The sequence below is a fragment of the Sphaerisporangium corydalis genome, from assembly GCF_025506355.1.
Classification (GTDB): Bacteria; Actinomycetota; Actinomycetes; order Streptosporangiales; family Streptosporangiaceae; genus Sphaerisporangium; species Sphaerisporangium corydalis.
In genome coordinates, this window is sequence record NZ_JANZYP010000016.1 from 56743 (window position 1) to 109874 (window position 53132).

At 71.2% G+C, this 53132-nt stretch carries 63 protein-coding genes and 1 pseudogene (2 of these 64 only partly in view); 26 read left to right on the forward strand and 38 right to left on the reverse strand.

The window, feature by feature from the left end; translation table 11 throughout:
* Positions 1 to 101: the 5' portion of an SDR family oxidoreductase gene (locus NYZ98_RS13965; protein ID WP_262843171.1), read on the reverse strand. It extends 664 nt beyond the left edge of the window; only the first 101 of its 765 coding nucleotides appear in the window; the start codon lies at positions 99 to 101; the stop codon falls past the left edge of the window.
* 140 nt (positions 102 to 241) lie between these two features.
* On the opposite strand from NYZ98_RS13965, the gene NYZ98_RS13970 reads away from it, so the two are divergent.
* Positions 242 to 580 carry a winged helix-turn-helix transcriptional regulator gene (locus NYZ98_RS13970; protein WP_262843172.1) on the forward strand — a complete coding sequence of 113 codons (339 nt, stop codon included), beginning with the start codon at positions 242 to 244 and terminating at the stop codon, positions 578 to 580.
* Positions 581 to 588: 8 nt separating this feature from the next.
* On the opposite strand, the gene NYZ98_RS13975 is transcribed toward NYZ98_RS13970, so the two are convergent.
* Positions 589 to 1764: an MFS transporter gene (locus NYZ98_RS13975; RefSeq protein WP_262843173.1), complete on the reverse strand. Its 1176-nt coding sequence runs from the start codon at positions 1762 to 1764 to the stop codon at positions 589 to 591.
* A 120-nt stretch (positions 1765 to 1884) separates the two neighbouring features.
* Between NYZ98_RS13975 and NYZ98_RS41365 the strand changes: the two genes are divergently transcribed.
* From NYZ98_RS41365 to NYZ98_RS13995, 4 genes are all read left to right on the forward strand, one after another.
* Positions 1885 to 2217 (forward strand): MerR family transcriptional regulator, encoded by a 333-nt coding sequence (locus NYZ98_RS41365; RefSeq protein ID WP_316249565.1) that lies wholly within the window; start codon positions 1885 to 1887, stop codon positions 2215 to 2217.
* A gap of 12 nt (positions 2218 to 2229) precedes the next feature.
* Positions 2230 to 2856, forward strand: coding sequence for an ArsR/SmtB family transcription factor (locus NYZ98_RS13985; RefSeq protein WP_262843174.1), 627 nt, complete (start codon positions 2230 to 2232; stop codon positions 2854 to 2856).
* A 1-nt stretch (position 2857) separates the two neighbouring features.
* On the forward strand, positions 2858 to 3607 hold the full coding sequence (locus tag NYZ98_RS13990; RefSeq protein WP_262843175.1) for an SRPBCC family protein: 750 nt from the start codon (positions 2858 to 2860) through the stop codon (positions 3605 to 3607).
* Between the two features lie 168 nt (positions 3608 to 3775).
* Positions 3776 to 4129 carry a YciI family protein gene (locus NYZ98_RS13995; RefSeq protein ID WP_262843267.1) on the forward strand — a complete coding sequence of 118 codons (354 nt, stop codon included), beginning with the start codon at positions 3776 to 3778 and terminating at the stop codon, positions 4127 to 4129.
* 73 nt (positions 4130 to 4202) lie between these two features.
* Here the strand turns inward: NYZ98_RS13995 and NYZ98_RS14000 are convergent, their stop codons facing one another.
* Both NYZ98_RS14000 and NYZ98_RS14005 read right to left on the reverse strand, forming a co-directional pair.
* Positions 4203 to 4943, reverse strand: coding sequence for an SRPBCC family protein (locus tag NYZ98_RS14000; protein ID WP_262843176.1), 741 nt, complete (start codon positions 4941 to 4943; stop codon positions 4203 to 4205).
* Positions 4944 to 5041: 98 nt separating this feature from the next.
* Positions 5042 to 6238 (reverse strand): carotenoid oxygenase family protein, encoded by a 1197-nt coding sequence (locus NYZ98_RS14005; protein ID WP_262843177.1) that lies wholly within the window; start codon positions 6236 to 6238, stop codon positions 5042 to 5044.
* A gap of 84 nt (positions 6239 to 6322) precedes the next feature.
* On the opposite strand from NYZ98_RS14005, the gene NYZ98_RS14010 reads away from it, so the two are divergent.
* A complete protein-coding gene (locus NYZ98_RS14010) occupies positions 6323 to 7021 on the forward strand; it encodes a TetR/AcrR family transcriptional regulator (protein ID WP_262843178.1) in 699 nt (232 codons plus the stop codon).
* 201 nt (positions 7022 to 7222) lie between these two features.
* Here the strand turns inward: NYZ98_RS14010 and NYZ98_RS14015 are convergent, their stop codons facing one another.
* Positions 7223 to 8593: a sensor histidine kinase gene (locus NYZ98_RS14015; RefSeq protein ID WP_262843179.1), complete on the reverse strand. Its 1371-nt coding sequence runs from the start codon at positions 8591 to 8593 to the stop codon at positions 7223 to 7225.
* 62 nt (positions 8594 to 8655) lie between these two features.
* Positions 8656 to 9516, reverse strand: a complete 861-nt coding sequence (locus NYZ98_RS14020) for a sugar phosphate isomerase/epimerase family protein (protein ID WP_262843180.1) — start codon at positions 9514 to 9516, stop codon at positions 8656 to 8658.
* 204 nt (positions 9517 to 9720) lie between these two features.
* On the opposite strand from NYZ98_RS14020, the gene NYZ98_RS14025 reads away from it, so the two are divergent.
* From NYZ98_RS14025 to NYZ98_RS14035, 3 genes are all read left to right on the forward strand, one after another.
* Positions 9721 to 10260: an NAD(P)H-dependent oxidoreductase gene (locus tag NYZ98_RS14025; RefSeq protein ID WP_262843181.1), complete on the forward strand. Its 540-nt coding sequence runs from the start codon at positions 9721 to 9723 to the stop codon at positions 10258 to 10260.
* 182 nt (positions 10261 to 10442) lie between these two features.
* Positions 10443 to 11192: a haloacid dehalogenase type II gene (locus tag NYZ98_RS14030; protein WP_262843182.1), complete on the forward strand. Its 750-nt coding sequence runs from the start codon at positions 10443 to 10445 to the stop codon at positions 11190 to 11192.
* Complete coding sequence (locus tag NYZ98_RS14035; RefSeq protein ID WP_262843183.1) at positions 11180 to 11890, forward strand: DNA-3-methyladenine glycosylase family protein; 711 nt, start codon at positions 11180 to 11182, stop codon at positions 11888 to 11890. Before NYZ98_RS14030 ends, NYZ98_RS14035 begins: the two co-directional genes overlap by 13 nt.
* On the opposite strand, the gene NYZ98_RS14040 is transcribed toward NYZ98_RS14035, so the two are convergent.
* Positions 11868 to 12551 carry a sulfotransferase family protein gene (locus NYZ98_RS14040; protein ID WP_262843184.1) on the reverse strand — a complete coding sequence of 228 codons (684 nt, stop codon included), beginning with the start codon at positions 12549 to 12551 and terminating at the stop codon, positions 11868 to 11870. The two genes, NYZ98_RS14035 and NYZ98_RS14040, sit on opposite strands and share 23 nt — an antisense overlap.
* A gap of 276 nt (positions 12552 to 12827) precedes the next feature.
* On the opposite strand from NYZ98_RS14040, the gene NYZ98_RS14045 reads away from it, so the two are divergent.
* Positions 12828 to 13361 carry a VanZ family protein gene (locus NYZ98_RS14045; protein WP_262843185.1) on the forward strand — a complete coding sequence of 178 codons (534 nt, stop codon included), beginning with the start codon at positions 12828 to 12830 and terminating at the stop codon, positions 13359 to 13361.
* A 106-nt stretch (positions 13362 to 13467) separates the two neighbouring features.
* Here the strand turns inward: NYZ98_RS14045 and NYZ98_RS14050 are convergent, their stop codons facing one another.
* Positions 13468 to 14112, reverse strand: a complete 645-nt coding sequence (locus tag NYZ98_RS14050; RefSeq protein WP_262843186.1) for a TetR/AcrR family transcriptional regulator — start codon at positions 14110 to 14112, stop codon at positions 13468 to 13470.
* A gap of 73 nt (positions 14113 to 14185) precedes the next feature.
* Here NYZ98_RS14050 and NYZ98_RS14055 point away from each other — a divergent pair, with 73 nt between their 5' ends.
* Both NYZ98_RS14055 and NYZ98_RS14060 read left to right on the forward strand, forming a co-directional pair.
* Entirely contained in the window at positions 14186 to 14587 is a 402-nt protein-coding gene (locus NYZ98_RS14055; RefSeq protein WP_262843187.1) for a nuclear transport factor 2 family protein, read from the forward strand.
* A 1-nt stretch (position 14588) separates the two neighbouring features.
* Positions 14589 to 15461, forward strand: a complete 873-nt coding sequence (locus NYZ98_RS14060) for a TIGR03560 family F420-dependent LLM class oxidoreductase (RefSeq protein ID WP_262843188.1) — start codon at positions 14589 to 14591, stop codon at positions 15459 to 15461.
* 105 nt (positions 15462 to 15566) lie between these two features.
* On the opposite strand, the gene NYZ98_RS14065 is transcribed toward NYZ98_RS14060, so the two are convergent.
* Entirely contained in the window at positions 15567 to 16817 is a 1251-nt protein-coding gene (locus NYZ98_RS14065; protein ID WP_262843189.1) for an MFS transporter, read from the reverse strand.
* A gap of 181 nt (positions 16818 to 16998) precedes the next feature.
* Between NYZ98_RS14065 and NYZ98_RS14070 the strand changes: the two genes are divergently transcribed.
* The gene (locus tag NYZ98_RS14070; protein WP_262843190.1) at positions 16999 to 17997 is read left to right on the forward strand and encodes an ArsR/SmtB family transcription factor; all 999 of its coding nucleotides are present in this window, start codon (positions 16999 to 17001) and stop codon (positions 17995 to 17997) included.
* 110 nt (positions 17998 to 18107) lie between these two features.
* Complete coding sequence (locus tag NYZ98_RS14075) at positions 18108 to 19055, forward strand: LysR family transcriptional regulator (protein WP_262843191.1); 948 nt, start codon at positions 18108 to 18110, stop codon at positions 19053 to 19055.
* An 85-nt stretch (positions 19056 to 19140) separates the two neighbouring features.
* On the opposite strand, the gene NYZ98_RS14080 is transcribed toward NYZ98_RS14075, so the two are convergent.
* The gene (locus NYZ98_RS14080; protein WP_262843192.1) at positions 19141 to 19509 is read right to left on the reverse strand and encodes a VOC family protein; all 369 of its coding nucleotides are present in this window, start codon (positions 19507 to 19509) and stop codon (positions 19141 to 19143) included.
* 93 nt (positions 19510 to 19602) lie between these two features.
* Between NYZ98_RS14080 and NYZ98_RS14085 the strand changes: the two genes are divergently transcribed.
* The gene (locus tag NYZ98_RS14085; RefSeq protein ID WP_262843193.1) at positions 19603 to 20568 is read left to right on the forward strand and encodes a helix-turn-helix transcriptional regulator; all 966 of its coding nucleotides are present in this window, start codon (positions 19603 to 19605) and stop codon (positions 20566 to 20568) included.
* Positions 20569 to 20869: 301 nt separating this feature from the next.
* Here the strand turns inward: NYZ98_RS14085 and NYZ98_RS14090 are convergent, their stop codons facing one another.
* From NYZ98_RS14090 to NYZ98_RS14100, 3 genes are all read right to left on the reverse strand, one after another.
* Entirely contained in the window at positions 20870 to 21319 is a 450-nt protein-coding gene (locus tag NYZ98_RS14090) for a recombinase family protein (protein WP_316249566.1), read from the reverse strand.
* Positions 21320 to 21495: 176 nt separating this feature from the next.
* Positions 21496 to 22149 carry a site-specific integrase gene (locus tag NYZ98_RS14095; RefSeq protein ID WP_262843194.1) on the reverse strand — a complete coding sequence of 218 codons (654 nt, stop codon included), beginning with the start codon at positions 22147 to 22149 and terminating at the stop codon, positions 21496 to 21498.
* Positions 22150 to 22613: 464 nt separating this feature from the next.
* Positions 22614 to 24713: a HEAT repeat domain-containing protein gene (locus NYZ98_RS14100; protein ID WP_262843195.1), complete on the reverse strand. Its 2100-nt coding sequence runs from the start codon at positions 24711 to 24713 to the stop codon at positions 22614 to 22616.
* A 55-nt stretch (positions 24714 to 24768) separates the two neighbouring features.
* On the opposite strand from NYZ98_RS14100, the gene NYZ98_RS14105 reads away from it, so the two are divergent.
* Entirely contained in the window at positions 24769 to 25539 is a 771-nt protein-coding gene (locus NYZ98_RS14105) for a MerR family transcriptional regulator (RefSeq protein ID WP_262843196.1), read from the forward strand.
* A gap of 883 nt (positions 25540 to 26422) precedes the next feature.
* Here the strand turns inward: NYZ98_RS14105 and NYZ98_RS14110 are convergent.
* Both NYZ98_RS14110 and NYZ98_RS14115 read right to left on the reverse strand, forming a co-directional pair.
* Positions 26423 to 26935, reverse strand: a complete 513-nt coding sequence (locus NYZ98_RS14110) for a transposase (RefSeq protein ID WP_262843197.1) — start codon at positions 26933 to 26935, stop codon at positions 26423 to 26425.
* A 20-nt stretch (positions 26936 to 26955) separates the two neighbouring features.
* Positions 26956 to 27111, reverse strand: a complete 156-nt coding sequence (locus NYZ98_RS14115) for a transposase (protein ID WP_262843198.1) — start codon at positions 27109 to 27111, stop codon at positions 26956 to 26958.
* Between the two features lie 58 nt (positions 27112 to 27169).
* Between NYZ98_RS14115 and NYZ98_RS14120 the strand changes: the two genes are divergently transcribed.
* The 3 genes and pseudogenes from NYZ98_RS14120 to NYZ98_RS14130 all read left to right on the forward strand — a co-directional run bounded on the left by NYZ98_RS14120 (position 27170) and on the right by NYZ98_RS14130 (position 29726).
* A complete protein-coding gene (locus tag NYZ98_RS14120; protein ID WP_262843199.1) occupies positions 27170 to 27787 on the forward strand; it encodes a DUF4158 domain-containing protein in 618 nt (205 codons plus the stop codon).
* A gap of 344 nt (positions 27788 to 28131) precedes the next feature.
* Positions 28132 to 29118, forward strand: a pseudogene (locus NYZ98_RS14125) (Tn3 family transposase).
* The gene (locus NYZ98_RS14130; RefSeq protein WP_262843200.1) at positions 29118 to 29726 is read left to right on the forward strand and encodes a recombinase family protein; all 609 of its coding nucleotides are present in this window, start codon (positions 29118 to 29120) and stop codon (positions 29724 to 29726) included. Before NYZ98_RS14125 ends, NYZ98_RS14130 begins: the two are co-directional and overlap by 1 nt.
* 636 nt (positions 29727 to 30362) lie before the next feature.
* On the opposite strand, the gene NYZ98_RS14135 is transcribed toward NYZ98_RS14130, so the two are convergent.
* Together NYZ98_RS14135 and pdxR are read right to left on the reverse strand one after the other, a co-directional pair.
* Positions 30363 to 30632 carry a hypothetical protein gene (locus tag NYZ98_RS14135; protein ID WP_262843201.1) on the reverse strand — a complete coding sequence of 90 codons (270 nt, stop codon included), beginning with the start codon at positions 30630 to 30632 and terminating at the stop codon, positions 30363 to 30365.
* Between the two features lie 405 nt (positions 30633 to 31037).
* Complete coding sequence (gene pdxR, locus NYZ98_RS14140) at positions 31038 to 32459, reverse strand: MocR-like pyridoxine biosynthesis transcription factor PdxR (RefSeq protein ID WP_262843202.1); 1422 nt, start codon at positions 32457 to 32459, stop codon at positions 31038 to 31040.
* A 47-nt stretch (positions 32460 to 32506) separates the two neighbouring features.
* On the opposite strand from pdxR, the gene NYZ98_RS14145 reads away from it, so the two are divergent.
* From NYZ98_RS14145 to NYZ98_RS14155, 3 genes are read left to right on the forward strand one after another with little or no spacing between them, the layout of a single operon-like run.
* Positions 32507 to 32971, forward strand: coding sequence for a carboxymuconolactone decarboxylase family protein (locus NYZ98_RS14145; protein WP_262843203.1), 465 nt, complete (start codon positions 32507 to 32509; stop codon positions 32969 to 32971).
* Positions 32972 to 33017: 46 nt separating this feature from the next.
* Positions 33018 to 34493, forward strand: coding sequence for an MFS transporter (locus tag NYZ98_RS14150; RefSeq protein WP_262843204.1), 1476 nt, complete (start codon positions 33018 to 33020; stop codon positions 34491 to 34493).
* Between the two features lie 52 nt (positions 34494 to 34545).
* Positions 34546 to 35856: an FAD-binding oxidoreductase gene (locus tag NYZ98_RS14155; RefSeq protein ID WP_262843205.1), complete on the forward strand. Its 1311-nt coding sequence runs from the start codon at positions 34546 to 34548 to the stop codon at positions 35854 to 35856.
* 418 nt (positions 35857 to 36274) lie between these two features.
* Here NYZ98_RS14155 and NYZ98_RS14160 read toward each other — a convergent pair whose 3' ends face one another.
* The 15 genes from NYZ98_RS14160 to NYZ98_RS14225 form a co-directional block, all read right to left on the reverse strand.
* Complete coding sequence (locus NYZ98_RS14160) at positions 36275 to 36442, reverse strand: hypothetical protein (protein ID WP_262843206.1); 168 nt, start codon at positions 36440 to 36442, stop codon at positions 36275 to 36277.
* Positions 36367 to 36777 carry a DUF4158 domain-containing protein gene (locus NYZ98_RS41520; RefSeq protein WP_380707859.1) on the reverse strand — a complete coding sequence of 137 codons (411 nt, stop codon included), beginning with the start codon at positions 36775 to 36777 and terminating at the stop codon, positions 36367 to 36369. Before NYZ98_RS41520 ends, NYZ98_RS14160 begins: the two co-directional genes overlap by 76 nt.
* 40 nt (positions 36778 to 36817) lie before the next feature.
* The gene (locus NYZ98_RS14165; protein WP_262843207.1) at positions 36818 to 36982 is read right to left on the reverse strand and encodes a hypothetical protein; all 165 of its coding nucleotides are present in this window, start codon (positions 36980 to 36982) and stop codon (positions 36818 to 36820) included.
* Positions 36957 to 37376: a hypothetical protein gene (locus tag NYZ98_RS14170; protein WP_262843208.1), complete on the reverse strand. Its 420-nt coding sequence runs from the start codon at positions 37374 to 37376 to the stop codon at positions 36957 to 36959. Before NYZ98_RS14170 ends, NYZ98_RS14165 begins: the two co-directional genes overlap by 26 nt.
* Positions 37373 to 37555, reverse strand: coding sequence for a hypothetical protein (locus NYZ98_RS14175; protein WP_262843209.1), 183 nt, complete (start codon positions 37553 to 37555; stop codon positions 37373 to 37375). The genes NYZ98_RS14170 and NYZ98_RS14175 overlap by 4 nt, the downstream gene beginning before the upstream one ends.
* 7 nt (positions 37556 to 37562) lie before the next feature.
* Complete coding sequence (locus tag NYZ98_RS14180) at positions 37563 to 37724, reverse strand: hypothetical protein (RefSeq protein ID WP_262843210.1); 162 nt, start codon at positions 37722 to 37724, stop codon at positions 37563 to 37565.
* A 4-nt stretch (positions 37725 to 37728) separates the two neighbouring features.
* Complete coding sequence (locus tag NYZ98_RS14185) at positions 37729 to 37869, reverse strand: hypothetical protein (RefSeq protein ID WP_262843211.1); 141 nt, start codon at positions 37867 to 37869, stop codon at positions 37729 to 37731.
* A gap of 245 nt (positions 37870 to 38114) precedes the next feature.
* Positions 38115 to 38963 carry an NAD(P)H-binding protein gene (locus NYZ98_RS14190; RefSeq protein WP_262843212.1) on the reverse strand — a complete coding sequence of 283 codons (849 nt, stop codon included), beginning with the start codon at positions 38961 to 38963 and terminating at the stop codon, positions 38115 to 38117.
* Positions 38960 to 39883 carry an NAD(P)H-binding protein gene (locus tag NYZ98_RS14195; RefSeq protein ID WP_262843213.1) on the reverse strand — a complete coding sequence of 308 codons (924 nt, stop codon included), beginning with the start codon at positions 39881 to 39883 and terminating at the stop codon, positions 38960 to 38962. The genes NYZ98_RS14190 and NYZ98_RS14195 overlap by 4 nt, the downstream gene beginning before the upstream one ends.
* Before the next feature lie 202 nt (positions 39884 to 40085).
* A complete protein-coding gene (locus NYZ98_RS14200; protein WP_262843214.1) occupies positions 40086 to 40412 on the reverse strand; it encodes a DUF1048 domain-containing protein in 327 nt (108 codons plus the stop codon).
* 1 nt (position 40413) lies between these two features.
* A complete protein-coding gene (locus NYZ98_RS14205; protein ID WP_262843215.1) occupies positions 40414 to 40770 on the reverse strand; it encodes a DUF1048 domain-containing protein in 357 nt (118 codons plus the stop codon).
* Positions 40767 to 41093 (reverse strand): PadR family transcriptional regulator, encoded by a 327-nt coding sequence (locus NYZ98_RS14210; RefSeq protein WP_262843216.1) that lies wholly within the window; start codon positions 41091 to 41093, stop codon positions 40767 to 40769. Before NYZ98_RS14210 ends, NYZ98_RS14205 begins: the two co-directional genes overlap by 4 nt.
* A gap of 142 nt (positions 41094 to 41235) precedes the next feature.
* A complete protein-coding gene (locus NYZ98_RS14215; RefSeq protein ID WP_262843217.1) occupies positions 41236 to 41547 on the reverse strand; it encodes a helix-turn-helix domain-containing protein in 312 nt (103 codons plus the stop codon).
* 362 nt (positions 41548 to 41909) lie between these two features.
* Positions 41910 to 42281, reverse strand: coding sequence for a DUF4267 domain-containing protein (locus tag NYZ98_RS14220; protein ID WP_262843218.1), 372 nt, complete (start codon positions 42279 to 42281; stop codon positions 41910 to 41912).
* Between the two features lie 43 nt (positions 42282 to 42324).
* Entirely contained in the window at positions 42325 to 42978 is a 654-nt protein-coding gene (locus tag NYZ98_RS14225) for a hemerythrin domain-containing protein (RefSeq protein WP_262843219.1), read from the reverse strand.
* Between the two features lie 120 nt (positions 42979 to 43098).
* Between NYZ98_RS14225 and NYZ98_RS14230 the strand changes: the two genes are divergently transcribed.
* The gene (locus NYZ98_RS14230; protein WP_262843220.1) at positions 43099 to 46485 is read left to right on the forward strand and encodes an ATP-binding protein; all 3387 of its coding nucleotides are present in this window, start codon (positions 43099 to 43101) and stop codon (positions 46483 to 46485) included.
* A gap of 13 nt (positions 46486 to 46498) precedes the next feature.
* Here NYZ98_RS14230 and NYZ98_RS14235 read toward each other — a convergent pair whose 3' ends face one another.
* Both NYZ98_RS14235 and NYZ98_RS14240 read right to left on the reverse strand, forming a co-directional pair.
* Positions 46499 to 47851: an FAD-dependent oxidoreductase gene (locus NYZ98_RS14235; RefSeq protein WP_262843221.1), complete on the reverse strand. Its 1353-nt coding sequence runs from the start codon at positions 47849 to 47851 to the stop codon at positions 46499 to 46501.
* Between the two features lies 1 nt (position 47852).
* A complete protein-coding gene (locus tag NYZ98_RS14240) occupies positions 47853 to 48410 on the reverse strand; it encodes a PadR family transcriptional regulator (RefSeq protein ID WP_262843222.1) in 558 nt (185 codons plus the stop codon).
* Between the two features lie 234 nt (positions 48411 to 48644).
* On the opposite strand from NYZ98_RS14240, the gene NYZ98_RS14245 reads away from it, so the two are divergent.
* A complete protein-coding gene (locus NYZ98_RS14245; protein ID WP_262843223.1) occupies positions 48645 to 49481 on the forward strand; it encodes an alpha/beta hydrolase in 837 nt (278 codons plus the stop codon).
* 78 nt (positions 49482 to 49559) lie between these two features.
* Here NYZ98_RS14245 and NYZ98_RS14250 read toward each other — a convergent pair whose 3' ends face one another.
* From NYZ98_RS14250 to NYZ98_RS14265, 4 genes are all read right to left on the reverse strand, one after another.
* Positions 49560 to 50432, reverse strand: coding sequence for an alpha/beta fold hydrolase (locus NYZ98_RS14250; RefSeq protein ID WP_262843224.1), 873 nt, complete (start codon positions 50430 to 50432; stop codon positions 49560 to 49562).
* Positions 50432 to 50863, reverse strand: coding sequence for a helix-turn-helix domain-containing protein (locus NYZ98_RS14255; protein WP_262843225.1), 432 nt, complete (start codon positions 50861 to 50863; stop codon positions 50432 to 50434). The genes NYZ98_RS14250 and NYZ98_RS14255 overlap by 1 nt, the downstream gene beginning before the upstream one ends.
* A 154-nt stretch (positions 50864 to 51017) precedes the next feature.
* On the reverse strand, positions 51018 to 51467 hold the full coding sequence (locus tag NYZ98_RS14260; protein ID WP_262843226.1) for a ribosomal protein L7/L12: 450 nt from the start codon (positions 51465 to 51467) through the stop codon (positions 51018 to 51020).
* Between the two features lie 59 nt (positions 51468 to 51526).
* The gene (locus tag NYZ98_RS14265; protein ID WP_262843227.1) at positions 51527 to 51982 is read right to left on the reverse strand and encodes an Lrp/AsnC family transcriptional regulator; all 456 of its coding nucleotides are present in this window, start codon (positions 51980 to 51982) and stop codon (positions 51527 to 51529) included.
* A gap of 93 nt (positions 51983 to 52075) precedes the next feature.
* On the opposite strand from NYZ98_RS14265, the gene NYZ98_RS14270 reads away from it, so the two are divergent.
* Together NYZ98_RS14270 and NYZ98_RS14275 are read left to right on the forward strand one after the other, a co-directional pair.
* Positions 52076 to 52945, forward strand: coding sequence for a TIGR03619 family F420-dependent LLM class oxidoreductase (locus NYZ98_RS14270; protein WP_262843228.1), 870 nt, complete (start codon positions 52076 to 52078; stop codon positions 52943 to 52945).
* Positions 52942 to 53132, forward strand: partial view of a nucleoside deaminase gene (locus NYZ98_RS14275; protein ID WP_262843229.1) — the beginning only. The gene runs 232 nt beyond the window's last position; the window shows 191 of its 423 coding nt (coding positions 1–191); it begins with the start codon at positions 52942 to 52944; its stop codon lies beyond the right edge, outside the window. The genes NYZ98_RS14270 and NYZ98_RS14275 overlap by 4 nt, the downstream gene beginning before the upstream one ends.

Here is a 53132-nt window from a genome sequence, read left to right on the forward strand (position 1 = left end):
ACCACCTCGGCGCCGCCTTCGGTGAGCGCGGCGGCGGTGGCCAGCCCGATGCCGATCGTCCCGCCGGTGATGACGGCCTTCTTGCCCGCGTACTCGCTCATATGTGGTCCTCTTCCGGGTCGGATCGAAGCGCGGCGGCGGATCATCGCCGGCCGCGTTCCTGAGCCTCGTCCCCTCGCAGTACCATCGGCAAGTACGTACAAATAAGTGAGGTACTTACCTTTTTGTAAGGAAGGACGCCATGGCGAGGCTGCCCTACGCGTGCGGACTGGACGCCGCCGTCGACCTCATGGGCGGGAAGTGGAAGGCGCGCATCCTGTGGCAGCTCCACGACGGCCCCCACCGCTTCGGGGAGCTGCGCAGGAGCCTTACGGGCATCAGCGAGAAGATGCTGATCCAGCAGCTACGGGAGCTGGAGGCCGACGAGCTCGTCCACCGCGAGGTCTACCGTGAGGTGCCGCCCAAGGTGGAGTACTCCCTGACCGGCTTCGGCGCCACGCTCAACGAGGCGCTGGTGCCCCTCGGCGACTGGGGGCACGAGCACATGGCCCGCATCGAGGCCCGCCGCGCCGCAGGCTGAGTGGCCGCTCACATGGGGGCGAGGTCGGAGGCCGGGCGGAAGGACGGCCGCCGCGCCAGCGCCCCCGCGCTCAGCAGCACCGCCACCATGAGCACGGTGACCAGCACGAACGAGGCCGAAAGGCTGCTGAAGGACGCGATGCCGCCGATCGCGCTCGGCGCGATGAACCCCGAGGTGTAGCTGATCGTGGCCACCCCGGACACGCCCTCGCCCGGCGTCGGCGCGGCGTTCCCCGCCGCTCCGAACACCAGGGGCACGACCACCGCCACCCCGAGCCCGATCAGCATGAACCCGGCGATGGCCGGCAGCGGTGTGCGGGCGACCACGACGAGGATCCCGCCGGCCGTCGCCACCACCCCGCTGATCCGCACGGTCGGCACCGCGCCCAGCCGGCGCACCACCATGTCGCCGCAGAGCCGCCCGGCGGCCATGGTGAACGCGAACGCCGTGTAGCTGACGGCCGCGACCCCGGCGGAGGTCCCGGTGATCTGCCTCAGGTAGACCGCGCACCAATCCTGGCTGGCCGCCTCACCGAACACCGCGCAGAACCCGATCAGCCCGAGGACGAGCACGTGCCGCGAGGGCAGGACGAACCTCGGGGGGGCGTCGGCTCCCTCCTCGGCCCGGATGTCCAGCAGCCGGGGGCCGATCGCGAGGCCGACCAGGAGCAGCACGGCCGCCATGGCGCCCAGGTGGATCCGGGCGTCCAGCCCGGTCTGCGCCGCCAGCACCCCGATCGCGCCGCCGGCCAGCCCGCCGACGCTCCACATCCCGTGCAGCCCCGACATGATCGAACGGCCCATCCGCTGCTCCACGACCACGCCCTGGGCGTTCATGGCGACGTCGCACATGCCGGCCGCCGCCCCGTACACCAGGAACGTGACCCACAGCACGGCCAGGTTCGGCGCCAGCGCGGGCAGGGCGAGCATCAGGCTCCACAGCGCGATCAGCCACCGCGTGCTCGCCCGGCCGCCGAGCCGGTGGATGAGCCGCCCGGCCGTCGGCATCGCGATCATGGATCCGACCGCGGGCGCGAGCAGGGCCAGGCCCAGCTCGCCCGGCCCGGCGTGCAGGTGTTCCTGGAGCCAGGGGATACGGGTGGCGAAGCTGCCGGTGACCGCCCCATGCACCGCGAACGTCACCGCCACGGCCATGCGGACCCGTCTCACCACGTGCGATTCCACCCGCACAAGTTAACAGAAAGGTTTCTTACCTGATCGGCCCGGGGGCGGCGCCGTCCCGGCCCCGGGCGCCGCCGTGGGTAGGGTTGACCCTCCCAGGATGGGAGACCGGAGGCTGGTCGCGTGCACGACGACACCACGCTGCTGACCATCGGCGAGCCGGCGGAGCGTACCGGCATGACGGTGAAGCTGGTCCGCCACTGGTCCGACATGGGGTGTCCCGCCGACCGGCCGCACCCGGGCCGGCTACCGGCTCTACGACGCCGAGGCCGCCGCACGGCTGCGGCCGGCGCGGACCCTGCGCGATATTGGCAGGTCATGTGCGTCATCAGCCGCCATCCGGTGCGGCCGAGCATCGCGGCGGCGGGCCGGTGGCTGCTGGCCGCACTACGGTCCGATCTGAAACGTGAATATGCCGACGATTTCGGTCACCTTGACGAACAATATTGTCGCTGAGAGTGTTGCGACATGTTGGATGTGGCGGTGATCGAGGATCCGGCCGCGGCCGAGGTCTCGCTGGACCCGGTGCGGGCCCGGCTGCTCGCCGAGTTGTCGGTGCCCGGTTCGGCCACGATGCTGGCCGCCAAGGTGGGCCTGCCTCGGCAGAAGGTGAACTATCACCTGAAGACGCTCGAGCGGTACGGCCTGGTGGAGCTGGTGGAGGAGCGCCGTAAAGGCAACGTCACCGAGCGGGTGATGCGGGCCATCGCGGCGTCGTACGTGATCTCCCCCACGGCGCTGGCGTCGGTCCAGCCCGACCCGTCCCGGTCGCCCGACCAGCTCTCGGCGCGGTGGCTGCTGGCGGTCGCGGCCCGGCTGGTGCGCGACGTGGGCGCCCTGATCACCGGCGCGGGCAAGGCCCGCAAGAAGGTGGCGACGTTCGCGATCGACGGCGAGATCCGTTTCGCCTCGGCCGCCGACCGCGCCGCCTTCGCCGAGGAACTGGCCCGCGCGGTCACCCATCTGGTCGGCAAGTACCACGACGAGTCGGCCGAGGGCGGGCGCGACCACCGCATCGTCGTCGCCGTCCACCCGAGCGTCAGGATCGAACCGGCCGGCACCCAGGCGAGCGAGACCCCTACGAAGGAGCAGTGACATGCGGCACGAGTTCGAGGTGCGCGATGAGATCGCGCTCGACGCGACCCCCGAGCAGGTGTGGGAGGCCATCTCCACCGGCCCGGGGATCGACTCGTGGTTCATGGGCCGCAACGAGGTGGAGCCCCGCGAGGGCGGCACGGCGACCCACACGATGATGGGGTACACCCAGACCTCCACCGTGACCGCGTGGGAACCGTCCAAGCGGTTCGCCTACCAGAGCGCGGAGAACCCCGACGGAACGTTCATGGCCTTCGACTACCTCATCGAGGGGCGGGCGGGCGCGAGCACCGTCCTGCGGCTGGTGCACAGCGGCTTCCTCGGCGACGACTGGGAGGCGCAGTACGACGCGCTGAAGAAGGGCGACCCGCAGTACATGCGCAAGCTGGCCGCCTACCTCAAGTACTTCCCCGGCCGCCATTCGACGTTCAACACGCTGCTCCCCGGCCCGCAGGTGCCCGACCAGGAGCGGGTGTGGGAGGCGTTCAAGGGTGTGCTCGGCCTGACCGGCACCATCGCCGCGGGGGACAGGGTGCGCCTCACGGTGCCGGGTCTCCCCGAGGCCGAGGGCGTCGTCGCCAGCACCGACTACCCGAGCATCCCGAGCGTGTGCACCGACGACGCGCTCTACATGTTCATGCACGGGTACCGCGACACCGTGGTGGTGGAGCAGCACAGCTTCATCCCCGGCGTGGACGCCGAGGCCACCGACAACGCCTGGAAGTCCTGGCTCGCCACGGCCTTCGCCTGACCCGCCCGCTCGTCCTCCCCGGCCCCGTCCCCGGCCGGGGAGGACGTCCTGCGGCCCGGTCACCCGCCTGGCGTCCGGCGGGGGTCGTAGAATCACGCCTGCCCGGAAGCTATCCGCGCGGGTGCCCGCTCCGGGCACCGGGGGACGTGAGGACCGACCGTGAAGTACATGCTGCTGATCTACAACAACCCCGCCGCGCTCGCGGCCATGCCCGATCCGGAGCGTGAGGGGCTGATGGCCGAGGTGGACACGATCGTCGAGGAGCTGACCGCCTCGGGGGAGTGGGTCGGCGGCGCGGCGCTGGCCGATCCGGCCATGTCCCGGACGGTGCGGGTGCGGAACGGGGTCCCGGCGACCACCGACGGGCCGTACGCCGAGGCCAAGGAGCAACTGGCCGGCTATCTGGTGGTCGACGCCGCGGACGTCGACCGCGCCACCGAGATCGCCGCCCGCTGGCCGGACGCCAAGTACTGGGCCATGGAGGTGCGGCCGATCGTCAACGTGGTGGACACCGAGGTGTGAGGGACACGGCGGTTGGAGGGAACCGGGCGACCACGGTCGAGTCGCTGCCGCCCGGCTCCGGTCGGAGGGGCCTTCAGACGTCCAGGGCGTCGAGCCAGTCCTGCCAGTCCTGCTCGGCCCGCTTGGCGTCGATGTCGGCGAAGAGGTGGTGTCCCACCACCAGCGTGTCGTGCGTGCCCCGGATGAAGCGGTACAGGCCGTCGCCGGTGCGCACGCCGAGGAAGTCGGGAAGGACGTAGTCGGCGACCCCCTGGATGGGGCCGAAGCCGTCGGGGGTGAGCCGCACGCGCTCGCCCCGCGCGACCGGGCCGGTGAGCCCGAGCCCGCGCTCGAGCGCCGCCCAGGCCGGCCCGTGCCCGGCCTCGCCGGGCCGAAGGGCGAACACCACGACCGCGTGGCGCCCCTGGAAGTGGGTGAGGTACTGGCCCAGGGTGTGCAGGTACATGTCCCAGCCCCGGCTCAGGCCGTCGTACTCCGCCTCCCAGTCGTCGCCGAGGATGCCGCTCTGCACCATCCGCAGCACCGTGGTGCCCTGCCCGCGCGCCTCGATGAGGTACTCGAACGCCATGAAGGACCCGTCCTGGGCGGGGTCGCTGCGGAACGCGAACCGCCGCGCCGGCTCCCAGGCGGAGACGGTCGCCTCCACGGGCACGTCGCCGAAGTACTGCCGGGTCGCGCCGCCCTGGCGGGGCTCGATCTCGTTGCGGCCCATGAACCACGAGTCGATCCCCGGGCCGGTGGCGATCGCCTCCCAGACCTGTTCAGGCGTCGCCTTCAGGGTCACCTGCTTGCGCAGTTCGAACTCGTGTGGCATCTCGCAACTCCTGTCTCGGCGCCGGCGGGCCGTTGCCAGCGTGTTCCCAACGATCCCACCGAACACTTTAATTGTCAAGACGATGCGAATTGTCGGCACTACCGGTGGTGGGCCGGGACCCAGGTGGTGTGGTGCGCGGCGGGCAGGACGACCGGCAGGCGCACGACCGCCTCGGGCCGCCCGGCCAGGTTGAGCGCGTCCAGCACCAGCAGCTCGCTCCGGTGCCTGGCGGCGTCCTGCGTCATGACCAGGAGCCAGCCGTCGCCCTCGGCGACGCCCCGGGGGACGAACACCGGCCGCCCGGCGCGCCGGCCGGGACCGAGCTCGCGCACCTGGGTGACCTCCGCCGCCAGGTCGTGGCCGACGATCGCCCGCCCGCCGCCGGCGCAGCCGAAGATCAGCTGGTGCTCGCGCCCGGCCAGCCGGGTGTCCACCCCGGCCGACTCGACCGGGCCGGTCAGCGGGCGCTCGCCCGCCGTGCCGGTGGACAGGTCGAGCGTCCAGCGGTGCGCCTGGGAGACGCCGCCGAGGTCCCCCGAGGGGGTGTCGAAAGCGCGGTCGTGCCGGACCGCGTCCACGACGACGCGGTGCCCGGACTCGTAGGCGTTCACCGCCTGGGACACGAAACAGGGGGACACCGGGAACCAGACGGGCTCGGCAGGTCCTGCCGCCCGCCGGGGGAGCAGGCCGATGCGCGCCGGGCGGCCGGATCGCCAGCGGTAGGGGGAGCCGGTGCCGACCAGGGCCGCCGCTCGGCGGTAGGTGACCGGCAGGTCGAAGACCACCACGAACCGCTCGGTCAGCGCTACCGCCCGCATGAGCGGCGCGCCGTCCAGCACGAACGGCCGCGCGGCGCGGACGCCGCCGCCGGGGCCGATGACCAGGTGCTCGGCGACGTCCAGGCCGGGGTAGGTGGCGATGGTGTGCCAGTCGCCCTCGCGGTCGCGCAGCGGCGGCGCGACGCTCGCCCGGCTCGGGCCGTCCAGCGGCGGGTCGGCCGGCCCCTCGGCCCGGTTCCAGATGGCCGGGCCGGGCGGCTGGCCCAGGCGCTCGCCGCCGGACCCCTCGGTCGCCTTGTGCCACCGGGCGGTGCCGCCGCCGAGCCGCACGCCGGAGATCAGGGCCCGGCCCGTCACGAGGTACGGGCGCGCGGAGGCGGCCGGATGCGGGCCGGCCTGGACGAAGGTGCCGTCGAGACCGGCGGGCAGCACGCCGTCGACGTACGGCGACCCGTCGTGCGGCAGGTCGCCGTACGGGAGCGCTCCGAGCGGGTCCTTGTGCTCCGTGACGGTCATTCCGAGCACCTCCTTGTGAGGCATGACGGGTCTGGCATAACAGCGTTATGTAAAAAAATAACGGTGTTATGCCATACTGTCAAGGTGAGTCCACGCCGATCGAACCCGCGGACGCGTTCCACGCTCGTCGACATCGCCGCCGGGCTGCTGGCCGACGAGGGTCCCGACGCCCTGTCGGCCCGGCGCATCGCCGCCGAGGCGGGCAGCTCGACCATGGCGGTCTACACCAACTTCGGCGGGATGAGCGGCCTGGTGCGGCAGATGGTGTACGAGGGGTTCGCCCGCATGGAGGCCTACTTCTCCCACGTCCTGCACACCGACGACCCCGTGGCCGACATGACGCTGTTCGGGCGGGCCTACCGGCACAACGCGCTGACCAACCCCCACCTGTACGCCGTCATGTTCGGCGGGGCCTCACTGGCCGGGTTCTCGCTCACCGCCGAGGACCGCCAGTACGGCCGGTTCACCCTCAGCACCATCGTGGAGTGCGCCACCCGCTGCGTCACGGCCGGCCGGTTCCGCGTCGGCGACGCCGAGCTCGTCGCCCACCAGCTGTGGACCGCGATCCACGGCCTGGTCACCCTGGAGCTCGGCGAGTACCTCATCGACCCGTGGAACGCCGACGTGGTGTTCGAGGCCCAGCTCACCGGCCTGATGGTCGGCCTCGGCGACACCGTGGAGTCCGCCACGCGCTCGGTGACCTCCTCGCTCGGGCGGTTCAAGGAGGAGGTCGAGGACGTGCGGCCCCTCATCCCGGCCCAGGACGACCCCGAGGACGGATGACCCCCGGCCGGGCGGACGATCGCCCGGGAGCGGATGCCGATGCCCGGCCCCCGGCGGAGCCCGCCGGAGATCGCGACCATGGGACCCGATCACCGGTCCGGACGTCCCGCCCGCCGGAGACCACGACCTGGACCCGATCGTCCCGCCCGCCGGGATCGCGAACACGCGGCCCGGCGCCCGGACGCCCCCCGGGGCGCGGGTTCAGCCCAGGCGGTCGGGGGGGACCGGGCCGGGGGCGAGCGGCAGGCGCAGGACGAAGCGCGCCCCCCGTGCGCTCTCGCCGATGGTCAGGGTGCCGCCCGACATCTCCGCGATCTGCCGGGCGATCGGCAGGCCGAGCCCCGTGCCGCCCTCGTCCCTGTGCCGGGCCGCCTCCAGCCGGGTGAACCGCTGGAACACCAGCTCGCGCTTGTCGGGGGCGATGCCGCCGCCGTCGTCGAGGACCTCCAGCAGCGCGGTCCGCGCGGAGACGTCGCGGTACACCTTGATCTTGATCGTGTCGTCGGCGTGCCGCTCGGCGTTGTCGACCAGGTTGGTGACCAGCCGGGCCAGCCGCAGCCGGTCACCCTGGACCAGGGTGCCGTGCTCCAGGTCGCATTCGAGCGCCTTGACCGGGCGGCGGATCTGCATCTCCGCGGTGACCAGCTCGCCCAGGTCGACGGTGTCGTACGCGCAGGGCGCCCCGGCGTCCAGCCGGGCGATGGTCAGCAGGTCGGCCACGATCGCCTGCAGCCGGTCCAGGCCCCCGAGCACGGCACGGCCCGTCGCCGGCCAGTCGTGGTCGTAGGGGTCCATCAGCGCGTCCTCGACCTCGGCCCGCATGGCGGTGATCGGGCTGCGCAGGTCGTGCGAGGCGTCGGAGGCGAGGCGGCGCTGCTGCTCCATGGCCCCCTGCAGCCGCCCCAGCGTGTGGTTGACGCTCTCGGCCAGGTCGTGGATCTCGTCCTCGCTGTTGGGGACCGGCACCCGGCGCCCCGGGCAGGTGGCGTTGATCTCGTCCAGCTCCGACCGGATGGCCTCCACCGGGCACAACGAGGCGGTCACGACGCGGTAGGCGCCGTAGGTGAGCACCACCGTGAGCAGGGCCGCGCCGCCGATCACCAGGCTCGCCAGGATCGGGTGGACCAGGATGGGGACGACCGGCGCCGCCGCGTAGACGTTCCAGGGCCGGTCCATGCGGTAGACCAGCCGGCCCGCCACGATGTTGCATCCGTTCCCGGGGAAGGCGGGGCCGCAGACGACCGAGGTCACGTCGTTCTTCCCGCCGGTGAAGGTGAAACGCGCCATGGCGGGGCGGCCGCGCATCTCCGCCGAGGACGCGACGACCGTGCCCGCCGGGTCCACCACCTGGAGGAAACCGATCAGGCCGTGCCGGATGGGGGTGCGTACCACGCCACGGTCGATCTCCCCGGCGATCCGCCCGGCGGTGGCGTTGACCTCCTCGGTGAGATACTCCGTGGCCAGGCGCTGGACGGCGACCATGAGCACCGTGGCGAGCAGGGCGGACAGTACGGCCGCCACCACTCCGGCGTACAACGTGAGCCGGGACCTCACCGGCCACCGAGCAACCATCAAAATCCCCCTATAGCAGTCGACCACATCAGGGCAAGAGGTCGTGTCAGGGGGGTTGCCGTTCACCCAGGATCGGGGTGGCCAAGCCACGCCCGGCCCGCCTGGAGCGCGTGTTCGAGTGATGTCGCCGAGGGATGCCACTTGTGTTCCCATTCCAGGCTGACCCACCCGCCGTACCCGAGCTCGCGCAGGGCGGCGAGCACCTGGCGCAGCGGCAGGACGCCGTCGCCGAGCGGCACCGGGGTCGGGTCGGCCACCGACGCCCGGTCCTTGACCTGGACGTGCGCCAGCCACGGCGCCAGCGCCGCCGCCGTCTCGGCCACGGTCTCCCCGGCCAGCCAGGGGTGGGCGGCGTCCCAGATGGCCCGCACCCGGGGGCTGCCCACCTCGGCCAGGACGCGGGCGACGTCGCGTCCCCTCGGGTGGGAGTCGTGGGTCTCCAGCCATACCTCGACCCCGTCGGGCAGCCTGGGGGCCACCGCGCGGAGCCGCCGGACCGCGCGCCGGTCGTCCTGACCGTCCCCCTGGCCGCCGGGGAAGACCCGGACGGCCGCGGCGCCGAGATCGCGGGCCAGCTCGGCCTCGGCGAGCAGGGCGGACACCACCTCCTCGTCCCCGGCCTCCACCTCCTCGTCCCCGGACCCCGCCCCTCCGTTCCCCAAGCCCGCCCCAAGAACACCGGGCCCGCCGGGAGGGCCGGGCGGCGCCGCCACCTTCACGTAGGAGGCGACGCAGAGCACCGTCACACCGGCCAGCGCCGACCGCGCCGCCCTCCGGCCCGCCGCAGTGAGCCCCCGGTGGACCGGTTCGTCCGGCGCCGAGCGCAGCTCCAGCCCCGGCCAGCCGGTCCTGGCCGCCATCGACGCCACCTGTTCGAGCGGCCACCCCGGGCAGCCCAGGGTGGAGAACGCCAGCTTCGTCATGCCGCAGACGGTACACACGCGGCCCGCCGCCGCGGCGCGGCCGAGATCTTGGCGGGGGATCCATGTTCGGAACCCGTTCTGCTGGGCAGCGGTCGTCGGGTGGGGGCCGGCACCGGAGCCGTCGCGACGGTGACCAGGCCGCACAGGACACCTGGCTTCGGACATCGGGGTGCCGCGCCGCCGCGGCAGGGACGGGGATCGAGCATGAAGGTCGTGGGGATCGCGGGCAGTCTTCTCCCGAAGGCGTACGTGCGGCGGCTTCTCGAGGCCTCGGCACTGGAGCTGCCCGCCCCGGTGGAGTTCGAGATCTGGGACGGCCTGGCGGACGTGCCGCCCTTCGAGGACGGCCTGCCGCTCCCGCGCCCGGTGGCCGATCTCTGCGAGGCGCTGTCGGAGGCCGACGGCATGCTCGTCACGGCCCCGGCGTACAGCGTCCTGCCGCCGCAGCTCGTCCACACGCTGGAGTGGATCTCCTCCCAGTACGGCGGGACGATCCTGCTGGGCGTGCCGGTCGTCGTGGTGACCGCGTGCCTGCGCCCCTACGAGTCGATGTGGACCCAGACCCGTCTCCAGGCCCACCTCGCGGCGGCGGGCGCCTCGGTCTACTGCGCCGACGCGACCCTGTCCCCGGCCCTGGTCCAGTTCGACGTCACCGGCAGGATCACCGACCAGGTGTTCCGCACGCGGCTCCGCCAGGTCCTGCACCACCTGTGGCCGGCGTCCCTCACCGGCTCCCGGGCGTAGGGCCCGGCCTCAGCGCACAGTCGCGGCCGGTGTCTCCGCCCGTGTCCGAGATGTCATTTGTCCGATATGTCAGGGTTAAACCCGGATCAATTCGGCCGCCGTCGAAGCATTCCGCGATTACCGTCGGAAAGGACCCCCCGGCGACATCCCGATGATCGTTCAACGCGAGGGAGGGGAGACCGATGAACCGCAACCTGGCGACGGCCGTGGACCAGCGGAGGTCGAACGGCGCCGGCTGGATCGGCGGAGAGCCTTCGGTGCTGGTGTTCGACGTCAACGAGACGCTGATCGACTTCGAGTCGATGAACCCGCTGTTCGAGAAGATCTTCGGCGACAAGCGCGTCCTGCGCGAGTGGCTGGGCCATCTGATCATGTACTCGATGACGATCACCCTGTCGGGCCTCTACGAGGGGTACTTCACCCTCGGCCAGGGGCTGCTGAAGATGGTCGGCGACATCCACGGGGTGCGGGTCACCGACGACGACGTCGAGCGGATCCGGCAGGCGATGCTGACCATGCCCGCGCACCCCGACGTGGAAGAGGGCCTGGCCGACCTCAAGGACGCCGGGTTCCGCCTGGTCACGCTGACCAACTCGCCGTCCAACCCGCACGGTCAGAGCCCGCTGGAGCACGCCGGTCTGGCTCGCTTCTTCGAGCGGCAGTTCACCATCGAGACGGTCCGCGCCTACAAGCCGGCCCCGCAGGTCTACCACCTGGTGGCCCAGGAGCTGGCCGTGCCGCCGTCCGCCTGCTTCATGGTCGCCTGCCACGTCTGGGACACGGTGGGAGCCCAGAGCGCCGGCTACACCGCCGGCCTGATCACCCGGCCCGGCAACGCGCCGCTGCCCATCGACTCCCTGCCGCGCCCCACCATCGTCGCCCCGGACCTGCCGGGCCTGGCCGCCCAGCTCGTCCGGCGGTGGCGCTCGTAGCGGACGGCGGCGCGGGAGTCACCGTCGGGCGGTTCGAGCACGCTTACCGCCACCTCGCCGGGCGCGAGCCGATCTTCGCGCGCCTGCTGGGGGAGTACGGCCGGCCCGACCCCTTCGAGTGGCACGACGGCGGCCGTACCGGGTCGAGCCTTTTCGCCGCGATGGCGCTGCACATCGTCGGGCAGCAGATCTCCGCCACCGTGGCGTTCACCGTCTTCGACCGCGTCGCCGCGGCCACCGGCGCCGTCCCCGCCCCGGAGGGCGTCATCGCCTTGGGGGCCGGGCGGCTGCGTGAATGCGGCCTGTCGCGGGCCAAGGCGGGCTACCTCCTCGACCTGGCCCAGCGGCAGGTGAGCGGGCTCGTCGACATCGAGAACATGGGCGCGCTCGACGACGCCGAGGTGATCGCCGCGCTCACCGCGGTGCGCGGCATCGGCCCGTGGTCGGCGCAGACCTTCCTCATCCACCAGCTGCACCGGCCCGACGTCCTGCCCGCCGGCGACGGCGGCGTCCGCCGCGCCGTCCAGCAGGCCTGGAACCTCGACCGGCCACCCACCGTGACCCGGGTAGGCGACCTGGGCGCCGGGTGGGCACCGTACCGGTCCTACGCGGCGGCGCTGCTGTGGCGATCCCTGCGGCCCGCCGATGAGCCCTCCGATCCCAAGGCCCGCGCCCTCAGCCGCCGCGGTGCAGCATGAGCGAGCCGAACCGGCTTCTGCTGTGGGTCTGGAAGTTGGCGGTGTCGTTGACCTGGGGGAACGGGTCCGCGGGCACCGGGACCTCCAGGAACGCGCACAGCGGCTCCCAGCCCTGGCCGACCTGGTACACCAGGAGCCGGTCGGCCGGGATGGTCGCCGTGACCTCCTCGATGTGCGCCTGGAAGACCTTCAGCGCGCGCTCGGGGTCCCGCATCCCGCCCCCGAACACCCGCTGGTCGACCGTCAGCTCGGTCATCTCCACGAAAGCGGCCAGATCGGTGCCCAGCAGGGCCGAGATCCGCGTCATCACCCGGCCGGGCAGCGAGCGGCCCCGTGCGCGCTGCTTGAGGATGGTGGCCTCCAGGCTGGCCAGCCAGCTCCTCGCGTCGCGCACACTGAGGAGCACCTTGGCCTCGGGGTAGTACTCCGCGAGCTCCCGCCAGTACGCGGCGGCGGGCCAGTCCACGCAGGACCCGTACCCGCCGAGCAGGTCATCCCAGTCCACCGTCCCGCCCCGCGCCACCGCGAGCCAGGGGCGGATCTGGGCGGGCCGCTCCAGCACCTCCATCATGTGGTGACAGGGCCCGAGGCCGAGCCGCTCCAGGGCGGTCTTGAGGGAGAGCGTTCCAGTGCGGCCGAAGCCGGCGCCGATGACTCGCATGAACCCCACCATTCCGATCGGGAACTGCTTAATCGCTACTGATCAATCGTCCCTTCCACTGCGAGGGCGCGCAAGGAGATCATTCCGGTTTCATGATCTACAATGTAAAGGCGGCGGCTCGCTGATTTTCTGAAGTCCCTCAAAAGCAACCCCAATCCTCACCTACGGGCGAGGCACGCGCAGCGACGTACCGCTCGTCCTCCGCCGTACCCGGACAACCCGACCCCTTTCCCGGGCCACTGGTAGATTTCGCGGTCGGACGGAAGCGGGGATGGCGTGATCAAGGGGTGGCACGGCTGGCTCGGCACGTTCACCGGTGTGGTGCTCCTCACGGTCGCCGTGCTGCCGCTGGCCGCGCTGACGGTGTGGGCCCTGGCGCGACGCCGCCGGGGTGTCACCGGCGCCGCGCCGGCGTGGCGGATGTCGCTGGCCGAGGTCGGCATCGTCTACGGCACGGTGCCCTGGGTATGGATGATCATGTTGCCGGGCGGCCGGGCCGGTGAGGTCCCCGGCCGGGTGAGCCTGGTACCGGTGCGGGACCTGCTCACGATCCTGGCCGCAGGGCCGCTGACGGCGACGGGCCAGATCGTCGGCAACCTGCTGGTGTTCGCGGCGCTGGGGTTCTTCGTCCCGCTGCGGTTCGCGTCGCTGGCGTCGGTACCACGGGTCCTGGCGCTCGCGGCGGGCTGCTCGGTCCTGGTCGAGGTCGCGCAGTACGTGCTGCGGCTGGACCGGGTGTCCTCTGTGGACGACGTCCTGCTCAACGCCGCCGGCGCCGGGCTGGCCGCACTGGCGTCGCGCCACTGGTGACGCGGCACGGCCGGGGCGTCGTCAGATCCCGGCGATCACGATTCACGCCGAGCCGCATGATCATCTGGCTGCCGTCCATCGGGCGCAGGGTCGTAGTCGGCGGCGGTCAGCGCTTGATCGCGTAGTCGCCGAGGCCCTGTTCCAGCAGGTCGAAGGCGCGGGAGGTGACGCGGCCGACGTCGGCGGCGAGGGTCTCGGGCCGGTCGTCGGCGAGGATCCTGCGGCGGACGTAGGCGACCATCGTCTGCTGGACGCCGATCAGGGCGTGCGCGGCCACGAAGGCGTCGAGGTCGTCGGGGGAGCCGCCGGTCTCTTCGGCGAGCAGGCCGGCGAGGGCGTCGATGTAGCCGGCGACGGACTGCCGTTCTCTGGCCTGGAGCGCGGCGCTGGCGGAGATCACCCGGTTGATCGTCCGCAGCCGTTCGTAGGACTCCTGGTCGCCGTGCTCGATCTGGGCGAGCAGGCCGCCGCTCATCTTCAGGAGGAAGTCGCGGCAGCCGGCGAGGGCCGAGGTGCCGGGTTCGCGGGTCCTGACGGCCGTGACCAGCCGATCGCCGAATTCGTCGAGGCCGGAGTAGAACAGGTCTTCCTTGGTCGGGAAGTACTTGAACACGGTCGCCTCGGAGACCTGCGCCTCCTGCGCGACCTCGGCGACCCGCACCTTGTCGAACCCGCGTTGGGCGAACAGGCGTTTGGCCGTGTCCACGAGCAGACGCCTGGTCTGCTCCTTTTTGATCTCCCTGAGTCCCACATTCGTAGAGTAGCATTATTTTCATAGTCGCTCTATCTTAAGGGTGACCCCGAGAGTTTGGAGATGATGAGCGATGAGCACCACGGACCACGTCCTGGACCTGGCGCACCGGTGGGCCCAGGCCGAGGAGGCCAACGACCCCGAGCTCCTCGGCCAGGTGCTCGCCGAGGACTTCGTCGGCGTCGGCCCGCTGGGGTTCGTGCTGAACCGGAAGCAGTGGCTCGCACGGTTCGGCAACGGCCTGACCAACAGCAAGTTCCGGATCGAGGACCCGCAGGTGCACGAGCACGGTCCGGCGGCGGCGGTCGTCGTCGGGGTGGACGCGCAGGAGACCCGCTTCCACGGAGGGGAGAACAACGGCCGCTTCCGGCTGACGCTCTTCGCCGTGCGTCCGGCGGATCGCTGGCTGGTGGCCGGCATCACCATCGGACCGCTGCGCCCCAGGCCCGGTGCGCGGCCGGGCGAGGGCGACTGACATGCGGCTCAGCATCGGCGTGACCAACTACTCCTGGCCGAGCGGGCCCGCGAAGCTCCGCGACGAGCTGATGGGCCTGGCCCGCGCGGCCGAGGACGGCGGCATCGACACGCTGTGGGTCTCCGACCACCTTCTGCAGGCCGATCCGACCGCCGGGCCGCACGAGAGCGAGATGCTGGAGGCGTACACCACTCTCGGGTTCCTCGCGGCGAGGACCGAGCGGCTGCGGATCGGGACCATGGTGAGCGCGGTCACCTTCCGGCCGCCGGCGCTGCTGGTCCAGGCCGTCACCACGCTCGACGCGCTCACCGGCGGCCGGGCCTGGCTCGGTGTGGGGGCCGGGTACCACGAGGGGGAGGCGACGGCGCTGGGGCTGCCGATGCCGGCGGTGGGGGAGCGGTTCGAGCGGCTGGAGGAGACGATCCGCATCGCGTTCAGGATGTGGGACGGCGACGACTCCCCGTTCGAGGGGACGCACTACCGGCTGGGACGTCCGGCCGTCAGCCCACGGCCCGGGCGTCGTCCGCCCATCCTGATCGGCGGCACAGGGGAACGCCGAACACTGCGGCTGGTCGCCGAATACGCCGACGCGTGCAACCTGTTCGACATCCCCGACGGCGGCCGCACCGTCGGGCACAAGCTGGCCGTGCTCGCCCGGCACTGCGCCGACGTCGGGCGCCGCCGTGCGGAGATCGAGACGACGTTGAGCACCCGCCTTGGCGACGGCGAGCCGGCGGACGACTTCGTCAGGCGCTGCGCCGGGATGGCCGCGCTCGGCATCGACCACGTGATCGTCATCACCTCCGGTCCGTGGAGCGGCGAGAAGGTGGCGACCCTGGCCGCCGCGGTGCCGGCCCTGCGGGACCTCGGCTGACACCGCTCCGCTCATCCACCGCTCCGCTCATCCACGGCTCCGGCCGTGACACCGTGGGCGTACTGGTGACAGGCGGTGGCGCTGTTACACGCTCGGCGGCGCTTGTTACGCGCTCGGCGGCGTGAGTATGCGCCAGAGGCACAGTACGGCCAGCAGGGAGGCCGCGCCGGCCGCGCCGGCGACCAGGCCGGGCGCGGCCACCTCGGCCAGTGCCCCGCCGCCGGCCGCGAACAGCCCCTGCGCCGTCATGGTCCCGGTCAGCGCCAGCCCGAAGGCCTGGCCCCGGTTCGCCTCCGGCACCGACGTGAGGAAGCGCCGGGCCAGCCCCAGCTGGTACGCGACGCCGAACCCGGACACGGCGAGCAGCAGTGCCGCGATGACCGGCCCGGGCGAGAGCGCGAACCCGAGCAGCGGCGCGCCGAGCAGCAGCGCCAGCGGCCCGGCCAGCCGTTCCCTTCGTCGCGGGGTGAGCAGCCGGCCGATCACGAGGTCGCCGGTGAGCATGCCGAGCGCCACGGCGGTGAACAGCGGCCCGGCCGCGTCCGGCGTGCCGATCTGGGCGGTGTACGGGACGAGCACGCCCTCGGCGCCGACCACCAGCGCGGGCGGCAGCCACTGGGCCAGCAGCAGCGAGCGGATCTCCGGCCGGCGCAGCAGTTCGCGGTTGACGCGCCAGGTCTGGCGTACCGCATACCCGGCGCCTGCGCCGGTGGCGGTGGCGGTGGCGGTGGCGGTGCCTGCGGTGGTGGCGCGGCGCGGGCGTTCGGCCAGGCGCAGGCGTAGCAGCGTGGCGGACAGCAGGCAGCTCGCCACGGTGATCCAGAGCGCGCCCTGCGGGCCGAGCGCCGCGATCAGCATCCCGCCCACGGCGAAGCCGATCACCTGCGTGCCGCCCGCGGCCATGGAGAACACGGCCCGGCCGAGCACGTACCGGTCGCCGTCGAGCAGTTCGGGCAGCAGCGCGGTGCGCGCGGCGGAGGCGACCGCGCCGGGGACGCCGGTGACGAACACCAGCGCCAGCATCGCGGTGGGGGAGAGCGGCCCGGCGGCGAGCACGGCGGCCACCGCGGCGCGGACCAGGTCGTAGCCGGCCATCACCGCTCGCGGCGGCCACCGGTCGGCGTACGCCAGCAGCAGCGTGCCGCCGAGGGCGTAGGGCAGGAAGCCGGCGACGTAGGCCAGCGCGGCCAGCAGGGGCGAGCCGGTGCCGGCGTAGACGGTCACCGAGAGGGCGAGCATCTTCACCGTCTCGCCGCCGAGGTAGAGCGTGTAGCCGGTGAACAGGACGCGGAACTGGCCTACCGCGAACACCTCGCGGTAGGTGGCCCGCGCCGGCGCGGCCGGGGGCGTCGTCACGCGGGCCGGTCCCGGGGGTGGTCCGGCCGGGGGCGTCGTCATGCGGGTCGGTCCCGGGGCGGTGTCGGCGGAGGTGTCGTCACGCGAGCCGGTCTCGGGGGTGCGGGAGGAGGTGTCGTCACGCGGGCCAGTCTCGGGGTGGTGTCGGCGGAGGCGTTAGGCTTTCGGGTGGAGGCGAAAGATGCTGGCCATCGAGGTGGGGCCGGTCGACGTGGCGCGCACCCGCTACGCGATCTCGCCGCTGGGTGAGGCGATGAACGCGCTGCGGGTCGCGGCGGGCAAGCAGCCGGCCGGGCCGCTGCGCCCCTGGGCGGAGCGCGTCGCGCCGAGGTACGCGCGGCTACTCGGCGAGACGCCCGCGGTCGAGGCGCTGACGACGCTGTTCCGCCGGGGCGCCTACAACGCCGACTTCATTCACCCGCCGCCTTCGGGCCTCGGCGGCGACTTCGCCGACGAACTCGCCGTGGTGCGGGCGACCCCGCCGCGCCAGGTTCGCGCGGAGATCGCCCGCAACCTGGTCGGGCTGCGTACGCCGCCGCGTCACGTCCAGGACATCCTGGCCGCCCCGGACGTGCTCACCCGGCTTGCTGACGCGATGGAGGCGACCTGGCACGCGCTGGTCGAGCCCGACTGGCCGAGGCTGCGCACGGTGCTGGAGCGGGACCTGGTGCACCGCGCCGGGGATCTGGCCATGTACGGCTGGGCCGCGGCGCTGTCCGATCTGGATCCACGGGTGGGCTGGCGTTCGGAGGGGGCCGACGGTGTGATCGAGGTGCGCACCGGCCCCCGGAACGTGTGGGAGCGGCACCGGCTGGGCGGCGAGGGGTTGCTGCTGATGCCGACCGTCTTCGGCACCCTCATCAGCTACGTCGAGCCGCCCTGGCCGTACGCCCTGGTGTATCCGGCGCGCGGCGTCGCCGACCTGCTCGGGCCGCCGCCCCCGCAGGGCGGTGCGGCGGCGCTGGCGCGGCTGGTCGGCCCGCACCGCGCGCAGGTGCTGCGGGCGCTCGCGGTGCCGGCGACGACCACGCAGCTGGTCCGCCAGCTTGGTCTCAGCCTGGGCGCGGTCGGCGGCCATCTGGCCGTGCTGCGCGAGTCCGGGCTGGTCACGCGGACGCGGACCGGCCGGTCCGTGCGCTACGAGCGCACCCCTCTGGGCGGGACCCTGGCCGGCGACTGAGCGCGGCGGCCGGTGAACGCCGTGTCGGCCGGCGGGTTCGCCGACCGGCCGGGTTCTGCGCCACGATGTCCAGCGGCCGGCACGACGCGGAAGACGACCGGGAGTTGTTCATGGAGCTGGACCTCGGGGCGATCAGGACGTTCCTCGACGTGGTCGAGGACGGGCGGTTCACTGACGCCGCCGCGCGCGTGGGCATGTCCCAGCAGGCCGTGTCCAAGCGCATCGCCAAACTGGAGGGTGACCTGGGGGCGCCGTTGCTGGTCCGGTCCCGCACCGGGGTCAGGCCGACGGCGGACGGCGAGGCGTTCCTCCCGCACGCCCGGGCGCTGATCAGCCTGGCCGACCAGGCCGCCGCGATGCTCCGGGCACGCCGCCGCCCTCTGCGCGTCGACGTGCTCGGGCGCGACTCCGCCTCGATCGACATGGTCCGGGCGTTCTACGAGGGCGGTGACGCCGACGTCGAGATCGTCGTCTCCCGGGGTGCCGTCCCACGGGCGCCGGCGCTCACCGGCGGCTCGGTGGACGCGGCGTTCGGCCGCGCCACGGGGGTCCTGCCGCCGGGGATCGCGCGCGTCCCGGCCTGCCTGGAACCGATCCCCATTCTGGTGGGCCGCCGGCACCGGCTCGCCAGGCGTGAGCGTGTGCGGATGGAGGAGCTGTCGGGTCTGACCGCGTGGATGCCGGGCAACGCCGGCGACAGCGAGTGGGCGGACTACTACCGGCTTCTCAGCGCCGAGTTCGGCGTCCGGATCGACAGTTCCGGCCCGTTCTTCGGTCGTGACCACATCGCGGAGAGGGTGGCGGCCTCGCCGGAGCTCATCACGTTCGGCAACAAGAGGCAGTACCCGGTCTCGCCCGACGTCGTGGAGGTCACGGTCACCGATCCCACGCCGGTGTACCCCTGGTCCCTGATGTGGCACGAGGCGAACCGGCACCCGTCGCTTCCGCTGCTCGTCGCGCACATCACGGATCACTACCGCCCGCTCGCCGGCCCGGGTCACTGGCTGCCCGTCCCTGACCGCTCCCTGTTCCCGGCCGACCCCGAACCGGCCCTCTAGCGGGCAGGCCACCTCTCGGGGCTTGAGCAACAGTGACAACGGCAGGCGCGACACCTGAGGTGCGCGCCTGCCGCATTCTGCCCTTTCAGTCCTTCGGTGCGACCCGGATACGGTTCCCGTCAGGATCGGCTGCGAGGAAGGTCGGCCCGAACCCCGCATCGTGAGGCTCGTGCAGGATCGTGACCCCCTTGGACCGCCACTGCTTGAAGATCGCGTTGATCTCGTCGGGTCGTCCACCGCCGATGGCCAGGCACACCTCACTGGTGCGCGGGACGTCCGGCGACAGATCCTCGAACTGGCCGGACCACAGACCGAGGTCGGCGCCTGGCCCGAGGTCGAAGGTGATGTATCCCGGGGTCTCCAACGAGGGGCTCATGCCGAGGAGGTCGCCGTAGAAACGGGCTGCGGCGGGGGCGTCGTTCACGTAGACGATGGACACGACGGATGTGGTCATGGTCGTTCCTTCTCACAGGTGGTAGGTACGCATCCACCAGCCTGGCCGGAATATGCGCCGCATCGTGTCGCAATTTCCTGGAAAACTTGGTGGGTGACCCCGGACCGGTTCTTCGCCCTGATGCTGCTCCTCGAGTCGAGGGATGGTGCGACCACACAGGAACTCGCCTCGGCGCTCGGGGTTTCCCTCCGAACCATCACCCGGGACCTGAACTGGCTCCGCGACGCCGGTATGCCGGTGACCGCGCACCGGGGCCGCCTCGGCGGCGTGACCATGCCGCCCGGGTCCGGGCTCGACCTCACGCGACTCACGCCCGGCGAGCGTGATCATCTCTCGCTCATCGGGCTGGATGAGAGGCAACGCGCGGAGCTCGACGCATCGGTCGAAAGCCGGCGCGCGCTCTCCAAGATCGCCGCTACACGGCCACGTCGAGTTCATGAGCTCCTGCCGCTCACCGACGTGGTGCACGTGGACAGCCGTCCCTGGCGTCAGGCACGAGCTTCCGGCACGACTCCGGCTTCGCTGCTCGGCGCGGTGCGGCGAGGCCGCCGGCTGCGGATCGAGTACGACAGCCCACGCGAGTCATGCCCACGCGAGCTTGTCGTGGATCCCTACGGGCTGTTCGCCAAGGCCGGCATCTGGTACCTCGTCGCCGACCGTGCCCGGGTGCCACGGATGTACCGGCTCGAACGGATCACCACGTGGAAGGAAGTCGACCGGCCACGACGGCTCCGCGAGAGCCAGACCCTGGCCACCGTCGCCGCAGCGCTCACCGCTCAGTGGGAACACGACCACGGGATGGAGGTCAGCGCCACCATCGACCAGACCCAGATCGAGCGAGCGCAACGGATCTTTGGCCTCCATCTCGTCCGGGACGACGATGAAGAATCCGCCACCGGCCACAAGGTGACGATCCGCTTCCTGCATCTGGAGGACGTGCGAGCACTGCTGCCGTTCGGGAGCGCCATCACCGTGCACGGCCCCACCGAAGCCAGGGCTCACCTCCGCGACCTCGCCACCGACCTCGCCCACCACTACGCGCCGTCGCCACCGTCCTGACCACCAACATCTGGTTGGCCCGGCGCTCGGGTTGACGTCACCAGGGGCAAAGTAACTCTTCGTGACGAAGGTGAAGCCCGAGCCCTGCTCAGTGATCGGTGATGGGGGGCAGACCAAGTACGCTGGAAAGGGCCAATAGCGCTGGTCAGGGCCCCTGAGAAGTGACGGCTCGCGGTCCAAGCCGAGGCCGGATTCTCCGAGGCGTGGTCCGGTGCGTCAGGATCCGGGGTCGGCTCGGGGCGGACACCGAACGGTCCGGCCTGCCTCGGCAGCGCGCCCTTGGCCCGATACGGCGTGCGTATCACCGGCCGCCCGCTTCCAGCGCAGTCGCGGCCCGGCCGGCACGCAGCTCGCGCAGGTCGGGGATGTGGTTGTACAGCGTGCCCGGGCTGACGCCGAGCAGCTTGGCGATCGAGGTGATCGAGTGCTCGGGGTTGGGCAGCAGGTCCCGGGCGGCCCGGATGATCTCCGGTGTGATCACGGTGGGCCGTCCGCCGATGCGGCCGCGGGCCCGCGCGGCGGCCAGGCCCTCGCGGGTGCCGGCGACGATCAGCTCGCGGATGAACTCGGCCAGCGCGGCGAAGACGTGGAAGACCAGGCGCCCGCCCGGGGTGGTGGTGTCGAGGTTCTCGTGCAGAGAGGTGAAGCCGATCTCGCGGCGGCGCAGCTCGCCGACCATCGCGATCAGGTCGACCAGCGAGCGGCCGTAGCGGTCCAGGGAGGGCACCACCAGGGTGTCCCCGGCGGTCAGGAAGGCGTGTCGTTATTTGAAGCCTGAGGCGATCGCAGAGCGTGAAGACGATTACTTTCAGCTACCTTGCGGCTCGGCGCAGCTTCGGGAGTACTGGGCCTGCTAGGCCGGGTCGCGGTACATCGGTGCCGGCTCTCCGTAGTGCACTCGTCGAACAGCACCGGGCAGGGCTTTGGTCAGAGCTTGGGACGCTTCGACGGAACATCCGACGGTGAACTCGATCTCCTCGTCGACCTCGCAGGCCAGGCACCAGGCTTGATCTTCGGGCCACACGAGGTGTGGGTCTTGATAGCCCAGCGCAGAGCCGCACCAGGCGAGGTCGGAGCGGGTCGCACCTCGGTCATCTCCTCAGTCTGTCGCAACCGTAGGCGGTAACCGAGACCGGGGTTGAGCAGCATCGGAACGGCCAGTGACGTCAAGGAGCCCGGCGGGCCCGTCTTATCGCCACTGACCGTTCGATGCAGGTGGGTGCCGTGTCGCCGTGCTGCGGAGTTGGCGTGCTGGTGGAACGCGCTGAGCGCGGAGAGCTTGCGATTGACCGTCGCCTCACTGCAGTGGTGTTCCACCGACGGCAGGACCGGGACCGTCTCGTCGCGCAGGTCAGGCGGGCGGCGCAGCCAGGCGACGAACTCTGCGACGTTTTCCAGCCGCACCTCACGCCAGTCCAGGTCCTGGCCGCCGAGGAACACGAACCAGCCCTTCAAGTCGTGGGCGTAGGCCTTGACCGTGTTGGGCGACCGCTCGATCCGGGTCAAGTACGCGAGGTACCCGCTCGATAGGAGGCACCGGGGCGCCGTCACCGTCCAGCACCGTCCATGACTCCACGGCATCGACCGGCCAGAGCACCCGCTGGACAGATAGATCTCTCATGTGGAGCTGGAAACACTCCGCTGGCCTCGCTTCGCTGCGCCACGGATGTGGCGGGAGCATGCGCGGCGATTGCTGGCGTTGCTGGCGTCCAGGAACGGGCGGCCACAGTGACTGATGCTGCACGCCTTGACCCGCTGCCATCCTCCGAACTGAACGAGGAGGTAGAGGAGGTGGCGAATCTCCTCGTCTGCGAGGGGTTCGTTCCAGCCGGTGCGCCATCCACGGGCGGGCGTCGTGGGACAGCGCGCGAGGTCATTCCATAGGAGTTCCAGAGCTGCCACACCGTCGGGCAGCAACGTGATGTAACGCCGGAGGATGCTTGGACTCTTGTCAGCGTGCGTTGCGAGGATGGCTGCCAGACGCGTGATCTCACCTGTGCGAGCGTCGAGGCCCCTGCCCGCCCGTTTAGGACGTGGTGGCGTGGTCATCTCGTGCGTTCCGTTCTGGACTGCGCGCGGTTCGCGATCGCACGGAGTCGCGGATCGTCCGCCTCAGTGTGGCGGGAGAGGACCACCTGAGCTGTCGGAGTGCGCAGTTCGTACAGGGCCATGGCCGCCGAGAGGCGAACCTGTTCGTCGGTGTCCTGCAGCGCCTCGGCCAAGGCATCGGTGGCACCTTCCGCGCCCGTACCGATGAAGCCGAGCACCTCGGCGGCGTGGCGCCGCACTGGTGCCCCGTCGCTGGCCAGTGCCGTGACGAGACATGGCACAGCGGCGCGCTCGAAGGATGCAAGATCGCGGGTGAGGCCGTTTTGACTTGTGCTGTCGCCGGTACCCAGATGCGCTGCCAGGGTCGGAATGGCTCGGGGATCACCGATGCGGGTGAGTGTCCACCTGGCCTTGGCCGCCACATCGGGGTCATCGTCTGCTGCCAGCGGCACGATAGCGTTCGTGGTCGCTGGGTCCGCGATCTTGCTCAGGACATGCAGCGCTTGCACGCGCGAAGCAGTATCGGCCCCGGCCAGAGCGTCCAGCAGAAGCGGTGCGGCTGCCTCCGCGACGCGGGTGACCGCCCAGGAGAGCGTGTCGCGCACGAAGAAGTCCTGCTCGGACCACAACCGTGCCACCAACGCCGGAGCGGCGGCAGGGTCGGCCAATTTGCCGAGGTCGAGGGCCGCGGCCTGGCGCACATCACGGTCGGGGTTCATGAGCCCGTGGAGAGCATCGTCGACCTGAGGTTCGCCGGTGGGCTCAATCGGCTCGCCCAGGCCTGCGGCAGCGGCGAACTCCGGCCACATCTCAGTGATGGCCGCAAGGATCTTCGCCTGGGAGTTGGACAGCCACTTGATGGTCGCGGACTCACTGGGGCCGCCCTCGTAGCCCGCGAGGTCCACGGCTCGCCCCTCGACCCATGTCCGGCGCACGCGGGCGGTGTCAGCGATGACGTCGAGGGGATTTCCTTCCACGAGCACGATGTCTGCCCTTTTGCCTGGGCCAAGGACTCCGCGGTCGTGCAGGCCGAGTAAGCGCGCCGGCAGGGAGGTTGCAGCGCGCAGGGCGTCGGCGGGACCGAGGCCGGCTGCTGTAGCCAGGTGGTGAAGCTCCCGGTGGAGGCTGGCGCCGTAGACCAGGCCGGGATTGGGAGCGTCCGTTCCGGCGAGGATCGCACAGCCGCGCCGCGCCAGTTCACGCACGTTGGTAGCGGCCGCACCCAGGTCCGGCCCGGTGGGTGGCATCCAACGCCGGGCTTGGGTGTCGAGTACCTCGCGCCAGGCCGGTGTCAGCTGGGTATCGAGCGGGACGTCCTCGCGCAGCGGCATCACCCCCGGGCGCACGGGGAAGCCGTCCGAAATCGACAAGGTCGCGATGATAGCCGGTCCGGCCGTGGCCACCTCGTCCAGCTGCGTCTGGCTCATGGGGACGAACGGCACGTGCGCGAGCATGTCCACCCCACACCGGGCAACGAGTGCTGCCCCCTCGCCCGTCGAGACATGAGCGACGACCGGCAGCCCAGCGGTATGCGCGCTTTGGACAAGGGCGAGGATCGTCGCCTCATCCAGGGCCGGGATGTCCAGCATCGCCCCAGACCCGTCGTCGTAGATCACCTTCAGGTGCGTTGCGCCCTCGGCCACCCGCCCAGCCACGAAGGGCTCTGCATCACCCGGCCCCGTGACATAGGGGATGGGCGAGTACGCCATCGTGGGATGTCCTCCCGGGGCGGTCGCGCCGATGCTCGAGGTCACGAAGTCCGCGCGCGCAGATCCGTCGCCACGGCGAGCGGTGAGCACCGCCGCGCGCTCAGCCGCGATGAGGTCCGGCTTGGAGAACTGGTCGACGAGAGTCGTCACGCCGAACTGAGCGGCGAGCACGGTGCACTCCGGCGCCAGGTGCACGTGCGCGTCAATGAGACCGGGCAGCAGCGTCCCGCCCTCGCCGTCGATGACCACATCTCCCGCTCGAATGACCTCCTGCCCGCCGATCGCATCGACCAGACCCCGATCAACACGCACGTGCGTTCCAGTAAGAACTGCCGTCCCATCGAAGATGCGGTCGGCCTTGATGACGAAGGGTTGTGCTGCACTCATACAGGCGACGGTAGAAGTTGCCGTAGCGAGAGGGTCAATCCGCTACCGTTGGGTTGTGCAGTACTCGATCAGCCATGTCGCCAAGATGGCCGGCGTCTCAGCCCGGACCCTGCGGCACTACGACGAGATCGGTCTGCTCGCCCCGGCAGCTGTTTCCTCCAACGGCTACCGCTGGTACGGCCGGAGCCAGCTGCGCCGGTTACAGCGCATCTTGCTGCTGCGCGATCTCGATGTCTCGCTTCCGCAGATCAACGCCATTCTCGCGGGAGATGACGGCGAAGCCTCCGCGCTGCGTCGCCACCTGATGCTCGTTACCGCTGAACGGGACCGCCTCGACCGGATCGCTGCCACGATCGTCCGTACCCTGGACGACCTCGAAGGCCAGGACCGCCTGCCTGATGAGGAGTTCTTCCGGGGACTGGACGCGGGACGAGCACAACTTGCCGCCACCCTTCAGGAACGATTCGGAGACGCTGCCGCCAGCACCCTGCAGATCGCGGCCGCTCGCACGGCACATTGGACCAGGAGCGACTACGACCAGGCAGCGGCCGACGGCCGGGAGCTCTACGGCCGCCTATCCCGCACACGTCAGTCCGGCGTCGACCCCGCCTCACCACAAGCGCTCGACATCGTTGCGGAGCACTACGAAGCCGTCCATGCCATGTGGCCCGTCGATCCCGCGGCCTACCACGCTCTCGCTGACCTGATCGAGGGCGACGCCCAGCAGCGAGGCGTCGTGGGGGCCGAAGATCGCCACCTTCCCCCATGGCTGGCAGCCGCCATCCGCGCCTACGCCATCCACCGCCTCGACTACCGTCGCCCCTGAGACTGAGACGGGACATTCGTGCGCTACTGGCGCCACGCTCCTGGCGAGGACACGTCCAGGATGTGAAGCGCCAGGCCAGACCGCGCTTCCCACCCGCAGACTCTAGATAACGATCGTTCGCGACACACAAAGATCAACACTTCGTTTCCGCAGGTCAACCCTATAACGCATGCCGTGTACGCGCCTATGTGACGCACACCTGCCTTCGCGATACAGCAAGCCCAGCAGAAAGCTTGCCTGCTGGGCCAAGCTCGACAAAGTCCCCCTCATCGTGCAGGCCGCAGTGTTGTTGATCTTGTGTTGCGGCTTTTGGGCTTACCTTGGCTGGACCCCTACTGGTATTACAGCGGCCTCGGAGCAGGTCCGGGGGAGGTCGTCACCCGGTTCCTCACCCGTCCCTTTGATGTCCTGTCTGTGCTCACCTCGCCGGGCGTCAAGGTGCAGACAATGTTGCTGCTGCTGGCGCTTGTGTGGCGGTCTTCCCTCTGCGATGTTTTCGATCCGTCTTGGTATCAAGGCGGCGCACGCGAGGACGCGGCTGCTGCGGCGGTTGCGGTTGTTCCTGACGGGGCCTTGGTCGAGGCCGCCAATCAGGTCGGGCCGAACCTCTCGGCCAGGGCCAAGGTGGTCATGTGGCGGCCGATGCCACGCCGTGCTCCCTGGGTCGTGGCCGACGTGGCCTCGCGCCAACCGATCTTTAAGTCGGTTGAGGAACAACGGGCCGACGTCGCCGAACTGCAGGCTCGTGGTTACAGGCTGGTGATGGAACGCGAAGATACGTCGTCCTTCACCTGCCCTGAGGTAGGGGCTGGACCAGGCGCTGATCCGGTTATTGATTTGGTCGTGGAAGGACCGCACCAGGTCATTCGCCACTCAGAGTGGATCAGGTGGGACGTTGCACCTCTAGGCCCGGTCCGAGGTCGAGCTGTTTGCTCATGTCGAGCTCGAACTTGCCGTACAGGTTCAGGTGGGTCCAGAAGAGAGCCGACAGGGCGCGCCGGTCAGCATCGGTGAGTTTCTTCTGCCATCGGGGCTCGGCCAGGACGATCTGGACCATCCTGGTGTTGAGGTAGACGATCGCGGCCTGGACCAGGTGAAGGGCGAGGGCGGAGACCTCGACGTGTTCGCGGTCGTCGCCGGTCAGGTCGCCGGCCTTGCCGTAGAAGATGTCCTTGTTGGCCGAGTTCCAGTTCTCCACCACGTTGAGGCCCTCACCGATCTCGCGGCGCAGTTCTTCGTCGGCCAGGTAGTCGCAGATGAAGATGGTGCGGATCACCCGGCCGAGTTCCTCGATGGCACGGTAGGTGGGGTGCTTGGGGCCGCCACGGGTGAAGCGCCGTAGCATCTGGTGGGCCTCGGCGGTGCCCAGCCGCAGCGCCGTCGCGTACTTGATCATCTGGTCGTACTGGTTGGCGATCAGCTCCCAGTCGATGTTTTTGCCGACAGCACCTCCTCCAGCCGCGGCCAGGCCTCGCCCTCGGCCAGGCCTGGCCGGTACAGGCGGGCCGAGCCGACGTTCTTCAGCCGGGGCAGCAGCTTGAAGTCCAGCAAGTGCGAGAACGCGAAGCCCACGATCGATGCACCGTGCGTATCGGTGTAGGGCCTTGAGCAGCAACCGAACGGCCAGTTCGTGGCTGAGCAGCTGGGGGTTAAGGACCCGTCGCAGGTGAAGCGGTACACCGAGCGGCGACCGACGCCGTTCGATCATCAGCAGGAGATTCGGCAGGTTTACCAGTGGAAGGACTTCGCCTCGGTCGAGCCGGAGTTCGTGGCGTGGGTGGCGGCCCGGTCGTGGACATCGGGCGACGGCCCGAAGGCGATTTTCACCGACGGGGTGGGGTGGCTGCGGGAGCGGAAGGTGCTGCTGCCGGGGGTGACCACGCTGGCTCGGCTGGTCGCGAGGGTCCGCGATGACACGACCAAGCGGCTGTGGGGCGCGCTGGAGGGGCTGCTGACGGTCGGTCAGCGGTACGTCCTGGACCAGTTGCTGGAGGTGCCGCCGGGGTCGCGGGTGTCGGATCTGGAGCGGTGGCGCAAGGGGGTGCCGCCACGGGCCTCCGGCCCGACGATCGTCAAGGCGCTGGAGCAGATGGCGGAGATCGAGGGGCCCCAAGCTCGCCAAGGCCTCCGCTCGGCTGGCGGTCGCGGTGGAGGCGCTGTTTTCCTCCGACGGCTGGGGCGGGCCGGAAGAGGAGGTACGGGTCGCGGAGGTGTGGGAGGCGATCGAGACGGTCATCTCCCGCGCTGACCTGCGGGCCGCGCTGGTGCTGGTGAACGAGAGTGTGCCGCCGGCGGATGCCGCCGATCCCGACGACTGGCGGGCCGAGCTGGTCGGCCGCTACACCACCGTGTCGGGGTTCTTGAAGGTGCTGCCCGAGGTGATCACCTTTGGTGCGAACGCCGAGGGTGTGCCCGTGTTGGAGGCGATGAAGGCGCTGCCGGACGTGCTGGCCCATCGCAGCCGGCTGCCCGCCCCGCTGGTTCCCGGCCGCCTGGTCGACGCCGAGGTGGTGAACGGCCCGTGGAAGCGCCTGGTGTTCGGCCATCCGGTCCGCGAGGACGGGGCGGTGAACCGGCACGCCTACGCTTTCTGTGTGCTGGAGCGGTTCTGGCGCGGCCTCAAGCGCCGCGAGATCTACGCCGACGCCTCCACCAAGTGGCGTAATCCTCAGGCTGAGCTGCTGGAAGGCGTCCAAGGGCGTCGAGGCCCTGGAACGGTCGCGGCTGTCGCACGTCTACCAGAACTACTTCCGGCCCGAGACTCTCAGCCTGGCGAACGCGCCGCTGGTGGACAAGCAGGCCGGGCTGCCGCTAGCCCAGGCGTGGGGCGGCGGGCTGGTCGCCGCGGTCGACGGGATGCGGTTCGTCGTCCCCGTCCCGGCCGCCTTCGCCCGCCCCAACCGCAAGTACTTCGGCTCCAAGCGCGGCATGACCTGGCTGAACGCAGTAAACGACCGCGGCATGGGACGTGGGGCGAAGGTCGTGTCGGGGACGATCCTGGACTCCCTGCACATGGTCGACGTCATCTTCGGCCTGGACGGCGGCGACCTGCCCGAGATCGTCGTGTCCGACACCGGCTCCTACAGCGACCTCGTCTTCGGGCTGCTGGAGCTGCTCGGGATCTCCTACCGGCCCGCGCTGGCGGACCTTCCCGATTAGAAGGGCTGGCGGATCAGCCCGTCCGCCGGCTACGGGCCGCTGGGTACCTTCGCCCGCGGAAGGATCGACCTGCGGAAGATCCGCAGGAACTGGGAGGACATCCTGCGGGTGGTCGCCTCGATCTACACCGGCACGGTGCGCGCCTACGACGTCGTCACCATGCTCCAGCGCGACGGCCACCCCACCGCGCTCGGCGAGGCGATCGCCTCCTACGGCCGGATCTTCAAGACCGTGCAATCCGGACGCCGCCGGAGACGACGACGAGATCTGACCGCCAACGGGCCGCCTGGGCGTTCGTCTAACGAACGTCTGATGAACGCCGACGGGAGCGTGCCCGGACGGGCCACCGCGCCTCGCCAAAGCGTTCATCTTGCCGTTCATTTTCCAGTAGCGTTCAGCTACCGCGCACAGTACGTTTGATGAACGGAGGGCGGTCTTCGATGGCGCTCATCGGCCTGGTCCGGGTCAGCACCGACAAGCAGAATACCCAGCGGCAGCACGACGCCCTCGACCCCATCTGCTGGAAGATCTTCGAGGAGAAGATCAGCGGAAAGCTTGCCACCGACGACCGGCCCGCGCTGCTGAACGCGCTGTCCCACATCCGTGACGGCGACCTGCTGACCGTCCAGGAGGTCGACCGTCTCGGCCGCAACCTGCTGGAAGGGTTGATCGTCCTCAACGACCTGTTCCAGCGCGGCGTCGGCGTCAAGGTGCTAGAGGGCATCGCGGCCGGCGAGCACACCGAACGCTCCCTGATCCTCGATCTCGCGCTCGCCCTGGCCGAAGACCGCCGCCGCGACATCACCCGCAAGACCAAGAACGGCCTGGAGGCCGCCCGCAAACGCGGCAGGGTCGGCGGCCGCCGTCCCGTGGTCGACGACGACAAACGCGCCGCCATCCTCGCCCGCCGCGAACGCGGCGAATCCATCCGCACCATCGCCGCCGGAGTCAAAGTCTCCGTCGGCGTCGTCCACAAGACCCTCGCGGTCACCGAGGGTAACCCCGCTGACCAGCCCCCGACTCCTTGAGGAGAGCTCCATGCCGCTGCCTCAGATTCCGCTCGACGACCCGCGCGTCCTGGCCCTGGCCAAGGCCCGCCAGCAGCTTGCCCACGAAGGAGCCCTCTGCCCGACCTAGGAGGAGCTGACCGATAAGGAGCGCAAGGGCTCACTGCCGGATGCCCGCAACTACCTGGAGTCAGCGATCAACGCCGGCCTCGTCCCCGAGGTGGAGCTGATCCACAACGGGCCGCTCGCGGGCCTGGGCAACATCAACCGGGAGATCGAGCGGCAGGCCACCACCATAGCCACCGCGGCCGCCGACCTCCCGTTGCCGCTCTACCGGTTTTGCACCACCCGGGGGTTGAGGAACATCGGAACGAAAAGTGGCGCTAAGCCCCATCGACCCAGGTCAGCCCACTGCGGCGGGCCGCCTGCTCCTGGCCGTCACGGGCAGGGGCTTCGGACTTGAACGTCACGGGATTAGTCCGGCATCTCGCGCCATGGTAACGACCGGAGGCCTGTTCTCGCAGGTCACGGTGCTCGCTAAGGACCTTTGCATCACCCCGTCCAGCGGGGAGTCCAGCACATCGGAACGGCCAGTCACGTTAAGAACCATGATCACGTGCCCTTAGCGCCGCTTTTCGTTCCGTCCGGCCGAACCCACTAACGCCGTTTTCCGGTCGGTTGCAGCTCAAGCCCCGCGACGCAGGCGAACTGATCGGCGACGAACGCGGCGGCGGCGCTGCCTTGCTGCTCATTCAACCGCTGGGCGCCGGTCACGATGCTTTCGACGAGGGCCAGGACCTCCTCGGAGACGGGCCCGGCGTCGCGGGCCACCGCGGCCAAGGTGGGGGTCGGAGCGTCCATCCATTGCCAGGCGTGCGCGGTCAGGGCCGCACCGGACAGGGCGATGAACGTGCGTCGTGTCAGCATGCCGTGCGACCACTCCTGCAGCAGGTTCAGGGACTTGAGTCTCTATCAGGCGTAGGCCTTCGTCAGGCATCGTCGTCGAGTTCGCGACGCAGCTGCTCGCGTTCGTCGTCGGTGATGCCGGTCAACCACTCCCAGCGGGTCACCCGGCGCAGCTTCCCGCGGGCCAGGTCGTGGGCCAGCACGATCCGGGGGTCTTCTCCCGAACGTGACCCCAGCCCCAAAGTAGCTCCGGGGTAGATCACGGTTGCGGTTCGTGATCGTCACGAGTCGGGCATACCGTCCGGTAGCCCCGCTATGGGGCTCACGCGGGTGTTCGTCGTCCTTGGCCGAATGGGCCCGCGGCCACCTCGCAGACGTTCGCTGACCGCTGCCCGCAGCTCTATCCAGTGCGGGCGCTCGGACGGTTCACCGTTCGGGTGGCAGGGCTCGGCACAGTGCGTCCAGCGCCGCGCCGTAGGCGTGCTCCGGCGGTGTGGCGTAGCCGACGACCAGTCCGTCGGCGGTGGGCATGGTGGCCGCCGGGTGACGGAAGGCGGACAGGCCGTCGAGGGCGATTCCCTGCCAGGCGGCGGCCTTGACGACGGTCTGCTCGGTGCCGCCGGGAAGGCGCAGGACCGCGTGCAGACCGGCCGCGATGCCGGTGAGGGTGATGTGCGGGGCGCGTTCGGCGAGCGTGGTGACGAGCTGGTCGCGGCGCCGGCGGTAACGTTGCCGCATCCGGCGGATGTGGCGGTCGTAGGAGCCGGTGTCGATGAGGTCGGCGAGGGTGAGCTGGTCCAGCACCCCTGCCCAGGCCTCCCGTTCGCCCTTGGCTCTCAGGACCTCGTCCACGAGGTGGCCGGGCAGGACCATCCAGCCCAGGCGCACGGCGGGTGACAGGCTCTTGCTGACCGAGCCGATGTAGAGGACGCGGTCGGGGTCCAGTCCCTGCACCGCGCCCACTGGCTGGCGGTCGTAACGGAACTCCCCGTCGTAGTCGTCCTCAAGGATCAGGCCGTTGCCGGTGCGGGCCCAGTCGATGACGGACGCACGCCGTTCCGGGCGCAGCGGCCCGCCGCTCGGGAACTGGTGCGCGGGGGTGAGCAGCACGGTACTGACGCCCCTGGCCGTGGGCAGTTCCGCTGTGCGGGCACCGTGTTCGTCGACGGTCAGCGGGTGCGTGCGGACCGAGGCCGCGGTGAGGATGGACCGGTGGAAGGCCAGGCCATAGGACTCCACGGCCAACGGGCCACGCAACACCCGGCCACCGAACAGCAGCCGCAGGGCGTGAGCGAAGCCCGAGCAGACGACGATGTGGTCGGGGTCGGTGCGCACCCCGCGCACCCGCGCCAGATAGTCGGCCAGGGCGCGGCGCAGTTCGGGCCGGCCCCGTGGATCGCCGGGCCCGAATGCCTCGTTCGGAGCGGTGTTCAGCGCGCGGCGGGCGGAGGCGAGCCAGGTGGCGCGGGGAAAGGACGCAGCGTCCGGCTGGCCCTGGCGCAGGTTGTGCTCGGGGTCGGACGGGCCCGCCGGAGCCTTCGCCGGTACGCGTACGGGCCTTTGCGTCCGGGGACGCTGGGCGACCCGGGTCGCGGAACCCTGGCGGGCGGTCAGCCAGCCCTCGGCGACCAGTTCGGCGTAGGCGTCGGCGACGGTGTTGCGGGCCAGTCCCAGATCGGCGGCCAGCGAGCGGTAGGGCGGCAATCGGGTGCCGGGTGCCAGCCTCCCGGCCCGGACCGCCTCGCGTAGCGCGCGGGTGAGGACGGTGCGGCGACTTCCCGGGCCCGAAAGCTCCAGGTGCAGGTCGGCACCGATCCGCTCCGCCGAATTGACCCAGGATTCTGCCATGGGATTGCACCCTATACCCGGTCGATCACGGCCATAGATTCATGGTCATGACGAACGACAACGCATCTCGGGTCAACTTCGCCAAGTCGGCTCCGAAGGTCTTCAAGGCTTTGATCGGCTTCGACGCCGCCGCCCGTGAGGGCCTGGACCCGGCCCTGGTGGAGCTGGTGCAGATCCGCTCCTCACAGCTCAACAAGTGCGCCTACTGTCTGCACATGCACACCACCGACGCCCGCAAGGCGGGCGAGAGCGAGGAGCGGCTGCACATGGTCGCCGTCTGGCAGGACGCCGCGCGTTTCTTCACCGACAAGGAGCAGGCGGCGCTGGCCCTGACCGAGGCCGTGACCCTCATCTCCCAGGACGGCGTGCCGGAGGAGGTCTACCGGCGGGCGACCTGGCACTTCGACGAGCAGGAACTGGCCCGTCTGCTGGCCCTGATCTTCACCATCAACACCTGGAACCGGATCGCCATCAGCACCGCCAAGGTGCCCGGCACCGACGAGCGGGCCTGACCGCACCACCCCCGGCTTCACAGGGCTTTACGGAGGTATTTCTCGCATGTCTGACACCCAGGTAACGAAAGTTCGGTTCCGGCGTCCGGGGCTGACCCTGGCGCTGCTGGCGTTCGCCCAGCTGATCATCTCCATCGATTACAACATCGTGTACGTGGCACTGCCGGAGATCGGCGACGGCCTGGGATTCTCAGCGCAGACCCTGCAATGGGTGATCAGCGCGTACGCGGTCGCCTTCGGTGGATTCCTGCTGCTGGGTGGGCGGGCCTGTGACCTGTTCGGGCCTCGCCGGCTGTTCGTCCTCGGTCTGACGTTGTACGCGGTGTCGTCGCTGGCGGGGGGACTGGCCACCTCGCCCGGGCCGCTGGTGGCCGCGCGGGTGGTGCAGGGTCTGGGCGGGGCGCTGTTGTTCCCCGCCACCCTCACACTGGTCAGCTCCGGCTTCGCTGAGGGCCGTGAGCGCAACCGGGCGTTCGCAGTGTGGGGCACCGCCGGAGGAAGCGGCATGATCTTGGGTTCACTGCTGGGCGGAGTGCTCACCCAGGCGTTCGGCTGGCCGGCGGTGTTCTACGTCAACGTGCCGCTGGCCACGGTCGCGGCGCTGCTGGCCTTCCCGCTGATCACGCCCGGCGTCGCGGCCGGTTCGGTCCGGGCGCCCGGCCGTCGGTTCGATCTGGCGGGCGCACTGACCGCCACCGCCGGCATCACCCTGGTGGTGTTCACCCTCGTGCAAGGGCCCGAGTCGGGCTGGTCCGCCCCGGGCATTGTCGTCGCCGCGGTGGCCGGGGTGATCCTGCTGGCCGCGTTCGTCGCGATCGAGCGGCGCAGCGACGATCCCCTGCTGCCGTTGCGGCTGCTGCGCGGTCGTGACCTGGGCACCGGGGTGCTCGTCACCTTCTTCTACATGGGGACCTTCGGTACCCTGCTGTACTTCCTGACCGTCTACTTCCAGGTGGTGCACGGCTACGGCGCGCTGCAGACCGGCCTGGCATTCCTGATCCCGATGGCCGCCATCGTCGCCGGGTCGCAGAGCGCCGGGCGACTGTCGACCGCACTTGGCGCCCGCACCACCATGATCGCCAGTCTGGTCGTCGGCGTGCTGGGCGCGCTGTGGGTCGGCGCGACCCTGGCCTCCGGCGCCTCCTACACCGCCCTGATCCCGGGCCTAGTGATCCTTGGCCTGGGCCAGGGCGCGGGTTACACGCTGATGTTCGGTGCCGCGACCGCCGCGACCGCTCCACACGAGCAGGGCATCGCCTCGGGAGTGGCCTCCACCGCCCAGCAGGTCGGCGGCGCCGTCGGCCTGGCTGTCCTGGTCGCCGTCGCCAATGCCGGAACCCACGGCCTGACCGGCCAGGCCCTGCGCGCCGCCACCACTGACGGCCTGCGCACCGCCGTCTTCGTCGCCGCCGCCGGTATCGCCGTCACCGCCCTGATCGCTCTCGGCTTCACCCCCGCCCGCCGGGCCACCGCCGGCACCTTCCCCGGCAATGCCGCCGACGCGAGCTCGATCGTGGCCTGATTCCCTCCGCGGCCCCACTGGCCTCGTCTCCGACACACGAAAGAAGAAGATCATGAGCAACCTCAACGACCTGCGGTCCATCATCCGGGGCCGCGTGCTGCTGGCCGGCGACGACGGCTTCGAGCGGGTCCGTCGGCCGTGGAACCTGGCCGTCGAGCAGCCGGTGGGCGCGGTGGTCGAGGCCGCCGACGCCGACGACGTGGTGGCCCTGGTCCAATACGCTCGCGACGCCGGGCTGACGATATCGGCCCAGCCCAGCGGCCACGGCGCCACCGGCGACGTGGCCGGGGTGATCCTGCTGCGCACCGGGCGGCTGAACCAGATGCGGGTGAACCCGGACACGCGCACCGCCCGCGTCGGCGCGGGCGTGAGGTGGGGGCAGGTGCAGGCCGTCGCCGGGCCGTACGGCCTGACCGGGCTGCCGGGCAGTTCCCCGGTGGTCAGCGTGGCCGGCTACACCCTCGGTGGCGGCCTCAGCTGGTTCGGCCGCAAGCACGGATGGGCCGCCGACAGCGTCACCGCCTTCGAGGTCGTAGATGCCGACGGCGTCCGGGCCCGGGTCACCGCCGACTCCGACGCCGAGCTGTTCTGGGCGCTGCGGGGTGGCGGCGGCGACTTCGCGCTCGTCACCGCGATTGAGTTTGACCTGCACCCGGCGCCCCGCCTTTACGGAGGGCGCGTGCTGTGGCCCGCCGAGCGGGCGCCGGAGGTGCTGGAGGTGTTCCGGGAGATCACCGCCACCGCACCCGAGGAGCTCACCGCCTGGTACGACCTGCTGCAGTTCCCCGGATCACCGCCACTGGTCGCCGTGGACGTCACCTACCTGGGCGATGAGGCCGAGGGGCGGGCGCTCCTGCGTCCCCTGGACCGGATCACCGCTCTGATCTCCGACAGCCGCGCCCCCCTGCCGGTGGCCGAACTGGGCGCCATCACCGCCGAGCCGACCGACCCCGGGCCTGGCCTGTCCCACGGTGAACTGCTGACCGATCTGGATGACATCGCCACCAAAGCCCTGCTGTCGGCACCCATCGACCCGCTGCTCAGCGTGCAGATCCGGCACCTGGGCGGCGCGCTGGCCCAGCCCTCCGACAGCCCCGCGGGAGCTCTCACCGAGCCCTACTCCCTTTACCTGTTCGGCGTGCCGTCCACACCACACGCCGCGACCGCGATCCGCACCAGGCGGCAGGAGATCACCCAGGCCCTCGCTCCCTACCTCGGCGGGCGCAAGCCCTACACCTACCTGGCCCCCGGAGAAACAGCCGCGACCGCCTTCACCCCCGGCACATTGGCCCGGCTCCGGGAGATCAAGCAGCGGCGCGACCCCCGGGGAGTGTTCCGCAGCAACTTCCCGGTGCTCACCTGATCACACGGGTCAGGGGTATTGCGGGATCGACCCATCGACCCCATCGCAGCTCCTCGATACAAGCCGCTGACCTGTGTCTTCTCTCGCAGTCGCGGCCGGTGACACCTTTCTTGACGGCACCCCAACGTGGCCAGAACCAGCGCGCCGGGCCGGATCACCGTGACCGCCATCAGGTACTCGCGCGCCAGGTTGAACAACAGCGTCGGCGAGTCGTGCTCCATCGCCCGGTCCAGCAGGGGTGTCACTGGGGCGACCCCGCGTAATCAACACTCGCCTATTTGGCTGTGGTTGAGACCGAGGTCGTCACGGGGAGTGGTCGTCGCCGGTGTCAGGTGAGGCTCTGGGCGAGGTAGAGGCTGGCGACGGCGATCGCCAGGCCGCCGAGCAGGAGGCGGAGGGCGGTTTCGGAGAGGTGGGGCTAGAGGCGGGCTCCGAGGTAACCGCCGAGTAGTCCGCCTGCTCCGCAGGCGATGCCGAGGGTCCAGTCGGGGGCGATGTCGCCGCCGGTGGTCAGGGAGAGCAAGCCGTAGGTGAGCGCTCCGGCGATCGAGGCCAGCGCGGCGGGCGCGACCGTGGCCATCGGCATCCCACGGCTGATGAGGATCGGGCCGAGGATCGAGCCGCCGCCGATGCCATGGTCACCAGCTGGAGCGCGAACCCGAGTTTCATGTGCTCGCCGCGCCGCCGCCCGACCAGCGCCCGGTCCTCGTCATCGAGAAAGAACACCCACTCCAGATCAGCCTGCGCCGGCGGCCCCGCGAACCGCCCGTACGCCGCCGCCTCATCATCAGTCAAGAACTCCACAGGCATACGCCGCAAAGTAGGGCCGACCCACCGGTAACCAACCCCGACCCACCGGTAATCAACCCCGAGCCACCGAACCGTTACAAGATCTGCGTCCCGCCCGGACGCCGTCCGCATCAGAACGGCCAGTCACGATAAGAGGCGCCCGCCGGGCTCCTTAACGTGACTGGCCGTTCGGTTGCTGCTCAAGGGCCGTGTACTGGCGGTCGACCTCGGCAGACGTCAGATGGCGCAGCAGGCCCTCGATCATCGAGGAGGTGAACTCGCCGGTGAAGGCGGTGGCGTGGTCGACGTTCTTAATCAGGTCCAGCAGGTCGATCACGCCCCATCGGCGGGCGATCTCCTTCTTCAGCGCCTCTAGGTTCTCCGGCTCGATCTGCTTGCCCAGGGCCGGCGGCGCTGGACCGGCTGACAAGGGGCTGAAGAAGAACACCACCGGCGTCGTAGCGCTTCAGCAGCGCCAGAGCGTCCATCACCGGCCGGAACACCTCGTTGCCGCACCCGAACGTCACCGCTTTGAGCAGCTTGGGCAGCCCGCGCCGGTAGTGATGGGAGTAGGAGCCGCGCTGCTTGGTTCGCACCCGGGTGCGTAGCTCTTTCTCGTTCGCCTTGGCCTCGGCGATGATGTCGGCCTGCCGCACCTGGCACAACGCGGCCAGCAGCGTGATGCGCACCGGCGCCGCCGCCGCCTCGAAATCGGAGGGATACATCTTCATCGCCCGGGCCGCCAGCCCGCCACGATCTTCTCCGAGACCCCCTCAAACAACGCGGCCGGCAGACCGATCGCCTTCACCCGCTCCAACTTCACGATCTCCGCCAGCAACGTGTCCAGCTGAAACGATCCTGGATCCTCCTTCAGCTCCTGCAAGAACGCGCGCCAGCCGCCACTGGCCACCGCAGGCTCAGTCCCCTGCAGGGGCATCCTCTCCGGCGACCGGGACGCCAACCGGGGGAACGTCGGCGACGATCAGCTCTTCCAGCTTTCCGACCGACTCGAACGACAGGCGTTCCACAGTCGTGGCGGTGAAGTTCCGCTCGAACATCGCCTCGGCCGCACCCAGCACGCGTTCAATCCGGGTCGTCTTCGGCGGCTCGATCCGGTCTTCGCCGGCAGCGCGCCAACAACGCGCCGCGCAGCCGATCCCGCGAGATCTCCACCGGACAGATCTTGGTGGCCAGCCAGTCGGCGAGCTTGTCCTCGTCTCCCACCGTCGGCCCTCCGAGGCGTGATCGCGACGTAGCGTACCTGAGATAAAACACTCAGTTACATATGTCCGCCCCAAGTTGGCCATCCATCCCACGAACGACCCGAACAATGATCACGCAGAGCTACATCACCCCTGGTGACGGCGACCCGAGCGCCGGGCCTGGTTGTCCTCCTCACGCTGTCGGCTCGAGCTGGTTGGTGGTGATTGACGGGAGTTCAGGTGGCGTCGATCGAGAAATGGCCCTTTCTATGGAATGGGCTGTTCGAAGTCCGCCGCATGATCCGCCGCCCACCGCGCGAAGGTGCGACCGGGACGGCCGGTGAGACGCTGTACGACGGCGGCTCGCTCCTCGTCGACGGGTGCGGGGCCGCGTGCGGACTCCGCCCACATTCCGAACAGCACGTCGACGACCTCCGCCGGATAACCATCCTGAATCCACCCGTCGCGGGCCTGTGTCGGATCCTGCTCCTCGAATCGGATCTCCTGCCCGATCGCCACCCCGATCGCCTTCACCTGCTCGGCCACGGTGAGCGCCTCGGGTCCGGCGAAGGTGTACGTCATGCCCGCGTGGCCGTCTTCGGCCAGGACCGTGGCGGCCACCGCGGCGACGTCGGCCTCGTGGGTGGGTTGGGTCACCGCGCCGCCGTAGGGCCGGCGCACCACCCGCTCGGTACGCACCCGCTGCGCCCAGTCCAACCAGTTGCCCGCGAACTCACCCGGCCGCAGGTGCGTCCACTCAAGCCCGGACTCCTCCACCGCCCGTTCGACGATTCGGTAGCCGCTCCCGAACATGTCGTTGTCGGCCTCCGCTCCGGACAAGACCACCACCCGCCGGACGCCGGCCCGCTTCGCCATCGCGACGACGTCGGAGACCGCGTGCGGAACGGGGAACAAGTACATCCGCTCGACGCCCCGCAGGGCGGCCCGCAGTGACTCGGGCCGCTCCAGGTCGCCCTCGACCACGGTGACCCCTTCGGGCAGCCCGGCGGCCACGGGCCGGCGGGTGAGTGCGCGCACATCGTGACCCGCCTTCAGCAGTTGGCCGACGACCTCCCGGCCCACCAGACCGGTCGCTCCGGTCACCAGGATCGTCATGCCGCCTCCTCCGTACGTCCGGCCGGACGGAAGTCCGCCGCGTGGTCGAGGGCCCACCGCGCGAAGGTACGCGCGGGGCGTCCGGTGATCTGCTGGAAGGTGGTGGTCGGCGGGAGCGATCCCGGCCCGTCGACCGCCGCGGCCAGCAACTCGATCCGCCAGTCGGCCATCTCCGGCGGGTGACCGTCCTGAAGCCACCGCTCGCGGGCCTGCTCCGGTGTCAGTTCCTCGAAGCGGATCTCTTCCCCGATCGCCCTGCCGATCGCCTTCACCTGCTCGGCCTGCGAGATCTTCGCCGGACCGGTGATCGTGTACGCGGCGCCGGCGTGGGAGTCGCCCAGCAGTGCCGCGACCGCCACCTCGGCGATGTCGGCCTCGTGGACCAGCGGATATCCGGCGGTGCCGTACGGTTCACGCACCACCAGCTCGGCGCGGATCCGCTCCGCCCATCCCAGGGCGTTGACCGCGAGCAGCCCCGGTCGCACGTGGGTCCATTCGGCGTTGGTGGCCTCCACCATCAGCTCCAGCTCTCGATGAGCCTGCCGTTCCTCGGCGAGGTGGCGCCGGAGCGGGCTGAGGCTCCGGTCACCCGGCTCGTCACCGGGGGCGAATCCAGCCGCCGCGGCGGAGTGCACCACGAACCTGCGAACACCCGCCTTCGCCGCCTGTCCGACGAACCCGGCCCCGGGCTCCGAGGCGACATAGGCGAAGGGGAACAGGTAGACGCGCTCTATTTCGTCCAGCACGTCCGGCCAGGTCTCAGGCCGCTCGAAATCCCCGTACACCACCTCGACCCCGTCGGTGAGGCGCGCGGCCCGCGGATCGCGGGTCATGGCCCGCACCCGCTGACCGGCACCCACCAGCTGATCCACTACACGGCGGCCGATGTTCCCGGTCGCACCTGTCACTAGAATCGTCACGTTGCTCCTTCGGTTGCTGACTGGATGACAACAGACCGCCGTCGCGTCGTGGCCCTTCGCGGCGGCGGTCGTTCCCGGGATGCTAGGTCGGTTTCCGAGCGGCCGCACATGGATCGTTCCAGCGGTGACTCCGGCCGCGGCGGCTCGCTAACGCCGCTGGCCGTTCGGTTGCTGCTCGACCCCCCTCTCCCGGTGGTACGGGTCACTTCTCGGCGGTGCCGGGTTTCCCGCTGATGGACTTCTGATAGATCTCCGCGTAGGTGGGCGAGTCCTTGATCAGGTCGTCGCAGAAGCCGGCGACGTCGGGGCCGATGAGTTCCAGGACTCCTCTGCCGGTCGCGACGCCCTCCTCGAAGAAGTCGACGATCCCCGGGAGCAGGGGCCCGTCGAGCAGGCCGATCGGTCCGATCTTGAAGAGGTACTTCTGGATCTCCTTGTAGACGATCTGGTAGTCCGGCGGGAGCGCCTTGACCCGTGCCAGGTGCGCCCGCCACTGCTTCTTGCCCTCGATGATGTCCTGGATGCCCACGTCAGCCTCCTAGCCGGCCCAGTTTCCTCGCGACGTTCCTGTTCAGCTGGTCGCGCCACCGGTCGCGATAGGTCCGCGCTCCTCGTCCGCCGGCCAGCGCCGCGCAGAAGCCCGCGATGTCGTCGCCCAGCACCTCGTGGACGGTCTGCCCGTCGGCCGCGGTCTCTTCGAGCAGCCCCAGGGCGCCGTCGAGAATCGGCATCAGGTTCCGGCCGGTGAAGTCCCCGTAGGGAAAAAGATGGCCCTTGATCTCTTCCCACGCCGCCCGGTGGTCGGCGGGCAGCACCGCGGCCCGGGCTTCGAAGGCCTTGTATTCCCTGGTGAGATCGCTGCCGGTCATGGTCTCCCACAGGTTCATCTGCCGCCCTCCTTGAGCTTGGCGATCCGTGATGTGAGGTACTCCCATTTCGCCCAGAACACGGCGAGTTCGTCGCGCCCCGCGTCGTTGAGCGTGTAGAACTTGCGCGGCGGGCCCAGCTCGGACGGTCGTTTCGTGGCCTTGACGAGCCCGTTCTTCTCCAGTCGCAGCAGGATGGTGTAGACCGTCCCCTCGACGACGTCGGTGAAGCCGAGTTCGTTCAGCCGGCGTGTGATGGCGTACCCGTAGGTCTCCTCGCCGCCGATGATCTCGAGCACGCAGCCCTCGAGCGTGCCTTTCAGCATCTCCGTCAGGTCGTCCATCGTGGTCCTCTTCGATCCTGTTGGTACTCTTTGGCACCGAGTACCACTATACGGTACCACGGAGTAGTGAGCCGCTGCCAGTGAGCGGGGGGAAGCATCGTCCGATGCGGTACCTGATCGGCGACCGGCCTTGCGAGGTCCCTCAGGAGGTGTCGCGGTCGCGCCGGAGTTCGGTGTTGATGCGCTGGGCTTCGGCGAGCTGGTCTTCCAGGATGATGATGCGGCAGGCGGCGTCCAGGGCGGTGCCCTGGTCGAGGAGTTCGCGGGCGCGGGCGGCCAGGCGGAGCTGGTAGCGGGAGTAGCGGCGGTGGCCGCCCTCGGAGCGTTGCGGCTCGATCAGTTTGGCGGCGCCCAGGTTGCGCAGGAACGCCTGGGTGACGCCGAGCATCTCGGCGGCCCGGCCCATGCTGTAGGCGGGGTAGTCCTCGTCGTCGAACCGGTGATCTTGGTCCATACAGTCTTCCTGACACTCTTCCCGGAATGCCAGCAGGGGCCCCGGGGGGGGGGGGCGCGCGGGGCCCCACGAGGTTCAACACCATCTATCGGCCCGGAGGCCGAGCTGTCTTGTCCGCGTCGGCCGCCCGTTGGGGGCGGGGATGCGGGGATCGCGTGAGCGTGACCGTAGACCACCTTCCAATCCGTGGGACTGCGGTACCCGTGCGGCGAACATCAGCCGGCGACGGGCGATCCTGATGGCGTTCAACTCTCCTTCGCTCTTGCTGGCTTACGTGTTTTGCTCTCACAGAAACACTACTTCCACGCACCAGGAATGTCTACTGCCGCGACTGCAGACTTTCGGTACCGGGGGATCTGGGTTCAGAGGGCGAAGAGCAGGGCGGCGTCGACCAGCACGAGCACGGCGGTGGCGAAGTGGATGCCGAAGGCCACCGCCTTGGTGCCGCCGCTGCGCAGGACGATGAGGGTGTCTCCGAGGGGGCTCAGGGCGACGACCAGCATGAACCATGCCTCGGCGTGGGCGCCGGCGAAGGCCAGCAGCGCGAGGCCGAGGATGCCGTAGCCGAGGTCGCGCACGCCCTTGACGGTCAGGTACGCGGAGTCCCCGTCCGGCTTGGCCGGAACGCCGTATCCGGCGGCCGCGGCGACGGGCACCAGCAGGAACCGCGCGCCGATGAAGACGACGAGGAGGTTGAGCGCGATGGCCAGGCCGTACGCGATGGGGGTGAGCATGGTCTTCTCCTTGGGTGGAAGGTGGTTCGGCGGGGAGGCGGGTTCAGCCGCGGACGCGCCGCATGCGGCGGGCGTGGCGGGGCCGGCCGACGGCGTGCCAGATCATCCGCACAGGCCAGGGGAGACCGGCGAGGATCATGGCCCGTTCGCCGGCGTCGGCGTCCTCGAGCACGAGGCCGAAGAGCGTGAGCAGCGTGGGCTTGGGGGTGTTGGCCACCAGGTGCTCGCCCAGGGCCTGCCACTCCTTCGGTGACAGGTGCCGCGCCGCGAGCGGAAGGAGGTGGTCCTCCTCGTCGTCGAGGTGCTCCACCAGCACCGCCCGGTGTTGCACGAGCGCGGCCACCAGGGCGTCGCGTTCGTCGGCTCCGGCGGCCCGCCGCCAGGCGGCCATGGCGGCGTCGAGCGTGCCGAGGGTGGCGGCGATCCGCTCGTGCTGGGCCTCCATGCGGAGCACGACCTCGGCGTCCAGGTCGACCCGGGCGAGCAGGAGCGGCCACAGCAGCTCGTCCTCGCCCTCGTGGTGGTTGCGCAGCCCGAGCCGGTAGTCGCCGAAGTGGCCGGCGAGCACCCGGGCGCGGCCGGTGTCGCCCGGGGCGACCGCCGCGACGAGGCCGGCGAGCAGCCGCGCCTCGCGGCGGAGGGCGCGGTGGACGACCACCATCTCCTGGGTGTCGACGGTCTCGCGGGCGATGGTCATGGGGTTTGCCTTTCGTCGGTTCCGTGCGCTGGGACCAGATTCCGCCGGGGGCCTTGGAGGTCGTTTGGAGTCGTCATGGAACCGGGCCGCCCCGGCCGGGCGGCTACGATGTGCGGCGTCATGGTCTTGATCAGGGTGCTCGGCTCCTTCGCGGCGGAGGCCGGCGGCGTCGCGGTCCCCCTCGGGGGTCCGCGGCAGCGCGGGGTCCTCGCCCTGCTGGTGGCCGCGCGCGGGCAGGTCGTGTCGGTCGACCGGCTGGTGGAGGACCTGTGGCGCGGCGAACCACCCGCCAGGGCCGTGACCTCCCTGCAGGCGTACGTGTCCAACCTGCGGCGGCTGCTGGAGCCGGGACGGCCGCCGCGGTCCCCCGCCCGGCTCCTGGTCAGCGCGCCTCCCGGTTACGCGCTGCGCCTCCCGCCCGAGGCGGTGGACGCCTGGCGCTTCGAGGACCTGCTGGGCCGGGCCCGCGCGGCCGGCGGCCCGGTGGCCGCCAGGGCACTGCTGGCCGAGGCGCTGGGGCTGTGGCGGGGACCGGCGTTCGCCGAGGTGGCCGACGAGCCGTGGGCCGCCGACGAGACGGCGCGCCTCGGCGAGCTGCGGCTGGCCGCGCGGGAACTTCACGTGGCGGCCGGCCTGGGCGCGGGGGACGTCGCCGCGGTGGTGCCCGAGGCCGGGCGGCTCACCCGCGACGAGCCGCTGCGGGAGGAGGGCTGGCGGCTGCACGCCCTGGCCCTGTGGGGCAGCGGACGGCAGGCCGACGCGCTGGCGGCGCTCCGCCGCGCGCGTGAGGTGTTCGCGACGGACCTCGGCCTCGATCCCGGCCCTGAGCTGGCCACGCTCGAAGAGGCGATCCTGGCGCAGCGCATGGAGGTGCTGCGCGCGTCGGTGCCGGGCCCGGGGGAGCGGCCACCGGTCCTCCCGAGCACGACCGCGACCGCGCCCGTGCCGCCGCGCGAGCAGGCCCGGGACGCGGCCACGCCGGCGGCGGAACCGTTCGTCGGGCGGGACGCCGAGCTGTCGGCGCTGGTCGCGGCCGCGGCGGCGGTCATCACCGCGGGGCCCCGGGTCGCGCTGGTGACCGGGGAGGCGGGGCTGGGGAAGTCCGCCCTGCTCGGACGGCTGACCGAGCGCCTGGAGCGGGACGGCTGGCTCGTCGCGACCGGTCGCTGCCCCGACGCCGAAGGCGCCCCGCCGGCGTGGGCCTGGGCCGAGGTGGCGCGTGAGGTGGCCGGGAGCGTGCCGCCGCCCGGGGAGGCCGCCGCCGACCTCGCACCGCTGCTGACCGACGCGGCCGGCCCGGGCGGTGCCGACCCCACCGAAGGACGGTTCCGGCTCCACCGGGCGGTGTGGTCCTGGCTCGCGGCGGTGGCCCGGCGGCGCCCGCTGGCCGTCGTCCTCGACGACCTGCACTGGGCCGACGCCCAGACGCTGGCGATGCTGGGCGGGGCCGCCGACGTGCGCGCGCCGATCCTCCTGGTGGCCGCCTACCGCCCCGGCGAGGTCGGCGGGCGCCTCACCGAGGCCCTGGCCGTCCTCGCCCGGTCCGCGCCGCTGCGGCTCGCCTTGACCGGGCTGCCCGGGCGGGAGGTGGCCGAGCTGGTCCGCGGGGTGTGCGCCGCCGACGACGCGACCGTGGCCGCGCTGGCCGAGCGGACCGGCGGCAACCCCTTCTACGTGCGCGAGAGCGCCCGGCTGCTGAGCAGCGAGGGCGCCCTGGTGGCGCTGTCCGACGTGCCGGAAGGGGTGCGGGACGTGCTGCGGCGCCGGCTCGCCCGGCTTCCCGAGCCGGTGGTCGCCGTGCTGCGGCTGGCGGCGGTCGCCGGGCGGGAGGCGGAGGTGGACGTGCTCGTGGGCGCCGCCGACATCGGCGAGGCCGGCGTGCTGGACGCGCTGGAGGCCGGTCTCATCGCCGGGCTGCTGGTCGAACCCGGTCCGGGCCGGGTCAGGTTCGTTCACGCGCTCGTGCGGGACACGCTGGTCGCCGACGTGAGCCGGTTGCGGGCCGCCCGGATGCACGGGCGGATCGCCGCCGCCCTGGACCGCGCCGGACGTGGCGAGGACCCGGCCGGGCTCGCGGCGCTGGCCCATCACTACGGCCGGGCGGCGTCGGCGGCGACCGCGGCCAAGGCCGTGGAGTACGGCGTGCGGGCCGCCGAGACGGCCGAGGCCCGGTACGCCCATGACGTGGCGGTCGCCCTGCTCACCGACGCGGTGGCGGGCTTCGACCGGATGCCCCCCGAGGACCGCGACCCGGGCGGGCGCGTCGGCCTGCTCGGCCGGCTGCTGCGGGCCCAGGTGCGCGCCGGCGCGGTCGCGGCCGCCCGGGAGACCCGGCGGCGGGCCGTGGAGTTCGCCGAGTCGGTTCACCGCGACGACCTGATGATCGCCGCGTTCACGGCGTGGACCGAGCCGACCCCGTGGCAGACCCGCCCCTACGGTGTCGTGGACCGGCCCATCGTGAGGCGGCTGAGCCGCCTGCTCGCGCGGCCCGATCTCGATCCTGCGGATCGGTGCCGGTTGCTGGAGGCCTACACCCATGAGCTGATGGGCGAGGCCGATCCGACGGCGCGGGCCGCCGCCGAGGAGGCGCTCGCCCTGTCCGCCACCCTCGGCGATCCCCGGCTGAGGGCGGGGGCGATCGCGGCGCTGGCCCGCGACCAGGACGACCTCGAGCTGCCCGGCCGGGCCGAGTTGTGCCTGGAGCTCACCGAGATCGGCGTCGAGCACGACCTGCCCGCCTACCGGGTGGCCGGGCTGCTGGTGCGGGCGAACGCGGCCGCTGCGATGAACGACGTGCCGGAGCTGCGCCGGCTGATCGGCGAGACGCTGGATCTGGCCCGCGCCTACCGGATGGCCGAGGCGGTCGGTGTGTGCGAGTGCGCGCTGGCGATGTTCGCGCACATCGAGGGCAGGTTCGGCGAGGCGGAGCGGCTGTACACCGAGGCGGCCGGGCGGATGGCCGGGCATGGTTCGCTGCACGCCGCCGGATACCTCGTGCTCGCGCTGGCCGCCGTCGAGGTCTCGCGCGGACGCCTCGCCGAGGTCGTCCCCGCCGCCCGTGCGCTGCTCGAGGAGTACGGCCCGTTCGCCGCCGATCTGCTCGCCGTGGCGCTGGCCGCCGCCGGGCGGACCGAGGAGGCCCGGCGGGTCCGCGAGCGGGCCGTGGCGATCCGGCCCGACTTCTTCTTCGCGCTTTTCGCGACGCTGCGGGCGATGGCCGTGGTCGCGCTCGGCGAGCGGGACGCCGCTGCGGAGCTGTACGCGGCCCTGCTGCCGCACCGGGACGGCCCGCCCGCCGGGGTCACGAGCCTGTCGCTGGCCCTGCGCCCGGTCGCGCACACCCTCGGTGAGCTGGCCCTGCTGCTGGGCCGCGACGACGAGGCGGCCGGCCATTTCACCCGGTCGGTCGCCGTCGCCGAGCTGTGGGGTGCGGCGCATTGGGCCGACGAGGCGCGCGAGGCCCTGGCGGCGCTCGACGGCCGCTCCGCGCGACCGCCTCGCCGCTAGCCGTTCTCGCGGATCAGCGTCCGGCGAGCAGGCGTTCGGGTTCCTGGGGGGTGCCGTCGGCCCACAGGCCGCCGAAGCTCATCCGCTTCAACGGGCCGGCGAGGTCGCAGGCGCGGAACCAGCCCTTGGCGGCGTGCCGCAGCACGGGGTTGCCGGAGATCATGAACTCGGTGAGCCGGGCGGCGGTGCGGACGGCGCGGAAGCCGTGGTCGCGCATCTGTTCCTCGTAGGCGGCCACGGCCGGGACCAGCGTGTCCTCGCCGCGGTGGACGGTGGCCAGGTGTCTGGCGAGCAGCGCCGCGTCGCGCAGGGCGACGTTGGCGCCGAAGCCCATGGCGGGGGTCATGCTGTGGATGGCGTCTCCGAGCAGGGTGACGTTCGTGGCCGGCCACGGCCGGATCGGGACCGAGGTCTTGAACGGCATGAGCTGGACGCTGGCGGGGTCGGCTTCGGCGAGCATCCTGCGCAGGTCGGGGTGCCAGCCGGTGGTGAGGGCGGCGGCCAGGCGCTTAAGGCCGTCGCCGTCGAGGGTCGCGGCGTCGCGCGGGTAGGCGTCGCGGTGGGCGATGACGGCGAACAGGACGTAGTCCTCCATCTCATCGGCGAGGGAGCGCAGGTCGAGGCCGAACGGGGCGAGGCCGGCGACGTCGCCGAGGTTGTCCAGGGTGTGCCGTTTGCCGGTGAAGGAGGCCGTGAACATGGCGCACCCCTTCGGCGGGAGCACCAGGTTGAGCCCTTCCTGGAAGCCGGGCGGCAGCCACCGCCGGGTGGCCGGGGTGAGGGGGAGCCGGCCGCCCACCGCGACCGCGTCGGTCAGGACGCGCCCGGCGTGCGGCAGGTACTGGCGGCGGACGGTGGAGCCGGCGCCGTCGGCGCCGACCAGGACGTCGGCGGTGGCGGAGGTGCCGTCGGCGAAGAACGCGGTGACGCGTCCGTCGGGTCGTGTCTCGTAGCGCTGGAAGGTCTTGCCGAAGTGGACGACGTCGTCCATGCCCGCCATGAGGAGCCTGCGCAGGACGACGCGGCTGGCGGCGTGGTGGACGTCGGCGGGGCCGGTGGCTCCGCCGCTCATGACGCCTTCCTCGACGAACACCAGTTCCTCGAGGTGTTCGGTCTGGAAGCGGAACCCGGGTCCGGGGTGGCCTGCGGTGGCGACGAACGCCTCCCACAGCGGGCGGGGAAGGCACTGGCGCAGCGATCGTCCGCCCATCTGGTTGACGTGGATGCGGTAGCCGCGCACCCAGTCGCGGGGTTCGGCGTCGCGTTCGTAGACCCGCACGGCGACGCCGGCCCGCGTCAGGCCCTGGGCCAGGCACATGCCGCCGATGCCGCCGCCGATGACGATCACTTCTGGTGGGGTGGGCATGTCAGGCCTCCTGGCCGGTGGGGGTGGGTGCGTGCGGGAGTTCGTCGAGCAGTCGCTGGTGCCAGGCCACCTCGGTCCGCAGGCGCATGAAGGAGTGCTCCAGGCCGAGTGACTCCAGGGCCGTCAGGTGGGGGGCGGCCGTCTCTTTCAGGCGGGCCCACTTCTGCACCTCGGCGGTCAGGGCCGCGAGCCGGTCCATGATGATCGTGCGCAGTTCCGCCGGGGGCAGGTCCTGGCTGAGCTGCAGGGCCAGGTCGACGGGGTCGGGGGTCAGGCGGGTGTCGCGCAGGGTGGCGGTGCGCAGGTCGGCCAGTTCGAGGTGGCCGTCCTCGGTGATCGCGTAGATCGTGCGCGCCGGCAGGTTGCCCTCCTGTTCGGTGCGCACCTCCTCGATGACGCCTTCGGCGGCCATGCGGTGCAGGGCGCCGTACAGGGAGCCGACCTTGATGTCGGCCCACAGCTCGGTGCGGTCGGTCTGGGCGTTCTGCCGGATCTGGTGCCCGTGCATGGGTCCGCTCCTGGCCAGGGCGCCGAGGATGAACAGGCGGGTGCTTGACATGCGAGTACTCAAACACGAGTAGTCGGCGGTAGTCAAGTACGAGTACTCTCGTGCGAGTATTTCGGGACCCGGGCCGTGCCGGGGGCGGTGAACACTTCGGGAACCTCGTGTCACGGGCGCCCACCTGGTCTCTTCGGGTTCAGGTGGCGAGGCTAGGGTGGGCGGCGGCAGCCCGCCGGAGCACGGGCCCGTCCCACGGGTCCGTCCGTTCCGCGATCAAAGGAGTCCCCGGCAATGACCACCGCACACGACGTCGAACAGATCGAAAGCGCCAACGCCGCGGGCCTCACCCCGGTCGTGTTCATCCACGGCCTGTGGCTGCTGCCCAGCAGCTGGGACCGGTGGGCCACGGTCTTCGCCGAGGCCGGGTTCGCGCCGGTCGCGCCGGGCTGGCCCGACGACCCCGAGACGGTCGCCGAGGCCAACGCCCACCCGGAGGTGTTCGCCAACAAGACCGTCGGGCAGGTCGCCGACCACTACGAGGAACTGATCGGCAAGCTGGTGAAGAAGCCCGTGGTGGTCGGGCACTCCTTCGGAGGGCTGCTGACCCAGATCCTCGCCGGTCGCGGGCTGTCGGCGGTGTCGGTGGCGATCGACCCCGCGCCGTTCCGCGGCGTGCTGCCGCTGCCGATCTCCGCGCTGCGCGCCTCCAGCGCCGTGCTGGGCAACCCGGCGAACCGGCACCGCGCCGTGCCGCTCACCTACGACCAGTTCCGGTACGCCTTCGCCAACGCGGTGACCGAGGAGGAGGCCAAGGAGCTGTACGAGACCTACGCGGTGCCAGCGGCCGGCGCCCCGCTGTTCCAGGCCGCCGCCGCGAACCTCAACCCCTGGACCGAGGCCAAGGTCGACACCGACAACCCCGCGCGGGGCCCGCTGCTGATCATCTCGGGGGAGAAGGACCACACGGTCCCGTGGTCGATCGCCAACGCCTCCTACAAGCAGCAGAAGGACAACCAGGCCGTCACCGAGATCGTCGAGATCCCCGGGCGGGGGCACGCGCTGACCATCGACAGCGGCTGGCGCGAGGTCGCCGACACCGCGCTCGCCTTCGTCAAGCGCTTCGCGTAACCCGGGTCCGTCAAGCGCCTCGGGCCGGTCAGGAGAGCCGTCGCCGTCACGGCGGCGGCGCCTCAGGTCGCCGGCGCCTCAGACCGGGCGGGCGGCCTCGTCGGGGGCGAGCAGGAAGTCCAGGACGGGCCCGGTCTGCCCGCGCAACAGGTGCCCCTCCTCGGGCAGGAACCGCACGGTCGCCTGGGGGACGTTCTCCTCCAGGCGGCGGCGGGTCCCGGCGGAGTCCATCAGCGCGTCGCGGCCCCCGGCGACGGCCAGCACCGGCATGGCCAGGCCGCGCAGGGCGTCGTCGGTGAACACCGGGAGCCGGTCGCGCCGGTACCGGAAGTGCCGGTCGACGAGCTGCATGTAGTCGGCGACCGCCCGCTCCTCGGGCGTCGCGGGCCCGGTGGTGCCGAGGACCTTCCGCATGGTCGTGCGCCTGCCCCACCGGCCGAACGGCATCAGCAGCAGGGCCAGCAGCAGCACGCCGTACCTCTGCCCGCCGACGCCGCCGGGGCACAGCACCGCCACGCGCCCGACCCGGCCGGGTCGGCGGATGGCGTAGTCCAGCGCCAGCCAGCCGCCGAGCGACACCCCGACCAGCGCCGCGCTCTCGACGCCGAGGCCGGCCAGCACGTCGTCCAGCCACAGCGCGTAGGCGCCGGAGTCCAGCGGGGGGCGCGACGGCGCGGACAGGCCCGGCTCGCCGATCATGTCGACCGCGTACAGGCGCAGGTGCTCCGACCAGGCGGTGACGTCGTCCGCCCACATCGCGGCGTTGGCCCCCGAACCGTGCATGAGCAGCACGGGGGGCGCGTCGGCCGGCCCGCAGGCCACCACGAAGGTCTCGCCTTCGCGGGTGGGGACGCGCAGGTGCTCGCTGGGCACCGGCCACTGGTCCAGGAACTCGCGGTAGCGCCGCTCGAGGACGCGCGCGCCCTCGGCGGAGGTGTGGATGCCGGTCATCAGGTGTCTCCCGTCAGCGTTTCGATGATCTTGAGCAGGTCGGCGGTGCTTCCGGCGCCGCCCAGGATGATGATCTTCAGGACGGCGCGCTCCTCGTCGTAGACCGTCTCGACGCGCAGGCGCCCGTCCTCCTGCGGGCGGCCGTTGACGGCGGCCAGCAGCGTGTTGCTCAGGCGGCTCATCGCCTCGCCGCTGATGGCGTCGACCTGGACGATGGCGGACACCTCGACGTGGCGCCTGCGCCTGGCGGTCTCGGCGGCGGGCGGTGCCACGGGGTGGCCGGTGAAGGCGTCCAGGTCCTCGCGGGCGATCCGGTACTGCTTGCCGATGCGGACCGCCTTCAGCCGCCCGTCGCGCACGTAGCCGCGCACCGTCTTGACGTGCAGGCCCAGCAGGTTCGCCACCTGGTCGACCGAGTACGGCTGCGACACTCGCGTCCCCTTCCCTCAGATGCTCTTTCCTTCCCTATACTGCCCTATTCGAGGGAAGAATAAAAGACTTTAGAGAAGGTCGCCGGGCATGACGAAGCCGGCGTCGGGCTGATGGGCGGGTGGCCCGGAGGTCAGAGGCTCCGGGCGCCGGAGGTCAGAGGCTCTGGACGAACGACTCGGCGGCGTGCTGGTCCATGCCGGTCTCGCCGCGGACCAGGAAGATCGCCCGTTCGGTCTGGCCGGCGGCCTTGAGCCCGCGCACGCGGGTGGCGAGGTCGGTGGCGTCGGCGGGGGCGAGCTCCTGGGGGAGGGGCCGGAACCGGAACATGGCGGGATGGCTCCACAGGTCGCGTCCGAGGGCCACGCCGTCGACGATCTCCTTGGAGCTCCTCAGGTCGAGCCCGGTGAACTGCCGGATCTCCTTGATGGCCTGGATCTTCTGACCTTCGCGCACCAGCCAGGTGACCGTCTGGTGCAGCGCCTCGGGCGTGGAGACGGCCGGGACGGCGGGCGCGGAGGCCCCCTTGAGTGCGCCCCTCAGCACGACGCCGGCGACGACACCTGCCACGATCAGGAAGATCAGGAACAGTAAGATCATTTCCATGGGCCCAAGGCTCGGCATGGCCGGATTCTACGGCCGGAGCGCGCGCCGCGCGCCGGTCCTCAGGAGGCCACGGGCCCCCGCGGTCCTCGGTAGGGCAGCGTCTGGCTGTAGACCAGGCTGGTGTTGGTGCTGCCGAACCTGGCCAGCTCGTTGACGAGCTCCTCAAGGTGACCCATGGAGGTCGCGGCGACCTTCAGCGTGTAGCAGTCGTCGCCGGTGGTGCGCAGGCACTCCAGGATCTCGGAACGCTCCTCTAGCAGCGCGTGCAGCGGCTGGTGCCGGCTGCCGGGATACTTCAGGCGCACCACCGCGAGCACCGCGAAACCGGCCTTGGTCAGGTCGACCCTGGCGTGGTAGCCGGTGATCACCCCGGCCGTCTCCAGCCGCTTGACCCGCTCGGTGGTCGCCGAGGCGCTGAGGTTCACCCGCCGCCCCAGTTCGGTGAGGGGGATGCGCCCGTCCTGCTGGACCTCGACGAGGATCGACCAGTCCGTCGCGTCAAGACTCTCGGTCATACGGCGAAGATACCGGCACATCCACGGCCGGACCGCTTGTACGCCGGGAGAAGCTCCTTCCGGGAGATCATGATCGGTCGATAGCCTGAGCGGGTGCGAATCGGAGTGAACGTCCCGAATTTCGGGCCCGGTACCGGCCCCGGCGTGCTGCGCGAGTGGGCGCGGACGGTGGAGGACCTGGGGTTCGACCTGCTCATGGTCTCCGACCACGTCGCGGTGACCCCCGACGTGGCCGAGCAGTACCCGGCGCCGTTCTACGAGCCGTTCACCACCCTGTCCTGGCTGGCCGGCGTCACCACCCGGGTCCGGCTCGGCACCACCGTGCTCATCGTGCCCTACCGCCACCCGCTGCTCGTGGCCCGGATGGCCGCCAACCTCAACGACCTCAGCGGCGGGCGGCTGGTCCTCGGCGTGGGCGTCGGGTGGGCGCGGCAGGAGTTCGACGCGCTCGGGGTCGCGTTCCGGCGGCGCGGGGCGCTGACCGACGAGCACCTGCGGGCGGTGCGCGCCGCGTGGCGGGACCAGGACGACTACCGGGGCGGGCGGGTGCCGATCTGGGTCGGCGGCAACAGCGACGCCGGGCTGCGCCGGGCCGTGCTCCTGGGCGAGGCGTGGCATCCGCTGCGGTTCACCCTGCCCTGGCTGGAGGACGCGCTGGTCCGGCTGAAGGCCATCGCCGGCGAGCACGACCGGCCGGTCCCCGCGCTGACGCCCCGCATCGCCCTGCGGCTCACCGCCGCCCCGGTGACCGGGCCCGGGCGGCTCGCCGGGGAGGGCACGATCGAGCAGGTGGGCGACGACCTGGAGCGCCTGCGCCTGCTCGGTTCCGACACCGTCGTGCTCGACCCGTTCGGCGGCGACCCCGAGGAGACCCGCCGCCCGCAGGAGGCGTGGCGGATGCTCACGACGGTGGCCGACCGGTTCGGCCAGGATCTTCACCACCCACGAATGGAGCACCAGTGACGAACGAGGACGAACTTCTGCTGCGCAGGGCCATCGGGCTGGCCGGTTCCGCCCGGGAGGGCGGCAACCCGCCGTTCGGGTCGCTCCTGGCGGACGCGGAGGGCAAGGTGCTGGTCGAGGAGCGCAACACGGTGCTCACCGACGGGGACATCACCGCCCATCCCGAGCTGAAACTGGCGCGGTGGGC

What these genes read in the sequence shown, in the direction of transcription:
- NYZ98_RS14155 (WP_262843205.1), top strand. Translation starts at nt 34,546, where the DNA reads ATGAGCAACCTCAACGACCTGCGGTCCATCATCCGGGGCCGCGTGCTG.
- NYZ98_RS14100 (WP_262843195.1), bottom strand. Translation starts at nt 24,713, where the DNA reads ATGAGTGCAGCACAACCCTTCGTCATCAAGGCCGACCGCATCTTCGAT.
- NYZ98_RS14080 (WP_262843192.1), bottom strand. Translation starts at nt 19,509, where the DNA reads ATGACCACATCCGTCGTGTCCATCGTCTACGTGAACGACGCCCCCGCC.
- NYZ98_RS14220 (WP_262843218.1), bottom strand. Translation starts at nt 42,281, where the DNA reads ATGCTCACCCCCATCGCGTACGGCCTGGCCATCGCGCTCAACCTCCTC.
- NYZ98_RS14225 (WP_262843219.1), bottom strand. Translation starts at nt 42,978, where the DNA reads ATGACCATCGCCCGCGAGACCGTCGACACCCAGGAGATGGTGGTCGTC.
- NYZ98_RS13970 (WP_262843172.1), top strand. Translation starts at nt 242, where the DNA reads ATGGCGAGGCTGCCCTACGCGTGCGGACTGGACGCCGCCGTCGACCTC.
- NYZ98_RS41520 (WP_380707859.1), bottom strand. Translation starts at nt 36,777, where the DNA reads ATGCGGACGGCGTCCGGGCGGGACGCAGATCTTGTAACGGTTCGGTGG.
- NYZ98_RS13990 (WP_262843175.1), top strand. Translation starts at nt 2,858, where the DNA reads ATGCGGCACGAGTTCGAGGTGCGCGATGAGATCGCGCTCGACGCGACC.
- NYZ98_RS14145 (WP_262843203.1), top strand. Translation starts at nt 32,507, where the DNA reads ATGACGAACGACAACGCATCTCGGGTCAACTTCGCCAAGTCGGCTCCG.
- NYZ98_RS14235 (WP_262843221.1), bottom strand. Translation starts at nt 47,851, where the DNA reads ATGCCCACCCCACCAGAAGTGATCGTCATCGGCGGCGGCATCGGCGGC.
- NYZ98_RS14170 (WP_262843208.1), bottom strand. Translation starts at nt 37,376, where the DNA reads ATGAAGATGTATCCCTCCGATTTCGAGGCGGCGGCGGCGCCGGTGCGC.
- NYZ98_RS14025 (WP_262843181.1), top strand. Translation starts at nt 9,721, where the DNA reads ATGAAGGTCGTGGGGATCGCGGGCAGTCTTCTCCCGAAGGCGTACGTG.
- NYZ98_RS14245 (WP_262843223.1), top strand. Translation starts at nt 48,645, where the DNA reads ATGACCACCGCACACGACGTCGAACAGATCGAAAGCGCCAACGCCGCG.
- NYZ98_RS14210 (WP_262843216.1), bottom strand. Translation starts at nt 41,093, where the DNA reads ATGGACGACCTGACGGAGATGCTGAAAGGCACGCTCGAGGGCTGCGTG.
- NYZ98_RS14015 (WP_262843179.1), bottom strand. Translation starts at nt 8,593, where the DNA reads ATGGTTGCTCGGTGGCCGGTGAGGTCCCGGCTCACGTTGTACGCCGGA.
- NYZ98_RS14265 (WP_262843227.1), bottom strand. Translation starts at nt 51,982, where the DNA reads ATGACCGAGAGTCTTGACGCGACGGACTGGTCGATCCTCGTCGAGGTC.
- NYZ98_RS14215 (WP_262843217.1), bottom strand. Translation starts at nt 41,547, where the DNA reads ATGGACCAAGATCACCGGTTCGACGACGAGGACTACCCCGCCTACAGC.
- NYZ98_RS14135 (WP_262843201.1), bottom strand. Translation starts at nt 30,632, where the DNA reads ATGCTGACACGACGCACGTTCATCGCCCTGTCCGGTGCGGCCCTGACC.
- NYZ98_RS14075 (WP_262843191.1), top strand. Translation starts at nt 18,108, where the DNA reads ATGGAGCTGGACCTCGGGGCGATCAGGACGTTCCTCGACGTGGTCGAG.
- NYZ98_RS14130 (WP_262843200.1), top strand. Translation starts at nt 29,118, where the DNA reads ATGAACGGAGGGCGGTCTTCGATGGCGCTCATCGGCCTGGTCCGGGTC.
- NYZ98_RS14030 (WP_262843182.1), top strand. Translation starts at nt 10,443, where the DNA reads ATGAACCGCAACCTGGCGACGGCCGTGGACCAGCGGAGGTCGAACGGC.
- NYZ98_RS14070 (WP_262843190.1), top strand. Translation starts at nt 16,999, where the DNA reads ATGCTGGCCATCGAGGTGGGGCCGGTCGACGTGGCGCGCACCCGCTAC.
- NYZ98_RS14150 (WP_262843204.1), top strand. Translation starts at nt 33,018, where the DNA reads ATGTCTGACACCCAGGTAACGAAAGTTCGGTTCCGGCGTCCGGGGCTG.
- NYZ98_RS14160 (WP_262843206.1), bottom strand. Translation starts at nt 36,442, where the DNA reads ATGCCGATGGCCACGGTCGCGCCCGCCGCGCTGGCCTCGATCGCCGGA.
- NYZ98_RS14005 (WP_262843177.1), bottom strand. Translation starts at nt 6,238, where the DNA reads ATGACCGTCACGGAGCACAAGGACCCGCTCGGAGCGCTCCCGTACGGC.
- NYZ98_RS14020 (WP_262843180.1), bottom strand. Translation starts at nt 9,516, where the DNA reads ATGACGAAGCTGGCGTTCTCCACCCTGGGCTGCCCGGGGTGGCCGCTC.
- NYZ98_RS14250 (WP_262843224.1), bottom strand. Translation starts at nt 50,432, where the DNA reads ATGACCGGCATCCACACCTCCGCCGAGGGCGCGCGCGTCCTCGAGCGG.
- NYZ98_RS14095 (WP_262843194.1), bottom strand. Translation starts at nt 22,149, where the DNA reads ATGCCGTGGAGTCATGGACGGTGCTGGACGGTGACGGCGCCCCGGTGC.
- NYZ98_RS14260 (WP_262843226.1), bottom strand. Translation starts at nt 51,467, where the DNA reads ATGGAAATGATCTTACTGTTCCTGATCTTCCTGATCGTGGCAGGTGTC.
- NYZ98_RS14060 (WP_262843188.1), top strand. Translation starts at nt 14,589, where the DNA reads ATGCGGCTCAGCATCGGCGTGACCAACTACTCCTGGCCGAGCGGGCCC.
- pdxR (WP_262843202.1), bottom strand. Translation starts at nt 32,459, where the DNA reads ATGGCAGAATCCTGGGTCAATTCGGCGGAGCGGATCGGTGCCGACCTG.
- NYZ98_RS13995 (WP_262843267.1), top strand. Translation starts at nt 3,776, where the DNA reads ATGCTGCTGATCTACAACAACCCCGCCGCGCTCGCGGCCATGCCCGAT.
- NYZ98_RS13985 (WP_262843174.1), top strand. Translation starts at nt 2,230, where the DNA reads ATGTTGGATGTGGCGGTGATCGAGGATCCGGCCGCGGCCGAGGTCTCG.
- NYZ98_RS14190 (WP_262843212.1), bottom strand. Translation starts at nt 38,963, where the DNA reads ATGACGATCCTGGTGACCGGAGCGACCGGTCTGGTGGGCCGGGAGGTC.
- NYZ98_RS14055 (WP_262843187.1), top strand. Translation starts at nt 14,186, where the DNA reads ATGAGCACCACGGACCACGTCCTGGACCTGGCGCACCGGTGGGCCCAG.
- NYZ98_RS14230 (WP_262843220.1), top strand. Translation starts at nt 43,099, where the DNA reads ATGGTCTTGATCAGGGTGCTCGGCTCCTTCGCGGCGGAGGCCGGCGGC.
- NYZ98_RS14205 (WP_262843215.1), bottom strand. Translation starts at nt 40,770, where the DNA reads ATGAACCTGTGGGAGACCATGACCGGCAGCGATCTCACCAGGGAATAC.
- NYZ98_RS14000 (WP_262843176.1), bottom strand. Translation starts at nt 4,943, where the DNA reads ATGCCACACGAGTTCGAACTGCGCAAGCAGGTGACCCTGAAGGCGACG.
- NYZ98_RS14040 (WP_262843184.1), bottom strand. Translation starts at nt 12,551, where the DNA reads ATGCGAGTCATCGGCGCCGGCTTCGGCCGCACTGGAACGCTCTCCCTC.
- NYZ98_RS14110 (WP_262843197.1), bottom strand. Translation starts at nt 26,935, where the DNA reads ATGATCAAGTACGCGACGGCGCTGCGGCTGGGCACCGCCGAGGCCCAC.
- NYZ98_RS14240 (WP_262843222.1), bottom strand. Translation starts at nt 48,410, where the DNA reads ATGTCAAGCACCCGCCTGTTCATCCTCGGCGCCCTGGCCAGGAGCGGA.